53 protein-coding genes (1 of these 53 running past the window's edge) are annotated in these 57,671 nt (G+C 72.9%); 41 read left to right on the top strand and 12 right to left on the bottom strand.

Annotated features, from left to right (window positions below):
- Window positions 1-299: IS30 family transposase (locus BCL65_RS15540; protein WP_146137221.1), on the top strand; the 299-nt coding region annotated here is incomplete at its 5' end.
- Here BCL65_RS15540 and BCL65_RS18510 read toward each other — a convergent pair.
- The 4 genes from BCL65_RS18510 to BCL65_RS15560 all read right to left on the bottom strand — a co-directional run bounded on the left by BCL65_RS18510 (window position 282) and on the right by BCL65_RS15560 (window position 3,088).
- Window positions 282-626 (bottom strand): toxin-antitoxin system HicB family antitoxin, encoded by a 345-nt coding sequence (locus BCL65_RS18510; protein ID WP_207767749.1) that lies wholly within the window; start codon window positions 624-626, stop codon window positions 282-284. The genes BCL65_RS15540 and BCL65_RS18510 overlap by 18 nt on opposite strands.
- A 16-nt stretch (window positions 627-642) precedes the next feature.
- Window positions 643-1,392, bottom strand: a complete 750-nt coding sequence (locus BCL65_RS15550) for a MerR family transcriptional regulator (protein WP_243401112.1) — start codon at window positions 1,390-1,392, stop codon at window positions 643-645.
- Window positions 1,393-1,645: 253 nt separating this feature from the next.
- Window positions 1,646-2,404: an SDR family oxidoreductase gene (locus BCL65_RS15555; RefSeq protein ID WP_106269435.1), complete on the bottom strand. Its 759-nt coding sequence runs from the start codon at window positions 2,402-2,404 to the stop codon at window positions 1,646-1,648.
- A 207-nt stretch (window positions 2,405-2,611) separates the two neighbouring features.
- Complete coding sequence (locus BCL65_RS15560) at window positions 2,612-3,088, bottom strand: MarR family winged helix-turn-helix transcriptional regulator (RefSeq protein WP_106269436.1); 477 nt, start codon at window positions 3,086-3,088, stop codon at window positions 2,612-2,614.
- 191 nt (window positions 3,089-3,279) lie between these two features.
- Here BCL65_RS15560 and BCL65_RS15565 point away from each other — a divergent pair, with 191 nt between their 5' ends.
- From BCL65_RS15565 to BCL65_RS15590, 6 genes are all read left to right on the top strand, one after another.
- Entirely contained in the window at window positions 3,280-3,729 is a 450-nt protein-coding gene (locus BCL65_RS15565; protein ID WP_106269518.1) for a DUF4260 domain-containing protein, read from the top strand.
- A gap of 333 nt (window positions 3,730-4,062) precedes the next feature.
- Window positions 4,063-6,828, top strand: coding sequence for an ATP-binding protein (locus BCL65_RS15570; protein ID WP_243401113.1), 2,766 nt, complete (start codon window positions 4,063-4,065; stop codon window positions 6,826-6,828).
- 84 nt (window positions 6,829-6,912) lie between these two features.
- Window positions 6,913-7,848, top strand: coding sequence for an ABC transporter ATP-binding protein (locus BCL65_RS15575; RefSeq protein ID WP_106269437.1), 936 nt, complete (start codon window positions 6,913-6,915; stop codon window positions 7,846-7,848).
- Window positions 7,845-8,666, top strand: coding sequence for an ABC transporter permease (locus tag BCL65_RS15580; RefSeq protein WP_106269438.1), 822 nt, complete (start codon window positions 7,845-7,847; stop codon window positions 8,664-8,666). The genes BCL65_RS15575 and BCL65_RS15580 overlap by 4 nt, the downstream gene beginning before the upstream one ends.
- Before the next feature lie 62 nt (window positions 8,667-8,728).
- Complete coding sequence (locus tag BCL65_RS15585) at window positions 8,729-9,844, top strand: extracellular catalytic domain type 1 short-chain-length polyhydroxyalkanoate depolymerase (protein ID WP_165800048.1); 1,116 nt, start codon at window positions 8,729-8,731, stop codon at window positions 9,842-9,844.
- Window positions 9,845-10,152: 308 nt separating this feature from the next.
- Window positions 10,153-10,890 (top strand): flavodoxin family protein, encoded by a 738-nt coding sequence (locus BCL65_RS15590; protein ID WP_374108512.1) that lies wholly within the window; start codon window positions 10,153-10,155, stop codon window positions 10,888-10,890.
- A 53-nt stretch (window positions 10,891-10,943) separates the two neighbouring features.
- On the opposite strand, the gene BCL65_RS15595 is transcribed toward BCL65_RS15590, so the two are convergent.
- The gene (locus BCL65_RS15595) at window positions 10,944-11,573 is read right to left on the bottom strand and encodes a hypothetical protein (RefSeq protein ID WP_106269440.1); all 630 of its coding nucleotides are present in this window, start codon (window positions 11,571-11,573) and stop codon (window positions 10,944-10,946) included.
- Window positions 11,574-11,849: 276 nt separating this feature from the next.
- Between BCL65_RS15595 and BCL65_RS15600 the strand changes: the two genes are divergently transcribed.
- From BCL65_RS15600 to BCL65_RS15630, 7 genes are all read left to right on the top strand, one after another.
- A complete protein-coding gene (locus tag BCL65_RS15600) occupies window positions 11,850-14,612 on the top strand; it encodes an ATP-binding protein (protein WP_243401114.1) in 2,763 nt (920 codons plus the stop codon).
- Window positions 14,613-14,776: 164 nt separating this feature from the next.
- Window positions 14,777-15,562 carry an SDR family NAD(P)-dependent oxidoreductase gene (locus tag BCL65_RS15605; RefSeq protein WP_243401115.1) on the top strand — a complete coding sequence of 262 codons (786 nt, stop codon included), beginning with the start codon at window positions 14,777-14,779 and terminating at the stop codon, window positions 15,560-15,562.
- 51 nt (window positions 15,563-15,613) lie between these two features.
- Complete coding sequence (locus BCL65_RS15610) at window positions 15,614-16,804, top strand: AI-2E family transporter (RefSeq protein ID WP_106269442.1); 1,191 nt, start codon at window positions 15,614-15,616, stop codon at window positions 16,802-16,804.
- A 42-nt stretch (window positions 16,805-16,846) separates the two neighbouring features.
- Entirely contained in the window at window positions 16,847-17,449 is a 603-nt protein-coding gene (locus BCL65_RS15615; RefSeq protein WP_106269443.1) for a GNAT family N-acetyltransferase, read from the top strand.
- Between the two features lie 97 nt (window positions 17,450-17,546).
- Window positions 17,547-18,914, top strand: coding sequence for a flavin-containing monooxygenase (locus BCL65_RS15620; RefSeq protein WP_106269444.1), 1,368 nt, complete (start codon window positions 17,547-17,549; stop codon window positions 18,912-18,914).
- A complete protein-coding gene (locus tag BCL65_RS15625; RefSeq protein ID WP_106269445.1) occupies window positions 18,911-19,825 on the top strand; it encodes a bile acid:sodium symporter family protein in 915 nt (304 codons plus the stop codon). The genes BCL65_RS15620 and BCL65_RS15625 overlap by 4 nt, the downstream gene beginning before the upstream one ends.
- Entirely contained in the window at window positions 19,822-20,763 is a 942-nt protein-coding gene (locus tag BCL65_RS15630; RefSeq protein ID WP_106269446.1) for an NAD-dependent epimerase/dehydratase family protein, read from the top strand. Before BCL65_RS15625 ends, BCL65_RS15630 begins: the two co-directional genes overlap by 4 nt.
- A gap of 71 nt (window positions 20,764-20,834) precedes the next feature.
- Here the strand turns inward: BCL65_RS15630 and BCL65_RS15635 are convergent, their stop codons facing one another.
- Window positions 20,835-22,145, bottom strand: a complete 1,311-nt coding sequence (locus BCL65_RS15635) for a lytic polysaccharide monooxygenase (protein ID WP_125206567.1) — start codon at window positions 22,143-22,145, stop codon at window positions 20,835-20,837.
- Window positions 22,146-22,282: 137 nt separating this feature from the next.
- Between BCL65_RS15635 and BCL65_RS15640 the strand changes: the two genes are divergently transcribed.
- Together BCL65_RS15640 and BCL65_RS15645 are read left to right on the top strand one after the other, a co-directional pair.
- Window positions 22,283-24,382: a M3 family metallopeptidase gene (locus BCL65_RS15640; RefSeq protein ID WP_106269448.1), complete on the top strand. Its 2,100-nt coding sequence runs from the start codon at window positions 22,283-22,285 to the stop codon at window positions 24,380-24,382.
- Window positions 24,379-25,722, top strand: coding sequence for a M20/M25/M40 family metallo-hydrolase (locus BCL65_RS15645; RefSeq protein WP_165800049.1), 1,344 nt, complete (start codon window positions 24,379-24,381; stop codon window positions 25,720-25,722). The genes BCL65_RS15640 and BCL65_RS15645 overlap by 4 nt, the downstream gene beginning before the upstream one ends.
- Before the next feature lie 4 nt (window positions 25,723-25,726).
- Here BCL65_RS15645 and BCL65_RS15650 read toward each other — a convergent pair whose 3' ends face one another.
- Window positions 25,727-26,509 carry a fructosamine kinase family protein gene (locus tag BCL65_RS15650; RefSeq protein ID WP_106269449.1) on the bottom strand — a complete coding sequence of 261 codons (783 nt, stop codon included), beginning with the start codon at window positions 26,507-26,509 and terminating at the stop codon, window positions 25,727-25,729.
- A 1-nt stretch (window position 26,510) separates the two neighbouring features.
- Entirely contained in the window at window positions 26,511-26,717 is a 207-nt protein-coding gene (locus BCL65_RS15655; RefSeq protein WP_106269450.1) for a DUF5703 family protein, read from the bottom strand.
- 71 nt (window positions 26,718-26,788) lie between these two features.
- Between BCL65_RS15655 and BCL65_RS15660 the strand changes: the two genes are divergently transcribed.
- Window positions 26,789-27,118, top strand: a complete 330-nt coding sequence (locus BCL65_RS15660; RefSeq protein WP_106269451.1) for a primosomal protein — start codon at window positions 26,789-26,791, stop codon at window positions 27,116-27,118.
- 9 nt (window positions 27,119-27,127) lie between these two features.
- Here BCL65_RS15660 and BCL65_RS15665 read toward each other — a convergent pair whose 3' ends face one another.
- Window positions 27,128-28,099, bottom strand: coding sequence for an aldo/keto reductase (locus BCL65_RS15665; protein WP_106269452.1), 972 nt, complete (start codon window positions 28,097-28,099; stop codon window positions 27,128-27,130).
- Between the two features lie 81 nt (window positions 28,100-28,180).
- On the opposite strand from BCL65_RS15665, the gene uppP reads away from it, so the two are divergent.
- Together uppP and mshC are read left to right on the top strand one after the other, a co-directional pair.
- Entirely contained in the window at window positions 28,181-29,059 is an 879-nt protein-coding gene (gene uppP / locus BCL65_RS15670; protein WP_106269453.1) for an undecaprenyl-diphosphatase UppP, read from the top strand.
- 18 nt (window positions 29,060-29,077) lie between these two features.
- The gene (gene mshC / locus BCL65_RS15675; RefSeq protein ID WP_106269454.1) at window positions 29,078-30,367 is read left to right on the top strand and encodes a cysteine--1-D-myo-inosityl 2-amino-2-deoxy-alpha-D-glucopyranoside ligase; all 1,290 of its coding nucleotides are present in this window, start codon (window positions 29,078-29,080) and stop codon (window positions 30,365-30,367) included.
- A gap of 61 nt (window positions 30,368-30,428) precedes the next feature.
- On the opposite strand, the gene BCL65_RS15680 is transcribed toward mshC, so the two are convergent.
- Window positions 30,429-31,316, bottom strand: coding sequence for a PAC2 family protein (locus tag BCL65_RS15680; protein ID WP_106269455.1), 888 nt, complete (start codon window positions 31,314-31,316; stop codon window positions 30,429-30,431).
- Between the two features lie 77 nt (window positions 31,317-31,393).
- On the opposite strand from BCL65_RS15680, the gene BCL65_RS15685 reads away from it, so the two are divergent.
- Window positions 31,394-32,080 carry an HAD family hydrolase gene (locus tag BCL65_RS15685; protein ID WP_258176973.1) on the top strand — a complete coding sequence of 229 codons (687 nt, stop codon included), beginning with the start codon at window positions 31,394-31,396 and terminating at the stop codon, window positions 32,078-32,080.
- 10 nt (window positions 32,081-32,090) lie between these two features.
- On the opposite strand, the gene BCL65_RS15690 is transcribed toward BCL65_RS15685, so the two are convergent.
- Window positions 32,091-33,005 carry a RecB family exonuclease gene (locus BCL65_RS15690; RefSeq protein ID WP_106269456.1) on the bottom strand — a complete coding sequence of 305 codons (915 nt, stop codon included), beginning with the start codon at window positions 33,003-33,005 and terminating at the stop codon, window positions 32,091-32,093.
- Window positions 33,006-33,077: 72 nt separating this feature from the next.
- On the opposite strand from BCL65_RS15690, the gene BCL65_RS15695 reads away from it, so the two are divergent.
- From BCL65_RS15695 to arc, 3 genes are all read left to right on the top strand, one after another.
- Window positions 33,078-34,208: a site-2 protease family protein gene (locus BCL65_RS15695; RefSeq protein WP_106269457.1), complete on the top strand. Its 1,131-nt coding sequence runs from the start codon at window positions 33,078-33,080 to the stop codon at window positions 34,206-34,208.
- Between the two features lie 11 nt (window positions 34,209-34,219).
- Window positions 34,220-35,203 carry a tRNA (adenine-N1)-methyltransferase gene (locus BCL65_RS15700; RefSeq protein WP_106269458.1) on the top strand — a complete coding sequence of 328 codons (984 nt, stop codon included), beginning with the start codon at window positions 34,220-34,222 and terminating at the stop codon, window positions 35,201-35,203.
- A gap of 198 nt (window positions 35,204-35,401) precedes the next feature.
- A complete protein-coding gene (gene arc, locus BCL65_RS15705) occupies window positions 35,402-37,054 on the top strand; it encodes a proteasome ATPase (protein WP_106269459.1) in 1,653 nt (550 codons plus the stop codon).
- A gap of 15 nt (window positions 37,055-37,069) precedes the next feature.
- Here arc and BCL65_RS15710 read toward each other — a convergent pair whose 3' ends face one another.
- Window positions 37,070-38,659, bottom strand: coding sequence for a SpoIIE family protein phosphatase (locus BCL65_RS15710; protein ID WP_106269460.1), 1,590 nt, complete (start codon window positions 38,657-38,659; stop codon window positions 37,070-37,072).
- A 134-nt stretch (window positions 38,660-38,793) separates the two neighbouring features.
- On the opposite strand from BCL65_RS15710, the gene dop reads away from it, so the two are divergent.
- The 18 genes from dop to gltB all read left to right on the top strand — a co-directional run.
- Window positions 38,794-40,398: a depupylase/deamidase Dop gene (dop, locus tag BCL65_RS15715; protein ID WP_106269461.1), complete on the top strand. Its 1,605-nt coding sequence runs from the start codon at window positions 38,794-38,796 to the stop codon at window positions 40,396-40,398.
- A gap of 76 nt (window positions 40,399-40,474) precedes the next feature.
- On the top strand, window positions 40,475-40,672 hold the full coding sequence (locus tag BCL65_RS15720; RefSeq protein ID WP_106269462.1) for a ubiquitin-like protein Pup: 198 nt from the start codon (window positions 40,475-40,477) through the stop codon (window positions 40,670-40,672).
- A gap of 66 nt (window positions 40,673-40,738) precedes the next feature.
- Window positions 40,739-41,527 (top strand): proteasome subunit beta, encoded by a 789-nt coding sequence (gene prcB / locus BCL65_RS15725; RefSeq protein ID WP_374956687.1) that lies wholly within the window; start codon window positions 40,739-40,741, stop codon window positions 41,525-41,527.
- A complete protein-coding gene (prcA, locus tag BCL65_RS15730; RefSeq protein ID WP_106269464.1) occupies window positions 41,524-42,246 on the top strand; it encodes a proteasome subunit alpha in 723 nt (240 codons plus the stop codon). The genes prcB and prcA overlap by 4 nt, the downstream gene beginning before the upstream one ends.
- A 12-nt stretch (window positions 42,247-42,258) precedes the next feature.
- Window positions 42,259-43,620: a Pup--protein ligase gene (gene pafA / locus BCL65_RS15735; protein WP_106269465.1), complete on the top strand. Its 1,362-nt coding sequence runs from the start codon at window positions 42,259-42,261 to the stop codon at window positions 43,618-43,620.
- A 74-nt stretch (window positions 43,621-43,694) separates the two neighbouring features.
- Complete coding sequence (locus tag BCL65_RS15740) at window positions 43,695-44,696, top strand: FKBP-type peptidyl-prolyl cis-trans isomerase (protein WP_243401116.1); 1,002 nt, start codon at window positions 43,695-43,697, stop codon at window positions 44,694-44,696.
- Window positions 44,697-44,703: 7 nt separating this feature from the next.
- Window positions 44,704-45,474, top strand: coding sequence for an imidazole glycerol phosphate synthase subunit HisF (gene hisF / locus BCL65_RS15745; RefSeq protein WP_106269466.1), 771 nt, complete (start codon window positions 44,704-44,706; stop codon window positions 45,472-45,474).
- Window positions 45,475-45,615: 141 nt separating this feature from the next.
- Window positions 45,616-47,442: an ABC transporter ATP-binding protein gene (locus BCL65_RS15750; RefSeq protein ID WP_106269525.1), complete on the top strand. Its 1,827-nt coding sequence runs from the start codon at window positions 45,616-45,618 to the stop codon at window positions 47,440-47,442.
- Window positions 47,439-49,253 (top strand): ABC transporter ATP-binding protein, encoded by a 1,815-nt coding sequence (locus BCL65_RS15755; RefSeq protein WP_106269467.1) that lies wholly within the window; start codon window positions 47,439-47,441, stop codon window positions 49,251-49,253. Before BCL65_RS15750 ends, BCL65_RS15755 begins: the two co-directional genes overlap by 4 nt.
- A gap of 43 nt (window positions 49,254-49,296) precedes the next feature.
- Entirely contained in the window at window positions 49,297-49,716 is a 420-nt protein-coding gene (gene hisI / locus BCL65_RS15760) for a phosphoribosyl-AMP cyclohydrolase (RefSeq protein ID WP_106269468.1), read from the top strand.
- Window positions 49,713-51,314 (top strand): anthranilate synthase component I, encoded by a 1,602-nt coding sequence (locus BCL65_RS15765; protein ID WP_106269469.1) that lies wholly within the window; start codon window positions 49,713-49,715, stop codon window positions 51,312-51,314. Before hisI ends, BCL65_RS15765 begins: the two co-directional genes overlap by 4 nt.
- Window positions 51,311-51,898, top strand: a complete 588-nt coding sequence (locus BCL65_RS15770; protein ID WP_106269470.1) for a Trp biosynthesis-associated membrane protein — start codon at window positions 51,311-51,313, stop codon at window positions 51,896-51,898. The genes BCL65_RS15765 and BCL65_RS15770 overlap by 4 nt, the downstream gene beginning before the upstream one ends.
- 41 nt (window positions 51,899-51,939) lie before the next feature.
- A complete protein-coding gene (locus BCL65_RS15775; RefSeq protein WP_106269471.1) occupies window positions 51,940-52,218 on the top strand; it encodes an HGxxPAAW family protein in 279 nt (92 codons plus the stop codon).
- 255 nt (window positions 52,219-52,473) lie between these two features.
- On the top strand, window positions 52,474-53,298 hold the full coding sequence (gene trpC / locus BCL65_RS15780; RefSeq protein ID WP_106269526.1) for an indole-3-glycerol phosphate synthase TrpC: 825 nt from the start codon (window positions 52,474-52,476) through the stop codon (window positions 53,296-53,298).
- A gap of 108 nt (window positions 53,299-53,406) precedes the next feature.
- Window positions 53,407-54,678 (top strand): tryptophan synthase subunit beta, encoded by a 1,272-nt coding sequence (gene trpB / locus BCL65_RS15785; RefSeq protein WP_106269527.1) that lies wholly within the window; start codon window positions 53,407-53,409, stop codon window positions 54,676-54,678.
- Window positions 54,675-55,517, top strand: a complete 843-nt coding sequence (trpA, locus tag BCL65_RS15790; protein WP_106269472.1) for a tryptophan synthase subunit alpha — start codon at window positions 54,675-54,677, stop codon at window positions 55,515-55,517. Before trpB ends, trpA begins: the two co-directional genes overlap by 4 nt.
- Window positions 55,514-56,524, top strand: a complete 1,011-nt coding sequence (gene lgt, locus BCL65_RS15795) for a prolipoprotein diacylglyceryl transferase (protein WP_106269473.1) — start codon at window positions 55,514-55,516, stop codon at window positions 56,522-56,524. Before trpA ends, lgt begins: the two co-directional genes overlap by 4 nt.
- Before the next feature lie 122 nt (window positions 56,525-56,646).
- A protein-coding gene (gltB, locus tag BCL65_RS15800) for a glutamate synthase large subunit (protein ID WP_106269474.1) crosses the window boundary here: on the top strand, window positions 56,647-57,671 show its 5' portion. The gene runs 3,544 nt beyond the window's last position; the window shows 1,025 of its 4,569 coding nt (coding positions 1-1,025); the start codon lies at window positions 56,647-56,649; the stop codon falls past the right edge of the window.

Raw genomic sequence — 57,671 nt, forward strand, 5'->3', positions numbered from 1 at the left:
CACACCTACGCGGCTCGCTCACCTGGGACCAGGGCTGCGAGATGGCCACGCACAAGCAGTTCACGATCGCCACGAACGTGCCGGTCTACTTCTGCGACCCCCACTCACCCTGGCAGCGCGGGTCGAACGAGAACACCAACGGCCTGTTGCGCCAATACTTCCCCAAGGGCACCGACCTCAAGGCCTACGGGCCCGAAGACCTTGAGCACGTCGCCCACGAGCTCAACGGCCGACCACGCAAGACGCTCGACTGGGATACCCCAGCCGAGCGTCTGCGTGATCTACTGACGGCCACATAGACCATCAGGTGTTGCGAGGACCCCTAGAAACCGCCTTGACCACCAGGGCCTTCGTTGTTCTCGGCGCGACATCGAGGTCCGGTCGACCGGTGAGAACCGGCCCCACCGAACCCGGGACGCGCCGCTGGAGAAGAGGGCTTCGTCGTGATCAGGCTGAGGCGAGACGGTCGAAGTCCTGACGGTGAGCGAGATGCGATCGTCGGCCGCTTGCTCGACCAGCCGGCGGTGGGTCCGCGGCGGGATCCGCACGCGGAACTCGCCGGAGCAGGTGCGCTCGGACAGCGGCTGGGGGACCGGCTTGGCCGCAAGGTCGTGCTCTCGACGCACATGCGGGAGGCGTGGCTTAGCTCGCTCTTTGGCGATCTGCCGCGTCCGGCTGCTCGTGGCCGGCGGCCGCGGCCCGGCGAAGCACGTCGTGCTGCGCCGGGTTGTACAACTCCGCCAGCGCTTGGACCAGGGTCTGCTTGGCAGCGGCGTGCAGCCAGGGCCAGGTGGTGGAGCGCCAATTGGCGCCGACGCGTGCGACCTCCCCAGCCAGGCGCTCTCGAGTCGCGTCGCTCGCATCAGTGGGCAGCGCGGCGAACTTCGCGCTGACGGCGGGAGGTTCTGCCACGACCATCCTGCGCAAGTGCGCGACCGCATCGGGGTCGTAGAGCTGCGTGCAGATGTGGATCAGAGCACGATCGGTCTCGGACAGCCGCGCTGCGACCGCCTCGAACCCGTGGGGCGTGTCCACCGGTGCGTCGGCGTGCAGGATGGCCGCGATGTCGGCTCGCGCTCGCTGGGACCGCTCGATCTCGTCGTGCAGTGCGGCGTCGAGAGCCCGCAGCGCGTCCTTCAGACCGCTCCCGTCCAGGGCGCCGATCTGCGCGAGGGGAACGCCGAGCTCGGCGAGACGCCGGAGCTGTAGCAGACGGACCAGGTGGGGGACGCGATACTGCTTGTACCCGTTGTACCTGCGTGAGGGCTCGTCGAGAAGTCCGAGCGCGTGGTAGTGCCGAACGGTGTTGACTGTCGTGCCGGCGAGGTCTGCGAGCTCACGTGTGCTCCACGTCATGTCGTCAGGCTCGCCGCGCCGGACCGAGCTTCGCATCGGTGGAACTCACTGGTTCCACCCCGGCCACAGCGGGCGACGCGTACCTCAGGCGCCCTGCGTCTCGGTAGAACCTGCCCGATCCGGTACGTATGCCGGTGCACGCACGGCACGTGGTGAAACGTGAACGGGTACCCGCCGCTGACAGCCTTCGGTACCTCCCGACCATCTGGACTGAGGGTTCGCGGATCTCGTCCGATCGCGCGGACGGCCTCGGTGGGTAATCTCTTCCGGTCGAGGTGCGGCGCGAGGCTCAGAGCCCGCGCTCCTCACTGATCGAGTTGGCCCCGTCGACGGTGATGAGCTGGCCGCTGATGTATGACGCGCCGTCCGCGGCGAGGAATGCGATCACGTGCGCGACCTCCTCGGAGCTACCTGAGCGTCCGACGGGAGTCGCCGCGCCCATGGCGCGCTCGTGGTCGGACGCCGACGCGGTGTCGATCCAACCCGGCGCGACGGCGTTGACCACGACACCGCTCGAAGCGGTCTCGATCGCGACCGCTCGAGTCAGCCCGACGATTCCTGCTTTCGCCGCGTGGTAAGCGACATCTCCCGGATAGGCGGCAACCGGTCCCGACACCGACGAGACGTTGACGATCCGGCCATAGCCCGCGGACTGCATCCCTCCGACCACCGCGCGGATCATCAAGAACGTCGTGGTCAGGTTGCGCTCCAGCGACGCGTGCCAGCGAGCGACTGCGGCACCGGGGTCCCGATCGGATATCGACGTCATGCCGGCATTGTTGACGAGCACGTCGACGCTGCCGTAGGCGGTCTGCGCACGAGCGACCACGGCGTCGACGCCGCTCTGCTGCCTGAGGTCAGCGACGACTCCCTCCGCCTCGCCGCCCGAGGCTCGCAGCTCGTCGACGCGATCGAAGATGCGCTCGGTCGTCGAGGTGACGACCACACGCATTCCGGCGGCGCTGAGAAGACGGGCCGCAGCGAAGCCGATGCCGTGCTCGCTCCCGGCGCCGGTGACGATGGCAACACGCTGACGGGGCAGTGCCATGGTGGGACCTCTTCTCGTACAGGGGACGCGGGACTCCGACCGGTCGACGGGAGGGCTGTGCTCCCTGCCGACGATCAGCCGATCCCCGATGTGGTCGGTGATCCGTCAAGCACAGACCCTGTGGTGGGGACCATGTCAAGGGCCGCGAGCACACTGACTCTCCCCGTGAGGCGCCCGCCCGTCACACGGTCTGAGCGGCTTGGCTGCTCATGACCGCTCGTCGAGATGCAGGTGGCGGCGCGTCGCTGCCGCGGCGTCGCGCAGGTGCGCGAGCTGCTCGGGGGTGAGTGCGTCGACGAACACGTCCTTGATCGCGCGAAGGTGCGGCAGGGTGCTGGTGTGAAAGGCGCGCGCACCTTCCTCGGTGAGCACGACCCGCGAGCCCCGAGCGTCCTCCGCGCAGGGTTCGCGACGCACCAGGCCACGCCGCTCCATGCGGCCGAGGTGTCCGGACAGACGGCTGCGTTCCCACTCGATGTGCGCGGCGAGCTCGGAGGACCGCATCGCCCGGCCGTCCGCCTCGCTGAGCGCGAGGAGCACCCGGTAGTCCCCGCCCGAGAGCCCCGAGTCGTCGTGCAGCCGGGCCTCGATGCGCGCGCGGACGATCTCGAAGGTCTCGATGTGCAACCGCCAGGCCGCCAGCTCGTCGTGCGTGGGAACCTGCCGGCGCCGGGGATGATCCATGGCTCCTCCTCAGTCGTTGACACGTGAATCGTACGGGCGTCGGCGTGGCGCCGGCCCTCGGAGCACGCCGGTGAGGACCGCTCTTCGCATCGGATCCCGCCAGCTCGACGAGTCGCCAGGTCGCTCGCAGGCTCGTCGTGTACGTGAAGATCACCGACGCGGAGGCGCGAATGGTCGACGACGATGGCCCCATGAGTGACACCGACCTGAGCACCACGACAGACGGTGCGGCGCGTGGCGGTCTGCGGCCGGCGACGATCGAGCGGATCGAGAACGGGCTGGTGGTCGTGCTGGCGGTGGCCGGGACGCTCACGATCGAGCCGGGGTTGTGGTGGTTCCCCCTGGCTGTCTTCCTGGCGTTCGACCTGTCGATGGTCGGGTACCTACGGTCGCCGGCCGCCGGCGCTGCCACCTATAACGCCGTCCACACCTACGTCTGGCCGCTGGTCCTGGCCGTCGCGGGGCTCGTCGCCGGTACCGGTGCTCCGACGCTGTCCCGGTGGCTGACGCTGGTCTCGCTTGCCTGGGCTTTCCACGTCGGCCTCGACCGCGCGCTCGGGTACGGCCTGAAGCTGGCTGACGCGTTCACGCACACCCACCTGGGCTGGATCGGCAAGGACGCCGGGACGAACCCACGGTGACGCGACGCCGCGACGCGGCACCCGTGGCGCGAACAGCGAGCACGACCGGGGACACCGGCCGTCGACCGCGACGTCAGGCACCTCTCAGGAGCAGGGGGAGCGAGGGCCCGGCGCGGCCGACATCGGCGCTCCCTCGCGCGCGATCACCACGCGGACCTCGGGCGGCTCGGCGGCGAACCCTGGTGCGGTCGGGCCGCCACGTCCTGGTCGCTGCACCCGGCGGGTGAACCCTCTGGTCGCCGCATCTGGCATCGGCGAGAATGACCTTGTGGGGGGACCTTGCCCAACCCGGTCTGCGACGACGGCGGACCGGGCGGACGAAGGGCGGAGCTGGTGAGGATCCTGGGACGGCGCGCCGAGGCGGCGGCGGTCGATCGGTTGCTCTCGGACGCGCGGGCGGGCCGCAGCGCGGCCCTGGTGGTGCGTGGCGAGGCCGGCATCGGCAAGACGGCGCTGCTGGAGCACGCTGGTGACGTGGCCGCTGCTTCGGGATTCAGGGTGGACCGGGCGACCGCCGCCGAGTCGGAGATGCAGTTCGCGTTCGCTGGCCTGCACCAGCTGTGCGCGACGGCGCTGGAACGTGCGGGCGCCCTGCCCGAGCCCCAGCGCATGGCACTGGGGGTGGCGTTCGGCCAAGCGGCCGGCCCGGCGCCGGACCGGTTCCTGGTGGGGCTGGCCGTGCTCAACCTGCTGGCAGAGGTCGCCGAGGAGCAGCCCTTGCTGTGCCTGATGGACGACGTGCAGTGGCTGGACGAGGCGTCCGCGCACGTGCTCGGGTTCGTCGCCCGCCGGGTGGGCGCCGAACGCCTCGCACTGGTGTTCGCGATCCGTGACGACGACCGTGACATGCCGAGCCCGCTGATCGGGCTGCCGGAGCTGCGGCTGGACGGGCTGGCGGAACCCGAGGCCCGCACGCTGCTGGCCTCGGGTGTCCCGGCGCCGCTCGACGAGAATGTGCGCGAGCGGATCATCGCCGAGGCCCGCGGGAACCCCCTGGCCCTGCTGGAGCCACCCGGCAACGGGCACTCGGCGTGGTTCGCCGGCGGGTTCGAGCGACCCGACGCCCTCGACGTCCCGCGCCGGATCGAGGAGAGCTTCCGACGGCGTGCGCACGGCCTGCCGGCGCACACCCAGCTCCTGCTCCTGGTCGCCGCAGCGGAGCCGACCGGGCAGGCGACGGTCTTGTGGCACGCCGCCTCACGGCTCGGGATCGCTCGCGAGGCGGTGACCCCCGCGCAGGACGCCGGGCTCGTGGAGATCGACACCCAGGTGCGCTTCCGCCACCCGTTGGCGCGCTCCGCGGTCTACCAGGCGGCCAGGGGCGACGACCGCCGTCGGGCACATCAGGCCCTCGCCGAGGCGACCGACCCGGACGTCGACCCCGACCGCCGCGCCTGGCACCGGGCGCAGGCGGTGCTGGGCACCGACGAGGACGTCGCGCAAGAGCTGGTGCGGTCCGCGGGCCGCGCGCACGCCCGGGGCGGGGTGGCTGCTGCCGCGGCCCTGCTGGAGCAGGCGGCCGCCCTGACGCCCGAGCCGGCCGTCCGCGCCGCCCGGGCGCTGGACGCGGCGCAGGCCAAGCACGAGGCGGGCGCGTCCCAGGCCGCCACCGGGCTGCTCGCCGTCGCCGCGGCGGGCCCGCTCGACGTTCTCGGCCAGGGGCGCCTCGAGCTGCTCCGCGCCCAGGTCGTGTTCCACACCACGCGCGGCAGCGACGGCGCGGGGATGCTGCTGGACGCTGCCAGGACGGTTGCCCCGCTGGACCCGGAGCTCGCACGCGACACCTACCTGCAGGCGCTCGAGGCGTCGTTCCACGCCGGGCGCCTCGGGGGTGACTGGACGATGGCTGCGGTCGCGAGCGCCGCCCGGGCGGCGCCCGTGGCATCGTCGCCCGCCCGGCCGGTCGACCTCCTGCTCGACGGTCTGACCACCATGTTCACCCACGGGTACGAGGCGAGCGTGCCCACGCTACGCCGTGCTCTCGACACGTTGCGCGGTGGCGTCGGCGTCGAGGGGCCGGGTGAGGGCGTCGGTCTGGACGAAGGCAGCCGCCGCCGGCTGTGGCTGGCGTGCCAGGTCGCGGCCACGCTGTGGGACGACGACGCCGTGTACGTGCTCGCCGACCTCGACGCGCGCCTCGCCCGCGAGGCCGGGGCGCTGTCTCGGCTCCCGGCGGCCCTCAACGCTCTTTCCTCGGTTCTGGTGCTCACCGGCGACCTGGGCCGTGCGGCCGAGCTCGTGGCCGAGGAGAGCGCGATCCGGAGTGCGACCGGCGCCCCACCGCTGCCCAATGCCCGGCTCATCCTCGCCGCCTGGCAGGGACGCCAGGCGGAGACGACCGCGCTGCACGCAACCATGGTGGCCGAGGCGACGGGGAGGGGAGAGGGCGCAACGCTCGGGCTGGCCGACGTCGCCATGGCCGCGCTGCACAACGGGTGGGGTAACTATGGTGAGGCTCTCGCCGCGGCGAGAGCGCCGGTGGAGCGCGGGGAGCTGACCTTCGCCAGCATCGCGCTGCCCGAGCTCGTGGAGGCGGGCGTCCACGCCGGCGAGCCGGGACGGGCCGATGTGGCGCTTGAACAGCTCAGGGTGCGGGCCCAGGCCAGCGGCACCGCGTGGGGGTTGGGGCTGTACGCGCGGTCGCGAGCGCTGCTGAGCACCGGGCCGGACGCCGAGAAACACTACCGGGAGGCGATCGACCAGCTCGGACGCAGCCGGATGGCCACCCACGTGGCCCGCGCCCACCTGGTCTACGGCGAATGGCTGCGCCGTGAGGGGCGCCGGCAGGACGCGCGCGAGCAGCTCCGCACCGCGCACGAGATGCTGACAGGCATGGGAGTGGACGCTTTCGCCGCCCGCGCTGCCCGCGAGCTGGGCGCCACCGGCGAGCATCCGCGCAGACGCACGGAGAAGCCCACCGACGACCTCACCGCCCAGGAGCTGCACGTGGCACGGCTGGTGGCCACCGGCGCCACCTCCCGCGAGGTGGCCGCGCAGCTCTTCCTGAGCCCACGGACCGTCGAGGCCCACCTGCGGGCCATCTTCCGCAAGCTCGCCATCACCTCCCGCCGCGAGCTGCGCGGCCTGCCCTTGGGGTGACCGGTGCGCCGCCGGGGCGCCTTGACCCTGTGGCGGCAACACGGTGTCCCGTGGTGCCATGCACACCAGACAGTGGGACCGCCCGTGATCGTGGCGCAGTCCCTGACCAAGCGCTACGGCGCCACGACAGCGGTCGACGGCGTCGACTTCACCGTCCGTCCCGGCGTCGTCACCGGGTTCCTCGGCCCGAACGGCGCCGGCAAGTCGACGACGATGCGGATGATCGTCGGGCTCGACCACCCCTCGGGCGGCCGCGTGACCGTGGACGGCAAGCCGTACGCGCGCCTCGGTGCCCCGCTGCACCGCGTCGGCGCGTTGCTGGACGCCTCGGCGGTGCACCCGCGCCGCAGCGCCCGCAACCACCTGCTCGCTGTCGCCGCCACGCACCGGATCGGCGCGCGGCGGGTCGACGAGGTGATCGCGACCGTGGGGCTCGATGCGGTGGCGCGCAGGCACGTGGACGGGTACTCGCTGGGTATGCGCCAGCGGCTGGGACTCGCTGGGGCGATGCTCGGCGATCCGGACACCCTGATCCTCGACGAGCCGGTCAACGGGCTCGACCCCGACGGTGTGGTGTGGATGCGCGGGCTGCTGCGCGACCTTGCAGCCCAGGGGCGCACCGTGCTCCTCTCCTCGCACCTGATGACGGAGATGGCTCTGACCGCCGACCACGTGATCATCCTCGGGCGGGGTCGAGTGGTCGCCGACGCGCCGATGAGCGACCTGGTCGCCGGTGCCGATGCGGACACCGTCCAGGTGCGCACCCCGCAGGTCGCCACCCTCACCCCCCTGCTGTGGGCGGAGGGGGCGACCGTCACCCGCACCCCACCCGACCTGCTGTCGGTGGCCGGGCTCGGCGCGCCACGCATCGCGCAGGTCGCCGCCGGCGCCGGGATCGTGGTCAACGAGCTCACCCCGGTGACCCGTTCCCTCGAGGACGCCTATCTGGAGCTCACCCGCGACGACGTCGAGTACCGCTCCACCGGCACCCGTCGCATCGCGAGGGAGATGCCCCGATGAGCGCCGTCGTCGTCTCCGAGTGGGTCAAGCTGCGCAGCTTGCGCTCCACGTGGTGGGCGCTGGGTGCTCTGGCGGCGGTCACCATCGGTGTCGCAGCGCAGGTCTCCTCGTCGGTGAGCTTCTACGGCGTACCGGGCGTCGTCTCCCAGGACGCGATGCAGGACCTCGGCGTGTACGTGGTGACGGTGAGCACCGACTTCGGTGCCCTGGTGGTCGCGGTGCTCGGAGTGCTGATGATCGCCGGGGAGTATGGCACCGGCACCATCCGCAACAGCCTGACGGCTGTGCCGACCCGGCTGCCGGTGCTGGGCGCCAAGGCGCTGGTGCTGGCCTGTGCCACGTTCGCGGTGGCCACCGCCGCGTTCGCCGTCGCCGTGCCGGTCTCGACCGGGCTGCTGGCGGGCAACGACGTCGACGTCCACCTCGACGACCCGCACTACTGGTTCGCCGTGCTCGGCGGTGTCACCTACCTGGTGCTCGTGGCCCTGATCGCGTTCGGGATCGGTGCACTGGTGCGCAGCACCACCGGCGGCATCGCGATCTCGCTCGGCCTCCTGCTCGCCGCACCGGTCGCGCTGAGCCTGCTGCTCGGCGTCGACCCCCCGGCCTGGGCGGAGAACCTCGCAGTCCTGCTGCCCACGGTCGCGGGCAAGCTGCTCTTCACCTACCCGGCGGCTCAGCGCTGGGTGGACCTGTCCGCACCGTCGGTCGACGGCGCCTGGGTCGGCGAGCCCTGGCACGGCGCTCTCGTCCTGGTCGGCTGGGTGGCGGCGCTGCTCGCCGTCGCCGGTCTGCTGCTGCGCCGTCGGGACGCATGAGCCCCCGGGGGCCACGGGCTCGACTCCGGTCCGACGGATCGCACCATCGAAGGGAGAACCCCATGACTGCGCCCTCACCCGAGGCGGATCCCGAGCCCGCGCACGAGACGGCGGGCGGATCTGCGCCGGTGGGCGGGCCTGAGCAGCCTGCCCTCCGCCGGCGCCGGCGCCGGCGGGTGTGGGTGGTCGGCGGCGTCGTCGGGCTCCTGGCGGCGACGGTGACGGTGCTCACCCTGGTGTTCCAGTTCGGCCTGCCGTGGTGGAGCGGCCCAGGCGACCACGACCACGTGCACGTCGCGGCCGACGGCACCCGCCAGCGCTACCAGGTGCACCTGCCGCCGCAGCACGACGGCGGCACGGCACTGCCCGTGATGATGGCGATCCACGGGTGCGGGATGACCGGCTACGGGTGGAACTCGATGAAGGGATCCACGCAGTTCGACGCGCTCGCCGACCGTGCGGGGTTCATCGTCGTCTACCCGACCCAGCGCATGTTCGCCGACCGCATCAACTGCTGGAACTCCGACGACCCGCGCAACCAGGTCCGCGGCAGCGGGGAGGCGGCGCTGCTGGCCGGGGTGGCCCGCGACGTCGTCGAACGCTACGGCGCCGACCCCGAGCGCGTCCACGTCTCCGGCGCCTCGTCCGGCGCGGGCACCGCCGTGATCCTCGGTGCGACTTACCCGGACGTGTTCGCCACCGTCACCTCGGTGGCCGGCGGCGAGTACGGACTGAACCAGGTCGACCCGGACGACCCGGACGCCACTCCGCCGTCGGTCACCGGACGGCAGGCCTGGGCGCAGATGGGCGAGCAGGCCCGCGCCGTGCCGCTGCTGATCGTGCAGGGCGGCAGCGACGACGTCGTGCCGACCGTCGTCGGTCAGCGGCTGGTGGAGCACTGGCGCACGGTCGTCGACCTGGTCGTCGACGACGCGCTCGACGGCAGCCCGGAGCTCGTCCCCGACACGATCGTCCACCCGGCCACGGGGGACCGCTACGAGTACGCGCAGACCACCTACCGCGACCCCGACGGGCAGGTCCTGATCGAGTACGTGTATGCCGACGACCTCGCCCACGCCTGGTCCACGCCCGGCGCCGTCGGCATCTTCACCGACACCGCCGGCCCCGACGCCACCGAGATCGCCTGGCAGTTCGCCCAGCTCCACGACGATCGCTGACCGGGCAGCCACCTGATCGTGGGCCCCGACTCCAGCAGCTCGACGGGAGCCGGGCACACCAGCGTTCGGAGCGCCTCCTTCATCGGGCGTTGTCGGTGATCTTCACCGATGCGAAGGCCTCACGCGGAACAGCACGCTGGGAACGAGGCCCGGGCTTCCGGCACCGAGTCCGCCCGACCTGCTGAACCGCGCGAGAAGGGGCTCACACCCATGTGTACCGAGGTCACCGCGACCGACACCGGCAGGCAGCACGACGGGGTCGCGGCGGAGATGTCGCACCTCGCCGGGCTCGTCGACGATCGGGAGCCGTGATCAGGGTGCGATCGGACGCCACCGCTGGACCGCCACGGTTCGACGGTCTGAGTGCCGTGGTCATCAACGCCACCCTGAAGCGCTCGCCGGAGCCCAGCAACACCGACGGGTTGCTGGGTGTCAGCACGCGGATCATGGCGGAGCACGGGGTCGAGGTCGAGGTCGTCCGGGCAGTCGACCACGACATCGCGATCGGGTTGTGGCCGGACATGACCGAGCACGGTGAGAACTCCGACGGCTGGCCGGAGATCTTCGACAAGGTGTTGGCCGCGGACATCCTCGTCCTCGCGGGGCCGATCTGGCTGGGAGACAACAGCTCGGTGATGAAGCGCGTGATCGAGCGGCTCTACGGCTGCTCCGGTGCGCTGAACGAGGCCGGGCAGTACGTCTACTACGGACGCGTCGGCGGCTGTGTCATCACCGGCAACGAGGACGGCATCAAGCACTGCGCCATGAACGTGCTCTACAGCCTGCAGCACCTCGGCTTCACCATCCCCCCGCAGGCCGACGCGGGCTGGATCGGGCCGGTCGGGCCCGGGCCTTCCTATCTCGACCCCGGGTCGGGTGGCCCCGAGAACGACTTCACCAACCGCAACACCACCTTCATGACCTACAACCTGATGCACGTCGCGGCCCTGCTGCGCGCCGCGGGTGGCATCCCGGCGTACGGCAACCGACGCAGCGAGTGGGACGCGGGCTGTGCACCAGACCAGGACAACCCCGAGCACCGGTAGGCGAGGACCGGTATCGGTGCGGTGGCCGGTGCCCCGCAGCAACGATGGTGCCCTCATGGCCGGCGCCGCGGACGGGACGCCGAGCCCCGCAACGGCGCCGCGGGCTCCGGAGCGGGCGCCGACACCTTCGCTGCGTCGAAGACCGACATGATGACCATCGCGGTGCTGGTGAAGCCGATGGCGAGGGCGAGAAGCAGCGAGGGGACGAAGTCGCTCGGCGACGGGCTCCAACCGCCGAGGACCCACGGCAGGACAGCCAGAGCCACCACCGCGAGCGAGGTGGCGACCTCGTTCGCGGCCAGAGCAGGGGACTTTCTCGTCGCGCCCTTCTTCAGGATGCGACGGGTCGTGTCGACGGTGGCGACCACGAGTGCCGCCGCGAACACCGAGAACGTAACGGCCCCCCAGACGGGCGCCGCACCGGCCAGGGCGAGAGCGACGAAGAGGGGCAGGCTGTAGGCGATGAGCACCCACCGGGCGCCGGCCCGCATGTACTGGTCCGGCGTGCTGCCCGCGGCGCCGCGCGATCGGTGCAACGCTGAGTCGAGGTAGAAGAACACGGCCACGATGAAGGTGCCGACGAGGGTCGCGGCGATTCCCGCGAGGCCGAGCAGGAACTCGTCGGTCACCTCACCGTAGGCGATGGTGAGACGTTCGGCGTCGAGGACCGAAGGAGTGGGCATCGGGTCGTCTCCTTTCGTGTCCACAGGCGTCGGCGGCCCCGCGGTGCGGCCGACCCCCGGCCCGAGGAGCCCGTTCGACGGGCCGAAAACCTCCGGCAGCCTGGTCGGCTGCCGTGTCAGCAGGCTCGCCCGGGTCGCGGTGTTCTCGCGTCGGTGAAAGCCCCGGCTTTCTCGCCCCTCGCGCCCACCCCGCGCCTGCCGAGTACCTGGCGGCCGCGGTTCGCATCGGTGATAATCACCTGGTCCGGCGCGTATCCCGGAAAGATGGTGGACCTGGTGGACCTCTTGGGCCGACGCGCCGAGTGCGAGGCCGTCGAACGTGTGCTGGCCGAGGTACGTGCCGGGCGCAGCGGGGCGCTGGTGGTGCGCGGTGAGGCGGGCATCGGGAAGACCGCGGTGCTGGAACACCTTCGGCACACCGCGGCCTCCGCAGGTCTCCAGGTCGAGTCCCTGGTCGGTGCGGAGTCCGAGACACAGTTCGCGTTCGCCGGCCTGCACCAGCTGTGTGCACCGCTGTTGGACCGTGCGCTGGCACTGCCCGAACCGCAGCAGGTCGCCCTGGGCGTAGCGTTCGGGCTGCACGGGGGTGCGACTCCGGACAAGTTCTTGGTCGGGCTGGCGACCCTCAACCTGTTGGCCGAGGCCGCCGAGGACAGGCCGCTGGTGACTCTTGTCGACGATGCGCAGTGGCTGGACCAGGCGTCCGCGCAGGTCCTGGCGTTCGTGGCTCGACGCCTGGCGGCCGAACGCGTCGCGCTGGTCTTCGCGATGCGAGACCACGCCAGGAGTGAGACCCACCCGCTCGCCGGGCTGCCCGAGCTCCGCCTCGAGGGGCTCGGTGAGGCCGACGCGCAAGACCTGCTGGCCGCATCGGTCCGCACTCCGCTCGACGACGGGGTTCGCGATCGGATCGTCGCGGAGGCGCGCGGCAACCCGTTGGCACTGCTGGAGCTGCCGCGGAGCGTGCCGCTGGCGCAGCTGGCCGGTGGTTTCGGCCTGCCGGACGCCATGAGCGTTCCCCGCCGCGTCGAGGAGGGCTTCCGCCAACGCTCGCGGGACCTACCAGCCGAGACGCAGCTGCTGCTGCTGGTCGCTGCGGCCGAACCGACCGGCAACGCAGCGACGTTGTGGCGCGCGGCCGACGAGCTGGGGATCCCCCCTGAGGCAGCCGGCCCCGCGGAGGAGGTCGGCCTGCTGGAGGTCGGTACCCGGGTGCGGTTCCGGCACCCGCTGGTGCGCTCGGCGGTCTACCGAACGGCCACACCGCCGGACCGTCGCCGCGCACACGCCGCGCTTGCCGCCGCCACCGACCCGCGGTCCGACCCGGACCGGTGCGCATGGCACCGCGCGCAGGCGGCGATGGGCACCGACGAGGAGGTCGCCGCCGAGCTGGAGCGCACCGCTGATCGGGCCCGTGCCCGCGGGGGTATGGCGGCCGCGGCGTCGTTCTTGCAGCACGCCTTCGAGCTGACCCCCTCGTCAGAGAGCCGGACGGCACGCGCGCTGAAGGCCGCCGACACCCTGCACGAGGCGGGAGCCTCCAAGGAGGCTCGCGAGCTGCTGGCGAGGGTCGACGTCGGACCGCTCGACGCCGTGCAGCGCGCCCACCTCGCCTTGCTGCGCGCGCGGATCGAGTTCTACCTGACACGGCACGGCGACGCGGCCCGGATGCTGCTGGACGCGGCACGGATGCTGACGCCGCATGATGTCGCGCTGGCCCGAGAGACCTATCTGCACGCTCTCGACGCCGCGATCATCACGGGCGGGGGACCTGGCCATGGCGTGCGTGAGATTGCCGACGCTGCCCGCGCTGCACCGCCCGCGCCCGAGCCGCCGGGGCCGTCCGACCTGTTGCTCGACGGGCTGGTGGCGACGTTCACCCAGGGCTACGCGGCGGCCGTGCCCGCGTTGCGCCGCGCACTGGAAGCGTTCCGTGCTGACGAGTTCGACGCAGGGGGAGCGCGCGGTGACGACGACCGACGCTGGTTGTCGCACGCCAGCCGCACCGCGAGCGTGCTCTTCGACGACGAGAGCCTGCACGCGTTGGCCACGCGCCACGTACGGCTCGCTCGCGATGCCGGTGCGCTCGTCACCCTGCCCGCCGCGCTCCTGTTCCAGTCCGTCGCGATGACGCTCAGCGGTGAGCTCGAGCGGGCCGGTGAGCTGGCCGCCGAGCAGACAGCGATCGCCGCCGCGACCGGGGCCGTCCCCCTGCCCCACGCGCAGCTCGTCCTGGCTGCCTGGCGCGGTCGTCCGGACGAGGTCGTGGGGATCTCCACGACGGTCGCCCGGGACGCCGCCGACCGTGTGCGCGGCACCGAGGTATCCCTCGCGCAGTACGCGTTGGCGGTGCTGCACAACGGTCTGGGCGACTACACCGCCGCGCAGGATGCTGCGGCGCGGGCGTGCGAGTCCGACGCGCTGAACCCCACCAACCTGGCGCTGCCCGAGCTCATCGAGGCGGCGTGCCGTGCCGGCCGGCCGGAACATGCCCTGGAGGCACTGGAAGAGCTCGACGCGAGAGCCCGAGCAAGTGGCACCCCGTGGGCGCTGGGGCTCGCCGCCCGTTCACGAGGTCTGGTCACCTCGGGTCGCGCCGCCGAGGTGCACTATCTCGAGGGCATCGGACAGCTCAGCGGCAGCACGATGGTCGGGTATCTCGCCCGCGCACACCTCGTCTACGGCGAGTGGCTGCGCCGCGAGGGCCGCCGCCGGGACGCGCGCGAACAGCTCCGCACGGCCCACGAGCTGCTGTCGGAGATGGGCGCGGAGGCGTTCGCGGAGCGCGCCGCCCGCGAGCTGCGCGCCACCGGCGAACATGCACGCGAACGCAGCCCCCGGCCCACCGACGCCCTCACGGCGCAAGAGCTGCACGTCGCGCGACTGGTGGCCACGGGCGCCACCTCCCGAGAAGCCGGCGCCCAGCTGTTCCTCAGCCCTCGCACGATCGAAGCCCACCTGCGGAACATCTTCCGCAAGCTCGGCATCACCTCTCGCCGACAGCTCAAGGACGGACGACTGGGTCTGCTGCGCGAATAGCGGACGTCGGCGCGGAGAGGGCTGCTGCACGGTGGCTGATATCTCCCTCCTCCTCAGAGTTCATGTCCTCGAGCACGGCGATCGCCGCGCGGGCTCGTCGGACCTGGCACGCCGCGGCCTGGCCCAGCACGACGCGAGGATCGTGCGCCCGGTAGCCTCCTGGCGTGAACCGCGCGATCCAGGACCACCTCCGCCAGCTCTTCTGCCTGGACGGGCGCACCGCCGTCGTGACCGGCGGCAGCTCGGGCATCGGCCGGGCGATCGCGACCTCGCTGGCCCGAGCGGGCGCCGCTGTCGTCGTCGTGGCCCGGGGGCGTGCCGCGCTGGACGACACCGTCGCCGAGCTCACGACGGCCGGGTGCCGCGCCGCCGCCGTGCAGGGCGACCTCTCCACCCGGAGCGGAGTCCGAGCGGTCGCGGACGCCGTCGTCGAACCCTTCGGTGAGCCCGACGTCGTCGTGTCGAGCGCCGGGGTGAACCTCCGCCCGCCGATGGCCGAGATCGACGAGACCGTCTGGGACACCACGATGGCGGTGAACCTCGAGGCGCCCTTCTGGCTCGGCCAACAGTTCGCGCCCGGCATGGCCGAGCGCGGCTACGGCCGACTGATCCACGTCAGCTCGCAGCAGGCGCACCGGGCCTTCGTGACCAGCGGGGTCTACGGCGTCTCCAAGGGTGGTCTCGAGTCGCTGGCCCGTTCCCAGGCGGAGGCATGGTCGGCCCGGGGCGTCACCGCGAACACCCTCGTGCCCGGGTTCGTGCTCACCCCGCTCAACCAGCGTCTGCAGGGCGACCCGGAGCGCGTCGCGGCGCTCGCGGAGCGGACCTTCGTGGGCCGCAACGGCGTGCCCGACGACTTCGCCGGGGCGGCGGTCTTCCTCGCGAGCGCCGCGTCGTCCTACGTCACCGGGCAGTCGATCCATGTCGACGGCGGGTTCTCCGTGCACTGAGGCCCCCCGGGCAGCACACTGGGCACCACCCCGACCCCGGAGGGAGCGGCCGTGAGCGAGTCCGTCGAGAACGTCCCGCAGTGGTTGCGCACGACGGGCGGCTGGTCCTGGCGCCTCGTCGCGGTCGTGGCCGCGGTCGCGCTCGTGGTGTACGCGACCACGCAGGTGCAGGTCGTCTTCGTCGCGGTCTTCCTCGCGCTGGTGCTGACGTCGGTGTTCCGCCCGTTGGCGGACTTCTACGCCCGCGCCCTGCCCCGGGTGCTGGCGACGCTGTTCGCGTTGCTCAGCGGTGTGGTCGTCTTCGGCGGGCTGATGGCCTACGTCGTCGCTTCCGTGGCGGGGCAGTGGTCGCGGCTGGCGGGTGAGTTCGACTCCGGTGTGGAGCAGATCCTCGACTCGCTGCAGAACCTGCCGTTCGGCCTGTCGGTCACGGGCGAACAGCTCAACGAGTGGATCGACGCGGGACAGCAGTGGCTGGCGGACAACGCGGAGGACCTGGCCGGGCAGGCGGCCGAACGCGCCGGCTCGGTGGTCGAGGGACTGATGGTCTTCGCCCTGGCGATCTTCTGCACCGTGTTCTTCGTGCACTCGGGCGACCGCATGTGGCGCTGGTTCCTGCGGCAGGTGCCTGCTCGACAGCGCCGGAGGTGGCACGACGCGGCGGGAGCCGGCTGGTACTCCTTCTCGGGGTTCGCCCGCGGCACGGTCATCATCGCGTTCATCGACGGCGTCCTCGCCTTCGTCCTCCTGCAGATCCTGGGCGTCCCGCTCGCGGCCCCGCTGGCCGTCCTGGTGCTCATCGGCGCATTCATCCCGATCATCGGTGCCCCGCTCGCGATGGTCATCGCCGCCGTGGTGGCCCTGGCCGCGCAGGGCTTCGTCACGGCGCTCATCGTGACACTCGGCATCGCGGCCATCGGTCAGCTCGAGGGGCACGTCCTGCAGCCGCTCATCATGGGCAAGCAGGTGTCGTTGCACCCGGTGGTCGTCGCGGTCGCGGTGCTCTCGGGCACGGTGCTCGCCGGGATCCTCGGGGCCGTCGTCGCCGTGCCGCTCGTCGCGGTCGTGTGGACGGTCTTCTCCACGCTCCGCGGGGACCCGCCGGTCCCGCTGCCCGCCGACGCCGACGAGGGCAGTCCCGACCCGCCGGAACCGGGCGGTCGGGCGGAGGTGGCCGACCCGGGGGAGGACGGCGTCACGGCGGATCCGGTCGGGCCTCGGCAACCGCCCCCGCCGGCCTGAGGGGTGTTCGTCGCAGGCAGTGCGGGCTGGCAGGATGCGCGCATGGAACCGTTCGTCCTGCGCGACGCGCACGTCACGCTGTCCGTCCCGACCGCCGCGGACGTCGACCGGGTCGCCGAGGTGTGCGCGGACCCGGAGATCGCCGCGTGGACCGTCGTGCCGTCCCCGTACGTGCGCGCCGACGCCGAGGGCTTCCTCACGCGGATGGTCCCTGCCGGCTGGGCCGAGGAGACCATCTTCACCTGGGCTGTGCGGGCGCCGGGCAGCGTGGACGGCCCGGTCCTGGCCATGATGGGTATCACCCGGACGACGGGCGCGCCGGGACAGGAGCAGGCGGGGGAGATCGGCTACTGGACGGCGCCCGACGCCCGCGGGGCCGGTCTGACCACCGCGGCAGCTCGCCTGGCGGCCGACTGGGCGCTGGACCCGGAGGGGCTGGGCCTGTCGCGCTTGCAGTGGCAGGCGTACGTCGGCAACTGGCCCTCGCGACGTGTCGCCTGGAAGCTGGGGTTCCGGTTCGAGGGCACGCTGCGCCGCTACGGCCCCCAGCGCGGCGTCCTGCGCGACTCGTGGATGGCGTCGCTGCTGCCGCGCGACCCGCGCGAGCCGGCGGAGCCGTGGCCCGCCGAGGCCCCGCGGTCCTGATCCGGGGAGTCGGTCGGGCACTCGCACCTCGCCGGACCTCGTAGACTCCGTGCCGCGCCCGGACGGCCGGGCGCACCGGACGGCAGGAAGTGGAGCGATGGCGCTGCAACGCAGGGTCGCGGTGATCGGTGCGGGCCCCTCGGGCCTGGCGGCCGCCCGTGCACTGGATCGGGCCGGGCTCGACCTGGTCGGCTACGAGGCGCACGACGACGTCGGCGGTCTGTGGGACATCGACAACCCGCGGTCCACGGTGTACGACTCGGCGCACCTCATCTCGTCCCGCACCACGACGCAGTTCGACGAGCTGCCGATGGACTCGAGCGCGGACTACCCGGGCCACCGTGAGCTGCTGCGCTACTTCCGTACCTACGCCGACGTCTTCGACCTGCGACGGCACTACCGCTTCGGCACCCGGGTGGTCGCGGTCGAACCGGCCGACGACGACGCCAGCGGTGCCTCGGGCTGGCACGTGCACAGCACCGGGCCCGACGGCGCGACGACGGTCGAGCACGTCGGCCACGTGGTCATCGCCAACGGCACGCTCGCCGAGCCCAACGTGCCGACGTTCGACGGCGACCTCACCGCCGAGCTGCTGCACTCGAGCGAGTACCGCAGCGCCGACGTCTTCGCCGGCAAACGGGTCCTCGTGGTCGGCGGCGGCAACTCCGGGTGCGACATCGCCGTGGACGCCGTCCACCGGGCCGCCTCGGTGGACCTGTCGGTGCGGCGCGGCTACTGGTTCGTGCCGCGCTACCTGCTCGGGCGGCCCACGGACACCCTCAACCAGGGGCGCCCCCTGCCGGCGAAGATCAAGCAGGCCGTCGACTCCCGCGTCCTGATGCTCCTCAACGGTGACCCGCAAAGGTTCGGCTTCCCCGCGCCGGACCACAAGATCTACGAGTCCCACCCCGTGGTCAACTCGCTCGTGCTGCAGCACGCCGGTCAGGGTGACCTGAAGGTGCGCCAGGACATCCGCCGGTTCGACGGCGACACCGTGGACTTCGTGGACGGCACCACCGGCACCTACGACCTCGTGCTGCTCGCGACCGGCTACCGGCTCGACTACCCGTTCGTCGACCCGAAGCACCTCGCCTGGGACGGTCCGGGCTCCGGGGGAGCACCCGAGCTGTTCTGCAACATCGTGCCGCCGTCCTTCAACGGGTTGTTCGTCGTCGGGATGCTCGAGGCCTCCGGCATCGGGTGGCAGGGCCGGGCCGAGCAGGCCGAGCTGGTCGCGCGACTCCTCGCCGCGCAGGCCGCGGCGGACGACGGCGACGTCGCGGCCCGCGAGCGTGTCGAGGCGTTCCGCCGCCGGGTCGCCGGACGCTGGCCCGACCTCACCGGCGGCTACCGCTATCTCGGGCTGGAACGCATGAGCTACTACGTCAACAAGGACGCCTACCGCCGCACCGTGCGCGGCTACGTCCGGGACCTGACGGCTCCCGAGAGCGGAGACCGGCGATGAACATCGACGACGTCGTCGTGAACTTCTCGCCGGGCTCGCTGGTGGCGCTCAACATCGTGCTCGCCCTCATCATGCTCGGCATCGCCCTGGACACCTCACCGGCCGACTTCCGGGTGCTGCGCCAGGCACCGCGCGCCGCCGTGCTCGCCCTGCTCGCCCAGGTGGTCCTGCTGCCCGCCGTCACGTTCGGCCTGACGCTCGCCCTCGGCGTGCAGGCCTCCATCGCGCTCGGCATGATCCTCGTCGCGTGCTGCCCACCCGGCAACGTCTCGCAGATCCTCACCTACCGCTCCGGCGGCAACGTGGCGCTCTCCGTGTCCCTGACGGCGGTCGGCAACGCCCTCTACCTCGTGGCGATGCCGCTCAACATCGCCCTGTGGGGCAGCCTGCACCCCACCGGCCGCGACATCCTGGCCGAGGTCAGCCTCGACCCGGTCGAGATGATGCTCGACATCGTGCTGATCATCGGCGTGCCCTTCGCCGCCGGACTGCTCGTGCGCACCCGCTGGCCCGCGGTCGCCGCGGCCGTGCACAAGCCCGTGCACGTCGTCAGCATCCTCGCCCTGATCGGCTTCGTCGTGGCCGCGCTGGCCGGCAACTTCTCCGTCTTCGTCGGCTGGGTCGGGGTCGTCCTCGTCGCCGTCTTCCTCCACGACGCCGTCGCGCTCGGCCTCGGTTACCTCGCCGGCCGGGCCGGGAGGCTCGAGACCCGCGAGGTCAAGGCCGTGACCTTCGAGGTCGGCATCCGCAACGCGGCCCTCGGCCTGGGTCTCGTCATGACGTTCTTCGGTGGCATCGGCGGCATGGCCGTCGTCGCCGGCTGGTGGGGCGTGTGGGACATCATCGCCGGGCTCGCGCTCGCCACGGTGTGGGCACGACGCACCCGGGCCCGCGCGGAGGTGGCGGCATGAAGCGTGTCCTCGTCACGGGCGGCTCCGGCTTCCTGGGCTCGCACGCGGTCGCCGCGCTCGCGGCGCACGACGGCGTCGCCACGGTCGTCTCGGCCGACCTGCGTCCGCCGTCCCGGGCGCCCGACGGCGTCACGTCGGTCACGCTCGACGTCACCGACGCCTCGGCGGTGCAGCAGGCCGTCGCCGACCACCGGATCGACACGGTGGTGCACCTCGCGGCGATCGTGAACCCGGGCACCCTGGACGAGGCGGCCGAGCGGCGCGTGGACGTCGACGGCACCCGGCACGTGCTGGAGGCGTGCGTGGCCGGCGGCGTGCGGCGGGTGGTCGTCTCGTCGTCGGGCGCCGCCTACGGCTACCACGCCGACAACCCGGTGCCGCTGAGCGAGGACGACGCGCTGCGCGGCAACGACGAGTTCACCTACTCCCGGCACAAGCGGCTCGTCGAGGAGCTGCTCGCGACGTTCCGTGCCGAGCACCCGGAGCTCGGGCAGGTGGTCCTGCGGATCGGCACGATCCTGGGACCGGGGGTCGCCAACCAGATCACGGCGCTGTGGGACGCGCCGCGGCTGCTGCGCGTGCGGGGCAGCGAGGGGCCGTTCGTGTTCGCCTGGGTGGACGACGTCACCGGGGCGATCGTCGCCGGCGCCACCGGCGGGGCCACGGGGGCGTTCAACGTGTGCGGCGACGGTGTGATGACCGTCGCGGACATCGCCGCCCGGCTCGGCAAGAGGACCATCGACGTCCCCGCACAGGTGCTCGCCGGTGCCCTGCGGGTGGGCCGTGTGCTAGGTCTGACCGTCCACGGACCGGAGCGCGTCGGGTTCCTGCGGTACCGGCCGGTGCTGGACAACACGCGGTTGAAGGACGTTCTCGGCTACGCCCCGCGCCTGTCGAGCCGAGAGGCCTTCGACGCGTGGATCGCCCTGCGTGCGTGAAGCGCCGCGACGCCGGTCTCCTGCCCCCGTGCGGGCAGGAGACCGGCGCCGGGCGGGTGGCCCGACCCTGCTCAGGCCGCTGAGCAGACCGCGCTGAGCGCGTCCGGGTCGCCGCTGCCGATGAAGCCGGCGGACGTGGAGGCTCCGGCCGCGAGGCTGCCGTTCCAGCTCACGTTGGTGAAGACGTTGCCGGTGACCTGGGCGCTCCACGCCTGGTCGACGGTCACGCCGTCGACCGTCACCTCCCAGCCGGTGAGCGGGTCGGCACCTGCGGTCACGACCAGGTCGGCCTGGTAGCCGCCGCTCCAGGCGTTGACCACGCTGACCTCGGCGGTGCAGTCGCCGGCGGGCGGTGGGTCGTCGTCCTCGGCGGCGGTGGTGAAGGAGACGGCGTCTGTCGTCGCCGAGACCTCGCCCGTGTTGTCGTTGCGCGCCTGCACCGCGACGGAGTAGGTGGTCTCGGGCTCCAGGCCGGTCAGGTCCACCATCGGCGAGCCGTCGGTGGAGGCCAGCACCTCGCCCGAGGCGGGGTCGACGACGTCGTAGCCGGTGATGCAGCCGTCCTGCGCCACCCCCCACATGAGGTGCGCGCTGGTGGCGTGCACGTCGGACGCCATGACGTCCCCCGGGACGCCGGGCGACTCGTCGGGGCAGACCGGGTCGCCGCCGTCGTCCGGGAGGTCCCCGTCGATCCCGGTGACCTCGCCGTCGCCGCCGTCGAACGCGACGTCGGAACAGCTGTAGAAGTTCTCGTTGCTGTCCGAGCGCACCCAGTGGGTGAAGACGATGTGGTCGCCGCTGCGGTCGGCCGGCAGCGTCACGTCCCAGTAGTAGTAGTTGTCCCCGCCGGGGCCGCCCGTGTCGGGCGGGTTGGTCGCGGAGTCGATCAGCTCGAGGTCGCTCCACGCCAGCGGGCTCCCCGGGTCCCAGCCCTGCTCGGTGACGTAGACGTCGAACCGTCCGGGGTGCTCCGCCCAGTTGTTGTGCTGGAACTCGTACGTCGCACCGGCCGTGAGGTGCGTCGTCGGCCAGTCATCGCGCACGGCGTTGAAGCTGGAGAAGTCGTACGGGCCGTTGCCGCCGCCGTCGCAGATCTGACCGTCGGGGATGTACCCCTCGGTGCGGCCGGCGCCGTTCGAGTCCAGGTTGCCGAACCAGTTGTAGAACGCCGCCGTGCCGTCCGCGGCGTAGGCGTCGGCGCACGCCGGGTTCTGGGGGTCCACGCTGCCGGACGCGGTGAGCCCGTCCAGGTAGCAGAGGTACTGACGGCTGCCGGGGAACACCTCGGCGCCGTGGGCCTCCGCGGGGGCCGGCGCGGTGGCCACCACCAGTCCGGTGGCACCCACCAGCGTCGCGACGGCCAGGGCTGCGAGTCTTCGCATGTCGAGCTCCTTCACTCGGTGCGGGCAAGATCACCTCGACGGTGCCGGACGGCCGTCGTGACCGACAGCCACCAAAACGTTTCGGCGCTCCGCGAGGTGGCGGCAGGGCGCCCGCGCCGATGCGGTTGGATGGGCAGATGGCCCTTGCCCCGGACAACCCCTTCGCCCACGTGTCGACGCTGCCCTACGAGCTGCCCGACTTCGCCGCGATCCGCCCCGACCACTACGAGCCGGCGATCCGAGCCGGCATGGCCGAGCACCGTGCCGAGGTGGAGACGATCGCCGGCGACCCCGAGCCGCCGACGGTCGCGAACACGCTCGTCGCCCTGGAACGCTCCGGCCAGCTGCTGCAGCGCGCGCTGCTGGCGTTCCACAACCAGCTCTCCGCGGACGCAACGCCGGTGCTGGAGGCCGTCCAGGAGCGGGTGGCGCCGCTGCACGCGGCGCACCGCGACGCCATCCTGCTGGACCGCCGGCTGTGGGAGCGCCTCCGGGCGCTGCAGCACGCCGCCGACCGGGGCGAGGTGGTGCTCGAGCCCGACGCCGCGTGGCTGCTGCACACGCGGCTGACGGATCACCGCCGGGCCGGCGTCGAGCTGAGCGACGACCAGCAGGCGACGCTGCGCGGCCTGAACGTGCGACTCACCGAGCTGGAGGCGGAGTTCGGGCGGAAGCTGCTCGCGGGGGAGAAGGCCGCCGGGGTCCTCGTGACGGACCCGGCCGAGCTCGCCGGCCTCCCGGCGGACTCCGTGTCCGCCGCGGCCGCGGCCGCCACGGAGGCCGGCCACGACGGCGCCTGGCTGCTCACGCTCCAGCTGCCCACGAGCCAGCGTGTCCTCGCGGCGCTCCAGCGCGCGGACGTGCGCGAACGGGTGCAGCGAGCCAGCGAGTTGCGCGGCACCCACGGCGACGAGCACGACACCCGTGCCACGCTGCTCGAGACAGCGCGCCTGCGCGCGGTCCGGGCCCAGCTCCTCGACTACCCGCACCACGCCGCCTACGTCGCCGAGGACAGCACGGCCCGGACCGCCGACGCGGTGCAGGCGATGCTGTCCCGGCTCGCGCCGGCCGCCGTCGCCAACGCCCGCACCGAAGCCGCCGAGCTCGCGGCGCTGCTGCCGGCCCGGGCCGGGTCCGGACCTCGGGACCTGCGGTCCGCGGACTGGAGGTACCTCTCCGAGGTGCTGCGGGCGGAGCGCTACGCGCTGGACGAGGCGGCGCTGCGGCCCTACCTCGAGCTGGAGAAGGTCGTGCGCGACGGTGTCCTCGAGGCTGCCCGGCGTCTGTACGGGCTGTCGTTCGTCGAACGCCACGACCTCGTCGGCTACCACGACGACGTGCGGGTGTTCGAGGTGTTCGACGCCGACGAGCCCGGCGAGCCCGGCAGCGGGCTCGGGCTCTTCCTCGCGGACTGGTATACGCGACCGTCCAAGCGCGGCGGCGCCTGGATGAACAACCTCGTCGACCAGAGCGGCCTGCTGGGGCGGCGCGCGGTCGTGGTCAACAACCTCAACATCACCCGGCCCGCCACCGGAGCGCCCACGCTGCTCTCGTGGGACGAGGTCATCACGCTCTTCCACGAGTTCGGCCACGCGCTGCACGGTCTGCTCTCGGACGTGCGGTACCCGTCGCAGTCGGGGACCGAGGTCCCGCGGGACTTCGTCGAGTTTCCCTCGCAGGTCAACGAGATGTGGGCCTGGGACCCGGAGATCCTGCGGTCGTACGCCGTCCACCACGCCACGGGCGAACCCCTGCCGCAGGACCGGGTCGACGCCCTGCTGGCCGCGCGGCGGTGGGGAGAGGGCTTCTCGATGACGGAGTACCTGGCGGCGTCGCTGCTCGACCAGGCGTGGCACCGCCTCACGCCGGACGAGGTGCCCACCTCGGCCGACGACGTCGCCGGCTTCGAGCAGGCGGCCCTGGCGGCTGCCGGGGTGGACCTGCCCGCCGTCCCTCCGCGCTACCGGAGCACCTACTTCAACCACGTGTTCGGCGGTGGCTACGCGGCGGGCTACTACTCCTACGTGTGGTCCCAGGTCCTGGACGCGGACACGGTGGAGTGGTTCACCGAGAACGGCGGGCTGACGCGGGCGAACGGCGAGACGTTCCGCCGTCGTCTCCTCGCCCGGGGCGGGTCGCAGGACCCGCTGGCCTCCTTCCGCGACCTGCGGGGGCGCGACGCCCGCATCGAGCCGCTGCTGGTCCGCCGGGGCCTGGGTACTACGGTGACACGGTGACTGCGACGCGCTCCGTGGAGAACCAGCCCACCGCCGAGGACGAGGTCGTCGGTATCTGCCAGGACCTGCTGCGGATCGACACCTCCAACTACGGCGAGAACCGGGGCCCGGGGGAGCGCAAGGCGGCCGAGCTCGTGGCCGGGCTGCTCGCCGACGTCGGTCTGGAGCCCGCGCTGTACGAGTCCGCCCCGGGCCGGACCTCCGTCGTGGCGCGCTTCGCCGGCGAGGACCCGTCGCGGCCCGCGCTCGTGCTGCACGGGCACACCGACGTGGTGCCCGCCGCCGCGGCGGACTGGTCGGTCGACCCGTTCGCCGGCGAGGAGATCGACGGGCTGCTCTGGGGACGCGGCGCCGTCGACATGAAGGACATGGACGCCATGATCCTCGCGGTCGTGCGGCAGATGGCACGGGAGGGTCGCCGTCCGGCGCGCGACGTGGTGATCGGGATGTTTGCCGACGAGGAGGCGGGCGGCGTCCTCGGCGCTCGCTGGCTGGTCGACCACCACCCCGAGGTCTTCGAGGGGGCCACCGAGGCGATCAGCGAGGTCGGCGGCTTCTCCGTGGACGTCGGGGGCCGCCGGGCCTACCTGGTCCAGACGGCGGAGAAGGGGCTCGCCTGGCTGCGGCTCGTGGCCGACGGCCGGGCCGGGCACGGATCGCAGGTCAACCACGAGAACGCCGTCACCGAGCTCGCCGCCGCGGTGGCGCGGATCGGCAAGCACGCCTGGCCGTACACGCTCACGCCCACGGTGGAGCGGCTGCTGCAGGGCGTGGCGGACCTGACCGGCCTGCCCTTCGACCGGGAGGGGGGAGCGGACCCGGACCAGGTCGACGCCCTCGTCGCGGCGCTCGGCCCGGCCGCGAAGTTCGTCGGCGCCACGGTGCGGCACACCACCAACCCGACGCAGCTCGACGCCGGCTACAAGGCCAACGTGATCCCGGGCACGGCGTCGGCGACCCTGGACATGCGCACGGTGCCCGGCCACGACGCCGAGGCCATGGGGGTCCTGCGCGAGCTCGCCGGACCGCACGTGCGGATCGAGCCGATCCACACCGACCGTTCGCTGGAGGTGCCCTTCACCGGCGGGCTGGTCGACGCGATGGTCGACTCGCTGCACGCCGAGGACCCCGGCGCCGCCGTGCTGCCGTACACCCTCTCGGGCGGCACCGACAACAAGTCCTTGGCGCGGCTGGGCATCACCGGCTACGGTTTCGCGCCGCTGCGGCTGCCGGGGGACCTGGACTTCGCGGGGATGTTCCACGGCGTCGACGAGCGGGTGCCCACCGACGCGCTGCGGTTCGGCACCCGGGTGCTCGACCGGCTGCTGGCGACCTGCTGAGCCGTCAGGCGGCCAGGTCGGCAAGCTCGGTCAACGACCGCCGGGTCGCGTCGACGTAGCCGCCACCGAACAGCACGGCGTGGACGGCCAACGGGTAGAGCTGGTGGAGCGGTACGCGTTCCTGCGCCCCTGGGCCCAGCGGGTGGACCTCGGTGTACCCGGCGAGGATCGCGTCCAGGTGCGGTGCGCCGAACAGGGCGAGCATCGCCAGGTCCGCCTCGCGGTGCCCGCCGTGCGCCGCCGGGTCGATGAGCACGGCCTCGGGCACGCCCGCGGACTCCGACCAGAGCACGTTGCCCGACCACAGGTCCCCGTGCACGCGCGCGGGCGGCTCGGCCGGTCCGGCGAGGTCCGGCAGCCGCTCGCACACGCGCTCGAACACGGCCTCGTCGTCGGGCCCGAAGATCCCGCGGCGCCGGCCCTGGGCCAGGACGGGCCGCAGGCGCGCGTCGGCGTAGAACGTCGGCCAGTCGGTCCACGACCCGGAGACCATCTCCAGCGGGTCGTCGAGCGGCCCGAACCACCCCGCGTCGGCGCCCGGAGGGAGCGCGCCGAACGCCGGTGCCCCTGCCTCGTGCAGCACCGCCAGCCGCCGGCCGAGGTCCCGCGCCGCGTGGGCGTCGGCGGCACCCGGTGCGACCCTCTCGAGGTCGAGGTGCCCGGGTCCGACGTCGAGCACGCTCGCCACCCGGGGACCGCCGTCGACGACGAGCCAGCGCAACCCGGCCGCCTCGGTGGCGAAGAACCCCTGGGGCGCGCCGTCGCGCGACTTGCGGAACGCGTCCACCTCAGAGCGTCGAGGTCGCGCGGATGACCTTGCGCCGCAACCACACGCGTCGCTCGCCGCCGAGGTACAGGCGGGTGCGGGCCAGCTCCCAGCGGCCGTACTCGGCCTCGTCGGTGAGCATCCTGCGTGCGTCCGGCACGGACGTGCCCCGGTCGATCGTGACCACGCGGTACTCGTACTGCCCGTGCTTGCGCCAGCTCGATGCCATTCGTCGCCTCCCAGTGACCGTCCGGCGATTTCGTGTGCCCATTGTGCCCCGCATGGCGCTACCGTCAGAGCATGACCGCTGATCCGCGTGCCGCGTTGGACCGCTTCGTCGCCGCTCTCGAGGGGCACTACCACGCCGTGTCCTCCCGCCGGAGCGAGGAGGACCCGGCCGTCGACGACGCCTACGAGGTGCTCGCCGACGCCTTCGAGGTGTACGAGGACGCCCTGGCCCAGGTGTACACCGAGGTGACGCCCTTCTACCTCGACGACGACGATGACGACGGCGAGGACGAGGACGACGACCGCGACGACGACCACGACGGAGATGACGACGGAGATGACGACGACAGTGACGAGGACGACGGCGACGAGCTCGACGTCGAGGTGACCCGCAGGCGCTGAGCCTGCCGACTACCAGCGCTCCGGGTAGCCCGGGACGACGGCGGAGACGTCGTCGAGCGCCGCGTGGACCTCGCTCGGCAGGACCAGGTCGACGGCGTCGAGCGTGCCCTTGAGCTGCTCCGGCGTCCGGGCACCGACGACGGCCGACGCCACGGTGGGGCGAGCCAGCAGCCACGCGAGGGCCACCTCCAGCGGTGCCCGGCCGAGGCCGTCGGCGGCCGTGACGACCGCCTCGGCGACCGCCGCGGCGTCGCGGTCCTCCAGGTACTGCCCGACGAACCCGGCGAGATGGTCCGAGGTGGCCCGGGAGCCCACGGGGACCGAGCGGCGGTACTTCCCGGTGAGCATGCCGCGACCGAGCGGCGACCAGGCGAGCACGCCGAGACCCAGGGCCTCTGCCGCCGGGACCACCTCCCGCTCGACGCCGCGCTGCAGGAGCGAGTACTCGGTCTCGAGGGCGGCCAGGCCGATGCCGTCACCGGCCTCCAGCAGGGTGGCGGCCCGTGCCGACGCCCAGGCGGGGAAGTTCGACAGACCTACGTACCGCGCGCGGCCGGAGGTGACCGCGAGGCGGAGCGCCGAGACCGTCTCCTCCAGCGGCGTCGTGGTGTCCGGGCACGCCACGAGGAAGAGATCGACGTGGTCGACGCCCAGGCGGACCAGCGAGGCGTCGAGGTCCGCGAGGAGCGACCCGCGGGACGCGTCGCGGCGAGGGCCCGCCGGACCGTGTCGTACGCCTCCCTTGGTGCACAGCACGAGCTCCTCGCGGGGGACCGTCCCGGCGAGCTGCTCGCCGAGGACGCGCTCGGCGTCGCCGTCACCGTACGAGGCGGCGGTGTCGACCAGGGTGCCACCGGCCTCGACGAACGACCGCAGGATCGCCGCCGCGTCCACGGCGTCCGTGTCCCGCCCCCAGGTCATCGTGCCGAGCCCGAGCGCGGAGACGCGCAACCCCGAGGCGCCCACCTGCCGTCGTTCCATGCGCGGAACACTACCGGCGACCGGTGCGGCGGGCCGGGTCCCGCGCCGCGCGGGTCCGCGTCACCGGTAGGGTTGCCGCTCGTGAGTTCCCTGGAAGCGATCCTCCTCGGCCTGGTGCAGGGCCTCACCGAGTTCCTGCCCATCTCCTCCAGCGCGCACCTGCGCATCGTCGGGGAGCTGATCGGCGGGGTGGACCCGGGAGCCCTCTTCACGGCGGTGTCGCAGATCGGCACCGAGACGGCAGTGCTGCTCTACTACCGGCGCACGATCCGCGCCGTCTGCGTGGGGTGGTGGACGTCGTTGCGCGGCGACCACGGCACCGACTGGCGCTCCCGCCTGGGCGCCCACGACTCGGACGCGCGGATGGCCTGGTACATCGCGCTCGGTTCCGTGCCGATCGTGGTGCTGGGCCTGCTGTTCCAGGACGCCATCGAGACGTCCTTGCGCAACCTCTGGATCACCGTCGTCATGCTGGTCGTGTTCGCGCTGCTGCTCGACGTCGCCGACAGGTACGGCAACCGGGTGCGGCCCATCGAGGACCTCACCCCGAAGCGGGCCGTCGGGTTCGGACTGGCACAGTCGCTCGCGCTCGTGCCCGGGGTGTCCCGCTCCGGCGGGACGATCACCGCCGGCCTCGCGATGGGCTTCACGCGCAAGGCCGCGGCCGACTACTCCTTCCTGCTCGCCGTCCCGGCGGTGCTCGGCTCGGGCTTCTACCAGATCGCCAAGGCGGCCGCGGGCGACGCGGCGCCGGGCTCCGCGGACGCCCTCGACATCGTCCTGGCGACGCTGGTCGCGTTCGTCGTCGGCTACGTCGTGCTCATCGGGTTCCTGAAGATCGTCTCCACCTACTCGTACCGGCCGTTCGTCTACTACCGCTACGCGCTCGCAGCGCTGGTCGTCGTGCTCCTGCTCACAGGTGTGCTCGAAGCCGACTCGGGTGCCGTCGAGACGGTCTGACGCCGGTAGCCTGGCCCCGTGCTTTCCTGGCCCTTCCCTCAGATCCCCGAGTTGCCCGCGCCCACCGACGGGGAGCGGCCCACCGTGCGCGTGCACGACTCCACCACCGGGATGCTGGTCGACCCGGCCCCCGGCTCCGTCGCCCGGTCGTTCGTGTGCGGGGTCACCCCGTACGACGCGACCCACCTGGGCCATGCCGCCACCTACGTCGCGTTCGACCTGCTGCACCGCGCCTGGACCGACGCCGGCAAGCAGGTGACGTACTGCTCGAACGTCACCGACGTCGACGACCCGCTGCTCGAACGGGCCGACGCGACGGGGGTCGACTGGCGTGACCTGGCCCGGGACCAGACCGCGCTCTTCGGCGAGGACATGACCGCGCTCGGCGTGGTCCCGCCCGCACCGTGGACCGGCGTCGTGGAGTACGTCGAGCCGATCGCGCGCGCCGTGGCGCAGATGCTCGCCGACGGGACGGCGTACCGCGTCCCGGTGGAGCCCGGGGCCGGCGGTGCGACGCCGGAGCTCGGCGACGTCTACGCCGACCTGACCGCGGACCCCGCGTTCGGCACGGTGTCGGGACTCGACGAGGCGACGATGGCGGAGCTCTTCGCCGAGCGCGGCGGCGACCCGGGCCGGGAGGGCAAGAAGAGCCCGCTCGACCCGCTGCTGTGGCGTCGGGAGCGCGCGGGCGAGCCGGCGTGGGACGGCGGTGTGCTCGGGACCGGCCGACCCGGCTGGCACGTCGAGTGCTCGGTCATCGCCCGCGACGGCCTCGGGCTGCCGTTCGACGTGCAGGGCGGGGGAGCGGACCTGCTGTTCCCGCACCACGAGATGTCGGTCTCCCACGCTCGCATGCTGGCCGGGCCGGACGCCGCACCGACGGCTCATGTCCATGCCGGGCTGGTCGCCTACGAGGGCCACAAGATGAGCAAGTCGCGGGGCAACCTCGTGCTGGTCTCGGTGCTGCGGCGCGAGGGTGTCGACCCGATGGCCGTCCGGCTCGGCATCCTGGCCCACCACTACCGCGCGGAGTGGGAGTGGACCGACGCGACCCTGAAGACGGGTGAGGCGCGGCTGGACCGCTGGCGCGCCGCGGTCTCCGGCAACGGCGGGCCCGCGGCGGACGGGCTGCTCGCCGAGCTCCGTGCCGCGCTCGCGGACGACCTCGACGCGCCTCGTGCGCTGGCGGCCGTCGACGCGTGGGCCGAGCGGTCGCTGGCACCGGGCCGGGACACGTCGAAGGACGAGGAGGGCGCACCCGGGGTGGTCGCCCGAGCGGTGAACGCGCTCCTGGGCGTGCGGCTGTGAACCAGCCGGACTGATCCCCGCCGAGGCGGGGCCCGCGGCGGCCGAGGGCGGCCGGGGGGAGTCAGCCCTTGTCCGGGCTCCCCTGGCCCGGGCCGCCCCGCCCCGGACCGTGGTCCCGACGCCGCAGGTAGCGCTCGAACTCGCGCGCGATCGCGTCGCCCGAGGCCTCCGGGAGCTCGGCCGTGTCCTTGGCCTCCTCGAGCTGCTGGACGTACTCCGAGATCTCGGCGTCCTCGCTGGCGAGCTCGTCGACGCCGTGCTGCCACGCCTCGGCGTCCTCGGGCAGCTCTCCGAGCGGGACCGGGGCGGCCAGCAGCTCCTCGACCCGTGCCAGGATCGCCAGGGTCGCCTTCGGTGACGGCGGGTTGGCGACGTAGTGCGGCACCGCCGCCCAGAGCGACACGGACTGGAACCCGCGCGCCGCCGACTCGTGCTGCAGCACCCCGACGATGCCGGTCGGGCCCTCGTACGTGCTCGGTTCGACGTCGAGCACCGCCTGCAGGCCCGGGCTCTCGGTGGTCGCCGTCAGCGGGATGGGGCGCGTGTGCGGCACGTCCGCGAGGAGCGCGCCCAGGGTGACGACCGTCTGGACGTCGAGCTCCTCGGCGATGTCGAGCAGCTCGCGGCAGTACGACCTCCAGCGGAACGAGGGTTCGATGCCGTGCACCAGCACGACCTGCCGGTCCGGCAGGTCGGCGACGGCGACCGTCGTCGTCGGCCACGTGACCTCACGGGTGCCGTCCGGCCCCGTCGTCACCATCGGGCGGTTCACCTGGAAGTCGTGGTACTCCTCCGGGTCCAGCTCTCGCAGCGGTGACGATCCCCACACCTCGGCGAGATGCTCCAGCGCGCCGGTCGCGGCGCTGCCGGCGTCGTTCCAGCCCTCGAAGGCAGCGATCATGACGGTCTGACGTGCGGCGTGGCGGCCGACCGGCTGCTCGGTGCTCATCTGGCAAGCCTATACAGGCATGCGACTGTGCCGGGGGCGGTATCCCCGGTCCCGGCGACCGTCCGTACGATGGTGCGGTGCCGCATCCTGCCCCGCCCGCCACGCTGCCCGCCGCCGTCCTGTGGGACATGGACGGCACCCTCGTCGACACCGAGCCCTACTGGATCGCCGCCGAGCACGAGCTCGTCGCCGAGCACGGCGGGACGTGGACCCACGCCCAGGCCCTGCAGCTCGTCGGCAACCCGCTCGAGGTGTCGGCCGCCGTCCTGCGCGACGCGGGCGTCGACCTGCCCGTCGCGCAGATCGTCGAACGGCTGCTCACCCGGGTGACGGCGCAGGTGCGCGACGACGTGCCGTGGCGCCCCGGAGCGCGCGCGCTGCTCGACGCGCTCGCCGCGGCCGACGTCCCGTGCGCCCTGGTCACGATGAGCTACACGGTGCTCGCGGAGGCGGTCACGGCGCACGTGCCGGGCGCCTTCGCGACGCTCGTCACCGGCGACCAGGTCGCGCGCGGCAAGCCGGACCCGGAGCCCTACCTCGTGGCGGCCCGCCGGCTGGGCGTGCGACCGTCCGAGTGCGTGGCGATCGAGGACTCCCCGACAGGCCTCACCTCCGCGCTGGCCGCAGGGGCACGCACCCTGGGGGTGGAGGCGGTGCTGCCGATCGAGGCCAGGGAGGGTCTCAGCCGGGCGGCGTCGCTGACGGACGTCGACCTCGCGTTCCTGCGGCGGATGGCGGCCGGCGAGGTGCTCGACCTCGTCTGACCGGTGGACCTCAGAGGTCCAGGCCGAGCCGCTGCCGCAGCGCACCCTCGGGGATCGGCGGCGGTGTGCCCCCGAACTCCGGGCACAGGTCCTGGTGGGCGCACCAGCCGCACAGCTTGCTGGGTCGTGGCACGAACTCGCCGCGCCGGGCCGCCGTCGTGATCGCGTCCCACACGCCGCGGATCTTGGTCTCGGTCACCTCGAGCTCACGCTCCTGCGGTTCCGCGCGGAGCACCTGCCCGTCGCCCAGGTAGACGAGCTGCAGCATCTTCGGCAGCACGCCGCGCTCGCGCCAGACCACCAGTCCGTAGAAGCGCATCTGGAAGAGGGCCTTGTTCTCGAACCCGGGCCGTGGCGACCGACCCGACTTGTAGTCGACCACCCGGATCGCACCGTTCGGCGCCACGTCGAGCCGGTCGACGATCCCGCGCAGCAGGGGGCCGTCCTCCAGCTGGCTCTCGACGTACAGCTCGCGGGACTCGGGCTCCAGCCGGTTCGGGTCCTCGAGGGTGAAGTAGGTGCCGAGCAGCCGCCCCGCGCCGTCCAGCCAGGTCTCCAGCGGCTGGTCGGCCGCATCGCCGTCCGGCTGGAACAGACGGGCGTAGCGTGGCTCCGCCTCGACGAGCCGGTCCCACTCGCCCGGCAGCAGGTCCAGGGCCGCCTCGCGCGTGCGCTCACCGAGGGGGGCGTCGTACAGGCGCTCGAGCACGGAGTGCACCAGCGTGCCCCGGGCAGCCGCGGACGAAGGGGGCTCCGGCAGCCGGTCGACGGCACGGAACCGGAACAGCAGCGGGCACTGCATGAAGTCGCTCGCCCGCGAGGGGGAGAGGGCGGGCGGACGGCTCCCGCGGGCTTCCGCCGGCTCGGCGGGGGAGGCCACGGCATCCGGGGTGAGGTCCGGGGTGAGGTCCGCCGTCGTCGTCATGGCAGCCACCCTACGACCGGCCCCCGACACCGGTGCCGCGCCGTCCACAGGCCGCACCGATAGCCTGAGCCGGTGCCTCCCCGTACCTCCGGCTGGCGGATCGGCCGCGTCGCCGGCGCACCCGTGCTCGTGACACCGTCGTGGTTCCTCGCCGCCGTCGTCCTGACCGTCCTCTTCGCTCCGACGTTTCGTTCGCTCGTGCCCGGCGTGGGTACCGCGGGGGTGATCTTCGTCTCCTTCGCGTTCGTCCTGCTGCTGTTCTCTTCGGTGTTCTGCCACGAGGTCGCCCACGCCCTGGTGGCGCGTTCCCGCGGTCACCAGGTCGATGAGCTTGCCCTGACACTGTGGGGCGGTCATACCGCCTATTCCGGAGTCGTGCGACGGCCACTAGACAGCGCTCTAGTCGCCGTCGTCGGCCCGCTGACGAACCTGGCGCTCGCTGCGGTCTTCTGGATCGCCTTCCAAGCTCAGCCATCTTCGCCGGTGGCGGCAGGGTTGCTGGTGGCAGGTGCACTGTCGAACGGCTTCGTCGGGGCGTTCAACCTCCTTCCCGGGCTCCCGCTCGACGGCGGGCAGATCCTCGAGTCCGCCGTCTGGGCGGCGACCGGCTCGCGGACCCGCGGCACCGTCGTCGCCGGCTGGGTGGGCCGTGCGGTCGGCGTGGGCGTGGTCGTCTGGGCACTCCTGTGGCCTCTGACGTCCGGGAGCCGGCCCGACTGGATCATGGTCATGTGGGCGGCGCTCATCGGTGCGTTCCTCTGGTCCGGTGCCACTGACGCCATGCGCGTCGGGCGGCGGCGCGAGGCGCTCGCGGGCCTCACCGTGCGGTCCCTGGCCATGCCCGCCGTCGTCGTGGCGCAGGGTTCGGGCGCGGCGGACGTCGGCCGTGCGGCCGCGGGCCGGCCCGACGTCGTCGTCGTGGTGGTCGACGGCGCGCAGGCACCGGTCGGCTGGGTGGACCCCCGCGCGGTGGCCGCGATCCCGGCCGAGCAGCTCGCGGTCACGAGCGTGGACGCGACCGTCGTGCCGTTCCCGCCGGGCTCCGCCGTCGAGGCGGGCGCTGCCGGCCCCGAGCTGCTCCAGCACCTCGCCGGCACCTCCGGCGGGGCGAGGCTGGTCCCCGTGGTCGACGGCGGCCGGGTCACCGGTGTGCTGGACGTCGCCCGGGTGGCCGCGGCGGTACGTCCTGGCGGTCGTCAGTAGACTCGACCCTCGTGACTTCTTCTGCCGCCACCGGTGCCGACGAGCGGCGTGGACCGCTGCACGTCGGCGACAAGGTCCAGCTCACCGACCCCAAGGGCCGGATGCACACGATCACGCTCGCCGAGGGAGCGACGTTCCACACCCACAAGGGCTACTTCCGCCACGAGGACCTCATCGGCCGGCCGGAGGGCTGGGTGGTGACCAACACCGCCGGGATCGAGTACCTCGCGCTGCGCCCGCTGCTCAGCGACTACGTGCTCTCGATGCCTCGCGGCGCCGCCGTGGTCTACCCCAAGGACGCGGGCCAGATCGTCCAGATGGCGGACATCTTCCCCGGCGCGCGCGTCGTCGAGGCCGGTGTCGGCTCGGGCGCGCTGACGCTGTCGCTGCTGCGGGCCGTCGGGGACGCGGGCGAGCTGCACTCGATCGAGCGGCGGGAGGACTTCGCCGCGATCGCCCGCGGCAACGTCGAGACCTTCTTCGGCGGCGAGCACCCTGCCTGGCAGCTGCACGTGGGCGACCTCGCCGACCGGGTCGCCGACGTCGTCGAGCCCGGCACCGTCGACCGCGTGGTGCTCGACATGCTCGCCCCCTGGGAGAACGTCGACCCGGTGGCGCGAGCCCTCGCGCCGGGTGGCGTCCTGGTCTGCTACGTCGCCACGGCCACGCAGCTGTCCCGGACCGCGGAGGACCTGCGGGCGGACGGCCGGTTCGCCGAACCGACGGCGTGGGAGTCGATGGTGCGCGGATGGCACCTCGAAGGGCTCGCCGTGCGGCCGCAGCACCGCATGATCGGTCACACGGGGTTCCTCCTCACCGCCCGGCGCCTGGCCGACGGGGTCGAGCCGCCCGAGCGCAAGCGTCGGCCTGCCAAGGGGTCCTACCCGGGCACCACCGACGCCGAGTGGACCGAGTCCGACCTCGGCGAGCGGCCCGTCTCCGACAAGAAGGCGCGGCGTGTCCGGCGGGAGGTCGGGCAGGCGCCCGAGGAGTGACCCGCCGCCCTGCACGGACGGCCCGTCGTGTCACGGTGCGGTCACAGCCGGGTCACAAGAGGTCAGGATCGTGTGAACACGGCGACCGGTCCGTGAAATGACCGGCGAGATCGGGGTGTTGACCCTTAGTGTGCTGTGTCTCGGGGGTTCCTCCTCGCCGGTGGAGGCCACCGCCCGGGGCGCACGAGAGGGGATGCGATGACCGACCACCCTGTCCGCCCGGAGTCCGACCGGCCCGCGCCGTCGGGCCGAGACGCGCAGCTGGCCCTGCTCGCGGCCAAGAACGAGCGGCTCGCCGAAGCCCTGCGCGCGGCGCGCGAGCAGATCGTCGAGCTGAAGAAGCAGATCGACGACCTGGCGAAGCCGCCCGGCACGTACGCCACCTTCCTCGGGGGGCACGACGACGGATCGGTCGACGTGATCTCCTCCGGGCGCAAGATGCACCTGCAGACCAGTCCCGGCCTCGATCTCGGCGACCTGGCCCCGGGCCAGGAGGTCAAGCTCAACGAGGCCATGACGGTCGTCGCGGCCGGCGGGTACGAACGCATCGGGGAGCTGGTGACCGTCAAGGAGGTCCTGGACGACGAGCGGGTCCTGGTCGTGGGCCGCGCCGACGAGGAACGGGTCGTCCGCCTCGCCGGGTCGGTCCTCGGAAAGCCCCTGCGGGTGGGCGACGCCCTGACCGTCGACATGCGCAGCGGCTTCGTGTTCGAGGTCGTGCCCAAGTCGGAGGTCGAGGAGCTGGTCCTCGAGGAGGTCCCGGACATCGCCTACGAGGACATCGGGGGCCTCGGTCCGCAGATCGAGCAGATCCGCGACGCGGTCGAGCTGCCGTTCTCCCACCCCGACCTGTTCCGCGAGCACGGCCTGCGGCCCCCGAAGGGTGTGCTGCTCTACGGCCCGCCCGGCTGCGGCAAGACCCTCATCGCCAAGGCGGTCGCCTCGTCCCTCGCGAAGATGGTCGCGGAGAAGCGTGGCGGGGACCCGTCCGCGAAGAGCTTCTTCCTCAACGTCAAGGGACCGGAGCTGCTCAACAAGTACGTCGGGGAGACGGAGCGGCACATCCGCCTGATCTTCGCCCGGGCCCGGGAGAAGGCCACGCAGGGCATGCCGGTCGTCGTGTTCTTCGACGAGATGGAGTCGCTGTTCCGCACGCGCGGCACCGGGCTGTCGTCCGACGTCGAGACCACGATCGTGCCGCAGCTCCTGGCGGAGATCGACGGGGTCGAGCGGCTGGACAACGTCATCGTGATCGGCGCGTCGAACCGGGAGGACATGATCGACCCGGCGATCCTGCGCCCCGGTCGCCTGGACGTGAAGATCAAGATCGAGCGGCCCGACGCCGAGGGGGCCACCGAGATCTTCGGCAAGTACCTCACGGCGGACCTGCCGATCAACGACGACGACGTCGCCGAGCACGGTGGCGACCGTCGTCTGGCGGTCGAGGCGATGATCCGCTCCGTCGTCGAGCGGATGTACTCCGAGGACGAGGAGAACCAGTTCCTCGAGGTCACCTACGCCAGCGGCGACAAGGAGGTCCTCTACTTCAAGGACTTCAACTCCGGGGCGATGATCGAGAACGTCGTCGACCGGGCGAAGAAGTCCGCGATCAAGGACCTGCTCGCCACCGGCAAGCGCGGCATCCGGGTGGAGCACCTGCTGTCCGCGTGCGTGGACGAGTTCCACGAGAACGAGGACCTGCCCAACACCACCAACCCGGACGACTGGGCCCGCATCAGCGGCAAGAAGGGCGAGCGGATCGTGTTCATCCGCACGATCGTCACCAAGAAGGGCGAGAGCGCCGCATCGCGCACCATCGACACGGTGAGCTCGACGGGTCAGTACCTCTAGACCTCTAGGCGGGGCTCAGGGCACCCGGTAGAGCACGATGGCGACGTCGTCCCGGGCCGCGTCGGGCAGCACGTCGCTCAGAAGCCGGTCCGGGACCTCGTCGAGCGTGGCGTCCGCACAGGCCGTGGCGGCCGCCCGGGCCAGTCGCTCGAGCCCGGCGGTGAGCACCTCGCCGCGCCGCTCGACGAGCCCGTCGGTGTACAGCAGGACGGTGTCCCCGGCGGCCAACGGCTCGGTGTGCTCGGGGCGGCGCTCGGTGGTCACCGCCAGGGGCGTGCCGCGTGCCCGGTCCAGCCACCGGGTGCCACCGTCCGCCCCGACGACGAGTGCGGGCGGGTGGCCCGCGCTGGAGTAGACGAGCGTGCGGGCCACGGGGTCGACGACGCCGCAGAACACCGTGGCGAACTCGGAGCCGGGCACCGTGCGGGCGAACACGTCGAGCATCTCCAGCGTCCGGGCGGGCCCCGCACCGTCGAGCATCACGGCCCGGCCCGCGCTGCTGAGCCGGCCCATGCGGGCCGCCGCCTCGACGCCGTGCCCGACGCAGTCGCCGACGACGAGCCCGGACGTCGCGTCCGGACCGGACACCACGTCGAACCAGTCACCCCCGACGGAGAGGGAGTCGTCGGCCGGACGGTAGCGCGTGCACCACAGCGGGGACCGCGGCGGGGCGGGCACCATGGCGTCCTGGAGGGCGTCGCTCACGGTGCGGGCACGCGTGATCTCGTCGCGGTGCTCCTCGGCCTCGGCGAGCGCCGTGCCGGTCGTCCTGGCCAACAGCTCGAGGAAGGAACGCTGGACGTCGTCCAGGGGGCGCCGGCGATTGCCGCCGAGCACCAGCGCCCCGAGCGGGGAGCGCCCGCGCCGCGCCCCGAGCGGCACCACGAGCGTGCCGTCGCGCCAGGACACCGCACCGCCGCGCCGCGCCGCGGCGACGTCGTCGGCGTGGGCAGCGTCGTCGCCACCTGTCGAGGCGACGCGGTCCGGGCCCAGGTAGAGGTGGGCGTACCCGATGTCCTCGCTCGCCGCCAGGACGTCCATCGCCGCCTCGGCGACCTCCCGGAGGTCGCCACGCCGACCGTGCAGTGCGGTGGACAGCAGACCGAGCGTCCCGAGCCGTCGCTGGTTGACGACCTGGTCCGTGGTCTCGGTGGCGATGTCCATGACGCCGCGCACCGTGCCGTCGTCGTCGCGCAGCGGGCTGTAGGAGAAGGTGAAGCGCGTCTCCTCCAGGAAGCCCGACCTGTTCATCCAGAGCAGCATGTCCACGTTCCAGGTGGGCTCGCCGCTGGTGAGGACCTCGGTGAACAGGGGGCCGATGTCGTCCCAGATCTGGCCCCACAGCGTGGCCGCCGGTGACCCCATCGCCCGCGGATGGAGGTCGGACCCCAGCATGGCCCGGTAGCCGTCGTTGTAGATCATGGTGAGGTCCGGGCCCCAGGTGACCAGCACCGCGAAGCGGGTGCTGAAGCAGAGCTCCACGGCCGAGCGCAGGCCCGCCGGCCATCCCGAGGGATCGCCCAGGGACGTGCTCGCCCAGTCGGTGGCACGCGCGACGGCGCCGCAGCCGCTGTTCGGCACGGCCGCCTCGAACCAGTCGCTCACGGGCCCAGCCTAGATCCAACCCGTCCCACGCCCCCGCCCGACCGGTCCGGGTGGGCCCCGTCTCCCTGGGTGGCCTGCGGCGTGCCCGTCGCCGCCGGACGCATAGTGTGGGCGACGTGACAGTGCGACGCGTGATGGGTATCGAGACCGAGTACGGGGTGCTGGCCCCGGGACGCCCGATGGCGAACCCGATGCTGATGAGCTCCCAGGTGGTCACCACCTACCGGGCGTCGGTGCAGGACGGCCGGCCCGGTCACCCGCCGGCGCGCTGGGACTACGACGACGAGGACCCGCTCGCCGACGCGCGCGGCTTCCATCTCCAGCGGGCGTCGGCGCACCCGTCGCTCCTCACGGACGACCCCGAGGCGCCTGCGCCGGCCGGGCCGTCGGCAGGTCCGGAGGACCTCGAGCGCCCGGAGACCGAGGAGTACGACGACCCGAGCGCCGCCAACTGCATCCTGACGAACGGTGCGCGCCTCTACGTCGACCACGCCCACCCCGAGTACTCGTCGCCGGAGGTGACCAACCCCCGCGACGGAGTCCTCTGGGACGTCGCGGGGGAGCGCGTGATGCTGGCGGCCACCCGCCGGCTGGCCCAGGTGCCGGGCTCCGAGGTGGTGCTGTACAAGAACAACGTGGACGGCAAGGGCGCCAGCTACGGCACGCACGAGAACTACCTGGTCGACCGACGTCTCGGGTTCGCCACGATCGTCGAGCTGCTCACGCCGTTCCTCGTGACCCGGCAGGTGTTCACCGGATCGGGCCGCGTCGGGCTCGGTCAGTCGGGCGAGGACCCGGGCTTCCAGCTCTCGCAGCGGGCCGACTACATGGAGGCGGAGGTCGGCCTCGAGACGACCCTGCGGCGCCCGATCGTCAACACCCGTGACGAGCCCCACGCGGACCGGACCCGCTGGCGGCGGCTGCACCTCATCCTCGGGGACGCCAACCTCCTGGAGGTCGCCACGTACCTCAAGCTCGGCACGACGTCGCTCGTGCTGTGGGTGGTGGAGCACCTGGACGAGCTCGCGGAGTCGGGGGTCCAGGCCCGGGCGGAGCTGGCCGCGCTGCGGCTCGCCGACCCGGTCGGCGACGTCCGCCGCGTCTCGCGGGACCTCGACCTGACGGTGCGCCTGGAGCTCGCCGACGGGTCGACGGCGACCGCGCTCGAGGTCCAGGAGCGCTACGCCGACGTCGTGGCCCGGTCGCTCGCCGCACTGGGCTCCGACGCCGACTCCGACGACGTGGTCGCCCGCTGGCGCTCGGTCGTGGGACGTCTCGGCACGGACCCGGCCTCGTGCGCACGGGAGGTCGAGTGGGTCGCCAAGCTGCGGCTGCTGGACCGGCTGCGGACCCGTGACGGTCTGGCGTGGGACCACGCCCGGCTGCACGCGATGGACCTGCAGTGGTCCGACGTGCGGCCGGAGCGCGGCATCTACCACCGGCTGGTCGCGGCGGGCGCCGTCGAGCGCCTCGTGACCGACGAGGAGGTGGCGCGTGCCGTCCACCACCCGCCGACCGACACGCGGGCGTGGTTCCGCGGCGAGGTGATGGAGCGCTACCCGGACGAGGTCTCCGCGGCGAGCTGGGACTCGGTGATCTTCGACGTGCACGGCGCGGCGTCGCTGCAGCGGGTGCCGATGCTGGACCCGACGCGGGGGACGGCCGCGCACATCGGGGCGCTGCTGGACGCGAGCCCCGACGCCGCGACGCTGCTGGACGGACTGCGGGGCGACACGTGACCGGCGCGGAGCGCGCCGTCCCCGTCACGGCATAGGCTGACTACACCCTCGCAGGGAACCACGAAGGAGGCGGACCATGGCTGGTCAGGAACGCATCAACCCGCAGCGGGACGACAGGACGCCCGACGACGACGCGGACGCACCGGAGCCTGTCGCTCCGCAGGCCTCCGAGCGGGACGCGGAGGTGGACTCGCTGCTGGAGGAGATCGACGAGGTCCTCGAGTCGAACGCCGAGTCGTTCGTGCGTGGCTTCGTGCAGAAGGGCGGGCAGTGAGTGTCGACGACTGACGCCTCAGGCCGGCTCCCGGACGCGTTCCTGCGTCCGGGGTCGAGCTCGTTCGTGGAATTCCTGGGCGCGCACGCGCCCGAGCTGCTCCCCGGGACCCGCCTGGCGGCGGGCACCGCTGCCGTGCCGCCGACGGCGGACCTCGCCCCGCACGCGACGACGATCGTCGCGCTGTCCTTCGGCACGCCGGAGGGCGGCCGCGGCGTGGTGCTCGCCGGTGACCGCCGGGCCACGATGGGCAACATGATCGCCAGCCGTGAGATCGAGAAGGTGTTCGCGGCCGACGAGTACTCGGGGGTGGGGATCGCCGGGTCCGCGGGGATCGCGGTCGAGATCGTGCGGCTGTTCCAGCTCGAGCTCGAGCACTACGAGAAGATCGAGGGCTCCTTGCTCTCGCTCGACGGCAAGGCCAACCGGTTGGCGACGATGATCCGCGGCAACCTCCCGATGGCCCTCCAGGGCCTGGCCGTGGTGCCGCTCTTCGGCGGCTACGACCGCGACCGGGGGACGGGACGTATCTTCAGCTTCGACGTGACCGGCGGTCGGTACGAGGAGCGGGACCACCACTCGGTGGGGTCGGGCTCGGTCTTCGCGCGGGGCGCGCTGAAGAAGCTGTGGCGTGCCGGCCTGGACGCCGACGGCGCGGTCTCCGTCGCCGTGGAGGCCCTCTACGACGCGGCGGACGACGACAGCGCCACCGGCGGACCGGACACGGTCCGCAGGATCTGGCCGGTCGTGGCCACCGTGACCGCCGACGGGTACCACCGGGTGGACGACGAGACCCTGGCGGCCGTCGTCGGCCGGATCGTCGCCGAGCGCAGCGAAGGGAGCCGGCGCGCATGAGCATGCCGTTCTACGTCTCGCCCGAACAGCTGATGAAGGACCGCGCGGACTTCGCGCGCAAGGGCATCGGCCGGGGGCGGTCCGTCGTCGTGCTGGCCTACGCCGGCGGCATCGCGTTCGCGACGGAGAACCCCTCGCGGGCGCTGCACAAGATCTCGGAGATCTACGACCGCATCGCCTTCGCGGCCGTGGGCAAGTACAACGAGTTCGAGAACCTGCGGGTCGCGGGTGTCCGCTACGCCGACCTGCGCGGTTACTCCTACGACCGCTCGGACGTGACGGCACGGGGCCTGGCGAACGCCTATGCCCAGACCCTCGGCACCGTCTTCACGACCGAGTCGAAGCCGCTCGAGGTCGAGCTCGTCGTGGCAGAGGTCGGCGCCTCCCCGGCGGACGACCAGGTCTACCGGCTGTCGTACGACGGCTCGGTGGCGGACGAGCACGGGTTCGTCGTGATGGGCGGCCAGGCGGAGCAGCTCACCGCCCGGCTGCGCGGCTCGTGGCACGAGGGCATGGAGCTCGGGGCGGTGCTGCGGCTGGCGGTGGGCACGCTCGGCGCGGTGGCGGCGGACGGCTCCGTCGCGGCCGAGGGCTCCGAGCGGTCGATCCCGGCCTCGGGGCTCGAGGTCGCGGTGCTGGAGCGCGACCGTCCTCGGCGCGCCTTCCGGCGTCTGCACGGTGGTCCGCTGGCCGACCTGCTGGCCGACGGCGACGACTGAAAGGCGGACATCATGGACCGACGGATCTTCGGCCTGGAGACGGAGTACGGCGTGACGTGCGCCGCCGACGACGGGCGCGGGCTCAGTGCGGACGAGGTGGCGCGCTACCTCTTCCGCAAGGTGGTGGCGTGGGGCCGGTCGTCGAACGTGTTCCTGCGCAACGGGTCGCGGCTCTACCTCGACGTCGGTTCGCACCCCGAGTACGCGACGGCCGAGTGCGACGACGTCCGTCAGCTCGTCGCCTACGACCGGGGCGGGGAGCGCATCCTCGAGGGTCTCGTCGCCGACGCGCAGCAGCGCCTCGAGCACGAGGGGCTGCCCGGCAAGGTCCACCTGTTCAAGAACAACACCGACTCGGCCGGCAACTCCTACGGGTGCCACGAGAACTACCTGGTGCGTCGCCAGGGCGACTTCTCGCGACTGAGCGACGTGCTCGTGCCGTTCCTCATCACGCGCCAGGTGCTCACGGGTGCCGGGAAGGTGCTCACCACCCCGCGGGGCGCCACGTACTGCCTCTCCCAGCGCGCCGACCACATCTGGGAGGCGGTCTCCAGCGCCACGACGCGGTCACGCCCGATCATCAACACGCGCGACGAGCCGCACGCCGACGCCGAGCACTACCGTCGGCTGCACGTGATCGTCGGGGACTCGTCGATGTCCGAGGCCACGACGATGCTGAAGGTCGGGTCCACCGACCTGGTGCTGCGGCTGGTCGAGGCGGGCGTCCCGGTGCGCGACCTCACCCTCGAGAACCCCATCCGGGCGATCCGTGAGATCAGCCACGACTCGTCCGGGCTGCAGCCTGTCCAGCTCGCGAACGGCCGGTCGGCGACCGCCGTCGACCTCCAGTGGGAGTACTACCAGCGGGTCCGCGAGCACGTGGATTCCCATCTCGAGACCACCCCACAGGTCAAGCAGGTGCTCGACCTGTGGGAGCGAGGGCTGCGGGCGGTGGAGTCGGGCGACCTGACGCTCGTGGAGCGCGAGCTCGACTGGGTCATCAAGAAGCGGCTCATCGAGCGGTACCAGGCCAAGCACGGGCTGACGCTCGACGACCCGCGGATCGCCCGCCTCGACCTGGCCTACCACGACATCTCCCGGACGGAAGGCCTGTACAACCTGCTCGCGGCCCGCGGCATGGTCGATCGTGTGGTGACCGACCTGGAGGTCTTCGAGTCCACCGCCGTGCCGCCGCAGACGACGCGGGCGAAGCTGCGCGGCGACTTCGTGCGCGCGGCGCAGGAGGCCCGCCGGGACTACACCGTCGACTGGGTCCACCTGAAGCTGAACGACCAGGCGCAGCGCACCGTGCTGTGCAAGGACCCGTTCCGGAACGTCGACGAACGGGTGGAACGGCTCATCGAGTCGATGTGAGGGCGCCGGCCAGGCCCCGGTGACCGGGGCCCGGGCCGCACGGGCGCCTCGCGGCGTCGTGGCAGACTGTCCCGGTGCTGTTCCGCCGTCCTCGTCCGCTCGCCACCCTGGTCGCGGCTGTCGTCGGCGTGGCCCTGGCCGTGACGGGCTGCTCGTCGCCGCTCGTCGACGAGCTGACGCCGTCGTCCGCCCCGTCCCAGGTCCCCGTCGAGGTGTCGGGCCCGGAGGGCGAGCCGCCGGTCGTGGAGTATCCGAAGCCCTACCAGGTCGTCCGCTCCGGCTCCCGGACCCTCCGGCCGGGCGCGGGCGAGCAGCTCGAGGACGGCGGTCCCGCGCTGCTGCACATGTACGCCGAGGACGGCCGCGACGGCAGCGTCATCTCGTCGACCTACCTCGACGCCCCGGCCTGGTACACCTTCGACGCCGAGTCGCTGGGGCAGAACCTGTACGAGTCGTTGCGCGGCAAGCGCGTCGGGGCACGGGTCCTCGTGGTCGAGCAGGACGGCGACGTCCCGGTGGTGCTCGTCGTCGACGTGCTGCCCACCCGTGCATCCGGGACGCTCGTGGACACGCAGGAGGGGCAGCCGCAGGTGCTGCGCGACCCGGACGGCACCCCCTCCGTGCGCGTCCCCGACACGGAGCCACCCGGTGAGCTCGTCGTGCAGCCGCTGGTGCGCGGGTCCGGCCCGCAGGTCGACATCGGCCAGGTGGTGACCGTGCGCTACGTGGCCGTGCGGTGGAGCGACGGGTCGGTCGTGGACTCGAGCTGGGACCCGGGGGTCGCGCCCCAGTCCGCGACGATCGGGATCGGCCGGCTCGTCGAGGGCTGGGACCAGGGCCTGCTCGAGCAGTCGGTCGGCTCGCAGGTCATGCTCGTCGTGCCCCCGCAGCTCGGCTACGGTGGCACGGGCAGCGAGCTGGCCGACGAGACGCTCGTGTACGTCGTCGACATCCTCGACGCGAGATATCAGGTCACCGAGGAGGCTCCCGGGGAGGGGGCCGACGAAGGTGCGGACGAGCCGGCCGGGGACGGCGAGGACGCCGCGGCGACCGAGGACAGGACCACTGAAGGGTGACCAGGACATGACCGTTGCCGTACGGGTGATCCCGTGCCTGGACGTCGATGCCGGCCGGGTCGTCAAGGGCGTGAACTTCACGAACCTGCGCGACGCCGGCGACCCCGTCGAGCTCGCGGACCAGTACGACGCCGAGGGCGCCGACGAGGTGACCTTCCTGGACGTCTCGGCGTCCTCCGGCGGGCGCGAGACGATGGTGGAGGTGGTGCGACGCACCGCGGACCAGGTCTTCGTGCCGCTCACGGTGGGCGGCGGGGTGCGCACCACCGACGACGTGGACCGGCTGCTGCGGGCGGGGGCCGACAAGGTCGGGGTGAACACCGCCGCGATCGCCCGCCCCGAGCTGATCGCGGAGATCGCCGACCGGTTCGGCAACCAGGTGCTGACCCTCTCGGTGGACGCCCGCCGCGTCACCGGCGGCACCGTCACGGAGTCCGGCTACGAGGTCACGACCCACGGCGGTCGCCGCGGCACCGGCATCGACGCCGTGGAGTGGGCGGAGCGCGCCGCGGGCCTCGGCGCCGGCGAGATCCTGCTCAACTCCATGGACGCCGACGGCACGACCGCCGGGTTCGACCTCGAGATGCTCGCGGCGGTGCGCGAGCGGGTGTCCGTCCCGCTCATCGCCTCGGGTGGCGCCGGGGCCCCGGAGCACTTCGTCGCCGCCGCGCTGGCCGGTGCCGACGCCGTGCTCGCGGCGAGCGTCTTCCACTTCGGTGCCCTGTCGATCGCCGAGGTGAAGTCCGCGATGCGCGACGCCGGCATCGAGGTGCGCTGAGCAGGGACGGACTGTCACCGGCAGCCGTTAGGATCGATTCGATCCCCGACGACTGCGAGGTCTGCTGTGCCCGAACCTGCCCGCCAGGCGACCCTGACCGGGTCGCGGCTCCGCCGCGGCACCGTGCTGGTGTGGCGCGGGATGCGGACCGAACCGCGTCTGTACGTGCTGGCCGTGCTCGCCTCGGCCGTCTTCGGTGCCGCCACGGTGGCGGTGAGCCGTGCGGTGGGCTGGGCGACCGACGCCGTCGTGGTCCCGGCCATCTCCGGTGACCCCGCCGCGCAGGGCGACATCTGGCTCGCCGGCGGCGTGCTCGCGGCCGTCGCGCTCACCCTGGCGCTGTCGGTGGCCGGACGGCGCATCTGGGCCGGCTGGGGCGTGGCCGGGATCCAGGCCGACCACCGCCGGGGCGTCACCCGGCAGTACCTGCGCCTGCCGATGTCGTGGCACCGGTCGCACCCCACGGGTCAGCTGCTGAGCAACGCGAGCGCCGACGTCGAGGCCGCCACCGGCGTGTTCAACCCCATCCCGTTCGCGCTCGGTGTGGTGGTGATGATCGCCGTGGCGACGGTGATGCTCTTCGGCATCGACCCGTGGCTGGCCACCGCGGCGCTGGTGGTGATCCCCGCGGCCATCGCGGCGAACGTCGTCTTCCAGCGATACATGTCGCCCGCCGTCACGCGCGCCCAGCAGCTGCGCGCCGAGGTGGCCGACGTGGCGCACGAGTCCTTCGAGGCGGCTCTGCTCGTCAAGTCCATGGGGTCCGCGGACCGCGAGGAGCGTCGGTTCGCGGAGCGGACCGACGCGTTGCGGGCGGCGAACGTCCGCGCCGGCCAGATCCGCGCGGTCTTCGACCCGGTGATCGAGCTGCTGCCGAACCTCGGCACGCTGCTGGTGCTGGGCGTCGGGACGTGGCGTGCGGCGAGCGGTGCCGTCGACGTCGGCGACGTCGTGACGGCCGGGTACCTGCTGACGATGATGGCCGTCCCGGTGCGCGCCTTCGGCTGGGTGCTCGGCGAGATCCCCCGTGCGCTGGTGGGGTACGAACGCATCAGCCGCGTGCTGGACGCGCGCGGCACGATGACCGCCGGCAGCGGCCGGCTGCCCACCGGCGAGGCCGGGCTGGCCGTCCGCCTGGAGGAGGTCGGCGTCGACGTGCCCTCTGCCGGGCGCACCACGACCCTCCTGGACGCGGTGTCCCTCGACGTGGCGCCCGGCTCCACCGTCGCCGTCGTCGGCACCACCGGTGCCGGCAAGACGACGCTCGTCTCGTTGCTGAGCCGCCTCAGCGACCCGACCCGGGGCCGGGTCCTGCTGGACGGCACGGACCTGCGTGACCTCGCCGAGGGGGAGATCCCGGCCCAGGTCGCCTACGTGGCCCAGCAGACGTTCGTGTTCGAGGACACGGTGCGAGCCAACGTCACCCTCGCGGACGAGGTCTCCGAGGACGTCGACGAACGGGTCTGGGACGCGCTGCGCCTCGCGCGGCTCGACGACGTGGTCCGGGCCCTGCCCGACGGGTTGGACGCGCCGCTCGGCGAGCGCGGTGCGAACCTCTCCGGCGGGCAGCGGCAACGCCTGGCCATCGCCCGCGCCCTGGTGCGGCGGCCGCGCCTGCTCGTGCTCGACGACGCCACGAGCGCGGTCGACCCCCGCGTCGAGCAGCAGATCCTCGCCGGCCTCACCACCGAGACCAGCAGCGGTGTCCGGCCGGTGACCGTCGTGATGGTGGCCTACCGGATGAGCTCGGTAACGATGTCCGACGTCGTCGTGCACGTCGAGGGTGGTCGGGTCGTGGACGTCGGGAGCCACGGCGAGCTGATCGCCCGGGACGACGGGTACCGCGACCTCGCGACCGCCTACGAGCGCGAGAGCGCGCGGCGCGAGCGGGAGCTCGTGGACGAACGGGCCGCGGGCGTGGACGTCCACGAGCCGTGGGAGGACGACGACAGGGAGGGCGTGCGATGAGCGACTCGCGGATCGCGTCGAGCAGCGACCTGGGCGTGCTCGCCACCCTGCGCCGCGGGGTGCAGATCTCACCGCAGATCGTGCAGGGCCTGTGGCTCACCCTCGCGCTCGCCGTGCTGGCGGCCGCGGGCCGCGTCGTCGTCCCGCTGGCGGTGCAGCGGACGGTCGACGACGGCATCCTCGCCGACGGCGGCCCCGACGCGAGCCGGGTGCTGGTGATGTCCGTCCTCGCCGCGGGCGCCATCGTCCTGGCGGGGCTGTGCACCGCGGTGGTCAACATCCGCCTGTTCCGCGCCACCGAGTCCGGCCTCGCCACACTGCGGGTGCGGGCCTTCCGGCACGTGCACGACCTGTCCACGCTCTCCCAGGGCTCCGAGCGCCGCGGCGCGCTGGTCTCCCGCGTGACCAACGACGTCGACACCATCTCGATGTTCGTGCAGTGGGGCGGGATCATGCTCATGGTCTCGACGCTCCAGCTGGCGGTGGCGACCGTGCTGATGGCCGTGTACTCCCCGGTCCTCACCGTGGTCGTGTGGGTCTGCTTCGTCCCGCTGTTCCTCGTCGTCCGCTTCGCGCAGAAGGCGGTGGGGCGGCGGTTCACCCTCGTCCGCGAGAAGGTCGGCGCGCTGCTGGGCGCCGTCTCCGAGGCCGTGGTCGGTGCCGAGACGGTGCGCGCCTACGGGGTCGCCGACCGTACCGGTCGACGCATCGACGGCGCGGTGGAGGACGCCCGCCGGGCCCAGGGCCGTGCGATGACCCTCGTGGGGATGGTGTTCTCCTCCGGGACGCTCCTCGCGAACCTGGTCCTCTCGGTGGTCGTGGTGGTCGGCTCCTACCTCGGCATCGGCGGGGGCCTGACCGCGGGCGAGCTCATCGCCTTCCTCTTCCTGGTCCAGCTGTTCACGGGACCTGTGCAGATGGCCACCGAGATCCTCAACGAGCTGCAGAACGCGGTGGCCGGCTGGCGTCGCGTCCTGGCCGTCGTCGAGACGCCGCTGGACGTCACCGACGCCGCGGACGACGGCGCGGACGACGAGGTCAGCCCGCGCGGGGACGCGCGCGTCACGCTGCGCGGTGTCCGCTACCGCTACCCGGACGGGCCCGAGGTGCTGCACGGCGTGGACCTCGAGCTGCCCGCACGGACCAAGGTCGCCGTCGTGGGCCAGACCGGATCGGGCAAGACGACGATCGCCAAGCTCGTCGCCCGGCTCATGGACCCGACCGAGGGCGGCGTCGAGCTGGACGGCACGGACCTGCGCGCCATCCCGCTGGCCCGGCTGCGTGAGCGGGTCGTGCTGGTGCCGCAGGAGGGCTTCCTGTTCGACGGGACCGTCCTGACCAACGCGGCCTACGGGTTGCGCGAGCTGCCCGCCGGCCCGGAGGCGCCGGAAGTGCGTGAGCGGGTCGCGGCGGCGTTCGAGGCCCTGGGGCTGTCCGACTGGCTCGCCGACCTGCCCGACGGCATGGACACCGACGTGGGGCAGCGCGGCGAGGACCTCTCGGCCGGGGAGCGGCAGCTCGTCGCGGTCGCGCGGGCCTACCTCGCCGCGCCGGACCTGCTGGTCCTGGACGAGGCGACCTCCGCCGTCGACCCCGCCACCGAGGTGCGGATCGCCCGTGCGCTGGACGCGCTGACGTCCGGGCGCTCCACGATCACGATCGCGCACCGGTTGTCGACGGCGGAGGCGAGCGACCTGGTGGTCGTGGTCGACGACGGCCACGTCGTGGAGGTCGGTCCGCACGCCCGGCTCGCGGCGGCCGGCGGGGTCTACGCACAGATGCACGCGAGCTGGGTCGCCCAGACCCGCTGAGACGCACCCACGGGCACCCCCGGGTGCGTGGAAGGATGGCACCGTGCCGAACCAGACCACCCTCGATCCCACCGTCGCCGACCGTCTCAAGCGGGACGACCACGGCCTGGTCGCCGCGATCGTCCAGCAGCACGACACCGGCGAGGTGCTGATGCTCGGCTGGATGGACGACGAGGCGCTGCGCCGCACGCTGTCGGAGGGGCGGGTGACCTTCTGGAGCCGCTCGCGGGCCGAGTACTGGCGCAAGGGCGACACCTCCGGCCACGTCCAGCACGTGCGGTCCGTCGCGATCGACTGCGACGGCGACGCGCTGCTGGTGCGCGTCCACCAGGTGGGCGCCGCGTGCCACACGGGCGCGCGCACCTGCTTCGAGGCGGGCGGCGAGCTGCCCGCCGTCGTCGGCTCCGTTCCCGACGCGCCCCGTCCTGACGACCGCACCGCCGACCACGAGGAGAACCGGTGACCACGCCCCCTGCCACCACCCCCGCTCCGGCCCGAGCCGCCGCCCCCACGGCCGACGAGCTCACCTGGGGCGCCACGTGGCCGGGTCTGGAGACGTTCCGCGAGCTCGCCCGCGACCGGCGCGTGATCCCGGTGGTGCGGCGCGTGCTGGCCGACGACGTCACACCGGTCGGCCTCTACCGCACGCTCGCGCAGGACCGCCCCGGCACGTTCGTGCTCGAGTCCGCCGAGGCCGGCGGGGCCTGGGCACGGTGGTCGTTCGTCGGTGTCGAGTCGCGTGCCACCCTGCTGTCCGACGGCGGCCGGGCGCTCTGGCGCGGCGACGTGCCGGCGGGCGTCCCGCGCGAGGGCGACGTCCTGGACGTCCTCGGCGCGGCGCTGGAAGCGCTGCGGACCGAGCCGATCGACGGCCTGCCGCCGCTGACGGGCGGCTTCGTCGGGGCGATGGGCTGGGACATCGTGCGCCACTGGGAGCCGACTCTGCCGGCCACCGCGCCGGACGAGCTCGACGTGCCCGAGGTCGCGCTGTCGCTCGCCACGGACCTGGTGGCGATCGACCACCACACCGGGGCGGTGTGGCTGGTGGCCAACGCGATCAACGGCGACGGCACCGACGAGCGCGTCGACGAGGCGCACGCGGACGCCGTCGGGCGCCTCGACGACCTGGCGAGCCGGCTGGCCGTCGCCGCCCCGGCGGTGCGCACCGTCGTGGACCCGGACGCGTCCGAGCCCGGGCTCGAGTTCCGTTCCACCCGGGACGAGTTCGAGGACGCCGTCCGGGCCGGGCAGGAGGCGATCCGCGACGGCGAGGTCTTCCAGGTGGTGCTCTCCCAGCGCCTCGACCTGGACTGCCCGGCCGCGCCGCTGGACGTCTACCGCGCGCTGCGGACGATCAACCCGAGCCCGTACATGTACTACTTCCAGCTCCGGGACCACCGGGAGCGCGACTTCGCCGTCGTGGGATCGAGCCCCGAGACGCTGGTCAAGGTCGACGCGGGGCACGTGACGACGTACCCGATCGCCGGCTCGCGGCCGCGCGGCGCCACGGTGGAGGAGGACGTCGCCCTGGCCGACGAGCTGATCGCCGACCCCAAGGAGCGGGCCGAGCACCTCATGCTGGTCGACCTGTCGCGCAACGACCTGGTCAAGGTCTGCGAGCCGACGTCCGTCGAGGTGGTCGAGTTCATGTCGACCCGCCGCTTCAGCCACATCATGCACCTGTGCTCCACCGTGGTGGGGCGGCTGCGTGCCGGGGCGAGCGCGCTGGACACCCTGCGGGCCACCTTCCCGGCCGGGACGCTGTCGGGCGCACCGAAGCCGCGCGCGATCGCCCTGATCGACGAGCTGGAACCCGCCTCGCGCGGGATCTACGGCGGCACCTGCGGCTACCTGGACTTCGGCGGCAACATGGACATGGCCATCGCGATCCGGACCGCGTTCCTGCGCGACGGACGTGCCTCGGTGCAGGCCGGCGGCGGGATCGTCGCCGACTCGGTGCCCGCCCTGGAGTACGCCGAGTCGCGCAACAAGGCCGCGGCGGCGGTCCGGGCCGTCCAGCTCGCCGCACGGTTCGCCGATCTCGGGGGGCAGGGACGGTGATCCGCTCCAGGTCCCGGGCGGTCGTCCTGCTGCTGGTGCTCGGCGGCGCGGCCTTCGCGGTCTCCGCACCCGTGTGGCTGCGGACCACGGTGGCGACGGCCCTCGAGCCCGAGGTCGTGGTGGAGGTGCCCGGCACGACGGCGGCGCCCGCGGTGAGCGCAGCGGCCTTCGTCGTCCTCGCCGGGGCGCTCGCGGCGACCCTGGCGGGACGGGTCGCCCGGTGGGTCGCGCTCGCAGCGGTCGGGCTGGCGGGCGTGACGGTGGCCGTGGGGGCCGCCGCCGTGCTGCGTGACGTGCGGGCGCCGGCCGTGTCCGCCGCCGCGGACGCCGCCGGGGTGACGACGCTCACGTCGCCCGTCGAGGTGACGCCGTGGCCCTGGCTGACGGTGGTCGTGGGCGTGGCGGTCGTGGCCGCGGCCGTCCTCGCCGCGTTGGGGTCGCCGTCGTGGTCGGGTGGCGGCACGCGCCACGAGCGGGCCCCGACGGGACGGGACGCCCCCACCGGGCCGGTCGACCGGGACCCGGACGCGCAGGCCGACTGGGACGCCCTCTCGCGGGGCACCGACCCGTCCGCCGACCGGTAGTCTGACCCTCAGCACCACGCGACGAAAGGTATGCCCCGCCCATGACCGACAACAGCCCCGCCGAGCCGATCTACCTGCCGAAGGCGGTACCGCCCACCAACCACGGTCACACCGTCGCGGCCTGGACCGCGATGATCGGCATCATGGCCGGTGCGCTCGTGTCGGCGGTCGGCTGCCTCCCGGGTGTCCCGTTCCTCCTGTTCTGGGTGGGCATGGTCGTCGTCGTAGCGTCCTGCGTGGCGGGGCTCGTCCTGCGGAACATGGGGTACGGCCAGGTGAAGGACGGCGTCGAGCCGCGGCGCGCGTCGTCGACGCACTGAGCGCACGCGCGCGCTGAACGCATCGAGCAGCCGCGACCCGGCGGCTCCGGCGCCCGCACCTCCACGGGGGTGCGGGCGCCGTCGCGTCCGGGGACCGCGGCGCCCCGCCTGTCACGGAGCGATAACGATGTGTGCGCGGTGGCCGCGCGAACCGTGCGGCCGTGGCGGCCCACCCGTCTCGCACCGCGGGCGGTGGTCGGCCTGCGGGTGGGACGGGCCTACCATGGCAGCAACACGACCGAGGGAGGGGAGAGCATGACTGTCCTGGAGGACATCGTCGCGGGTGCCCGCGAGGATCTTGCCGCGCGCCAGGCCCGCACCTCGCTCGACGAGCTCAAGGAACGTGCCGCCAGGGTGCCCGGTGCCCTCGAGTGCTGCAGCCGGCTGCTGTCCGAGGACAAGGTCGCCGTCATCGCCGAGGTCAAGCGTTCGAGCCCGAGCAAGGGCGCGCTCGCCGACATCTCCGACCCGGCCGCGCTGGCGGTCGAGTACGCGGCGGGCGGCGCCAGCGTGATCTCGGTGCTCACCGAGCAGCGGCGCTTCAACGGCAGCCTCGCCGACCTCGACGCCGTGCGAGCACGCGTGGACGTGCCGGTGCTGCGCAAGGACTTCGTCGTGACCCCGTACCAGGTCTGGGAGGCGCGGGCGCACGGCGCCGACGTCGTCCTGCTCATCGTCGCGGCCCTCGAGCAGACGGTGCTGACGTCGCTCGTCGAGCGCGTCCACTCGCTCGGGATGACCGCGCTCGTCGAGGCGCACACCGAGGACGAGGTCCGGCGGGCCCTGGACGCCGGCGCACGCGTCGTGGGCGTCAACGCGCGTGACCTCAAGACGCTCGAGGTCGACCGGGGCACCTTCGCGCGCCTGGCCCCGCTGATCCCCGACGACGTGGTCCGCGTCGCGGAGTCGGGTGTGCGGGGCCCGCACGACGTCATGGACTACGCCCGCGCGGGCGCCCATGCCGTGCTCGTCGGCGAGGCCCTCGTCACCGACGGCGAGCCCCGCCGCTCGGTGGCCGACCTCGTGGCGGCGGGGCAGCACCCCGCGCTCTGGTCGGTACGACCCGCCGCGCAGCAGTGAGTCCCGTGGCGGAAGCCGCCGTCCTGATCTGACACCCCCCGACGCCATGAAGGAGCGCCCGTGCCTGAGCAGCCCGAGCAGCCCGTGCGAGACGCGCTGACCGAGACACTGGCCGATCAGGTCGCCGAGAAGCTCGCCGACGTCCATGGTCCCTACTTCGGGCAGTTCGGCGGCCGGTACGTCCCGGAGGCGCTGATCGCCGCGCTCGACGAGCTGGAGGCGGAGTTCCGCAAGGCGCAGGGCGACCCGGGCTTCGCTGCCGAGCTGTCCCGCCTGCACCGCGACTACACCGGCCGCCCGTCCCCGCTGACCGAGGTGCCGCGGTTCGCGGCGCACATCGCCGGCCCGGGCGACGACGGCGCCGCACCGGTGCGGGTCTTCCTCAAGCGGGAGGACCTCAACCACACGGGGTCCCACAAGATCAACAACGTGCTCGGCCAGGCGTTGCTCGTCAAGCGGATGGGCAAGACGCGCGTCATCGCGGAGACGGGAGCCGGTCAGCACGGGGTCGCGACGGCGACGGCGGCCGCCCTCCTCGGCCTGGAGTGCGTCGTCTACATGGGCGAGGAGGACACGCGCCGCCAGGCGCTGAACGTCGCCCGCATGGAGCTCCTCGGCGCGACGGTCGTCCCCGTGACGGTCGGGACGCGCACCCTGAAGGACGCCATCAACGAGGCGCTGCGCGACTGGGTCACCAACGTCGACCACACCCACTATCTGCTCGGCACCGTGACGGGACCGCACCCGTTCCCGGAGATGGTGCGCGAGTTCCACCGGATCATCGGCGAGGAGGCGCGCGAGCAGATGCTCGAGCGCGTCGGCCGCCTGCCCGACGTCGTCGCGGCGTGCGTGGGCGGCGGGTCGAACGCCCTCGGCCTGTTCAACGCGTTCCTGGACGACGACGGTGTGGCGCTCTACGGGTTCGAGGCCGGGGGAGAGGGTATCGAGTCCGGCCGCCACGCGGCGCGGTTCTCCGGTGGTGCGCCCGGAGTGCTCCACGGCGCGCGGTCCTACCTGCTCCAGGACGACGACGGCCAGACCCGCCCGAGCCACTCGGTCTCGGCGGGGCTCGACTACCCGAGCGTCGGGCCGGCGCACTCCTGGCTGCACGACATCGGCCGGGCCGCCTACGAGCCCGTGACCGACGCCGAGGCGATGGAGGCCTTCCAGCTCCTGTGCCGGACGGAGGGGATCATCCCCGCGATCGAGTCGGCGCACGCGCTGGCCGGTGTGCTGCGCGTCGGCCGCCGGATCGTCGAGGACGGCGGGTCCGACCAGGTGCTGCTCGTCAACCTCTCGGGCCGGGGGGACAAGGACGTGGCCACGGCGGCCCGCTGGTTCGGCCTGCTCGATGGGGACGCGACGGAGGGGGACCAGTGAGCACGGCGACGACATCCAGGACCGCGGCGAGGCTCGACGAGCTCGCCGGGACAGGGCGCGCCGCGCTCGTCGGCTATCTTCCCGTCGGGTTCCCCGACGTCGCCCGCTCCGTCGAGGCCGTCACGACGATGGTCGACGCGGGGGTCGACGTCGTCGAGATCGGCGTGCCGTACACCGACCCGGTGATGGACGGGCCCGTCATCCAGCGTGCGGCCGAGGCCGCGTTGGCGGCCGGCGCCCGGGTCCGCGACGTGCTCACCGTGGTCGAGGCCGTCGCCGAGCACTCGGGCGGCACGGTGCCCGCGTTGGTCATGTCGTACTACAACCCCGTGCTGCGGTACGGGGTCGAGGCCTTCGCCCGCGACCTCGCCGCCGCGGGCGGTGCCGGGATGATCACGCCGGACCTCATCCCCGACGAAGCCGCCGAGTGGAGCGCGGCCGCCGACGAGCTGGGGCTCGACAAGGTCTACCTCGTCGCCCCGAGCTCGACCGCCGAGCGCCTGCACCTGACCGCCAGGGCCTCCCGCGGGTTCGTCTACGCCGCCTCGACGATGGGCGTCACGGGCACGCGCGAGTCCGTCGGGCTGGCCGCCGAGGAGCTGGTCACCGCGACCCGGTCCGCCGGCGCGGACCACGTGTGCGTGGGGCTCGGGGTCTCGACGGGCGAGCAGGCGGCCGAGGTCGGACGGTACGCCGACGGCGTCATCGTCGGGTCGGCACTGGTCCGCACGCTGTTGTCCGACGACCCCTGGACCGACCGGCTGGACGCCCTCGGTAGGGTGACCGGCGAGCTCGCGGCCGGAGTCGCGCGCGCCCGCACCACCGGAGGAGACTCGTGACCGTCCTCGGCCAGCTCGCGGCATCGATCCCGAGCCCCGACCAGCACACCTGGCACCTGGGCCCCGTGCCGATCCGCGCCTACGCCCTGGCGATCCTCGCGGGCATCGTCGTGGCGGTGTGGATGACCATGCGCCGGTGGAAGGCCCGCGGTGGTGACCCGGACGACGTCCTGGAGATCGCCTTCTGGGCCGTCCCGTTCGGGATCGTCGGCGGGCGGATCTACCACGTCGTCTCGACGCCGGACCCGTACTGGGGCGAGAACGGCGACCCGGTCAGCGCGCTGTACATCTGGGAGGGCGGACTCGGCATCTGGGGCGCTGTCGCGCTCGGCGCCGTCGGCGCCTGGATCGGCTGCCGCCGGCTGGGCGTGCGCCTGTCCACCTTCGCCGACGCCCTCGCCCCGGGCCTGCTCGTCGCGCAGGCGATCGGGCGGCTGGGCAACTGGTTCAACCAGGAGCTCTTCGGGGCACCGACCGAGCTGCCCTGGGGCCTCGAGATCGACGTGGCCTACCTGCCCGTCGACCCGGCCACGGGCCTGCAGTACGCCGAGGGAACACTGTTCCACCCGACGTTCCTGTACGAGATGCTCTGGAACCTCGCTGCCGCCGCTCTTCTCATCTGGCTCGACCGCCGGTACAGGCTCGGTCATGGGAGGGTATTCTGGGCCTACGTCGTGATCTACACCCTCGGCAGGGTGTGGATCGAGATGCTCCGCATCGACACCGCTGAGATGGTGCTCGGGATGCGGCTGAACGTATGGACCTCGCTCGTCGTGGGCCTCGGTGCCCTCGTCGCGTTCGTCGTCGTCGGCCGGTTGCATCCCGGTCGCGAGGACGGTGTCTCGCTGCCGGGCTCCACCGTGGAGCCGGACGCCGATGCGCAGACCGAGACCGACGGTGACCACGCAGGCACGGCCCAGGCCGTCGCCGACGAGGACACCACCGACACGACCGACACGGAAGCGTCGGCCGCCGGGCCCGACCAGGACCCGGCACCGCGCGCCTGAGGCACCGCCGACCGGGTCACCACCCGGAGAGCGTCGCCTGGCATGTCCGACGGGCCGACGACGTCCCGAACCACCCTTGAAGCAGACGCGCCCGCGTGCGGGCGCACAGGAGGACGGTGTTGATGACCACGCCGCAGCACTGGGTCGCGCCACCCGAGGCGCAGGGCCTCTACGACCCCGCGACGGAACACGACGCGTGTGGTGTCGCGTTCGTCGCGACCCTGCGCGGGACGCCCGGGCGCGACATCGTCGACGCAGGCCTCACCGCGCTGCTCAACCTCGACCACCGCGGTGCGGTCGGTGCGGAGGAGAACAGCGGTGACGGGGCAGGGATCCTCACCCAGATCCCCGACGCCTTCGTCCGTGACGTCGTCGCCGTGGAGCTGCCGCCCGCCGGGCGGTACGCCATCGGCATGGCGTTCCTCCCGCAGGACCGCGACGAGGCCGACGCCGTCGCACGCCGTTTCGAGGCGATCGCCGTCGAGGAGAAGCTCGACGTGCTCGCCTGGCGGGACGTGCCCGTGACCGCGGACCTCGTCGGGCCGACCGCGCGGGCCTCGATGCCGACCTTCCGTCAGGTCCTGGTGGCCGACCCTGCGCGCGAGCTGGCCGGGATCGAGCTGGACCGGCGCGCGTACCGGCTGCGCAAGCGGGCGGAGAACGAGCTGGGGCTCTTCCTGGCGTCCCTGTCGGCGCGCACGGTGACCTACAAGGGCATGCTCACCACGTCCCAGCTCGAGCCCTTCTTCCCCGACCTGTCGGACCCGCGGTACGCGTCGGAGATCGCGCTGGTCCACTCGCGCTTCTCCACCAACACGTTCCCGTCGTGGCCGCTGGCCCAGCCGTTCCGGATGATCGCGCACAACGGCGAGATCAACACGGTGCGCGGCAACCGCAACTGGATGGCGGCCCGTGAGGGCAACCTCGCCAGCGAGGCGCTCGGCGACCTCACGCCGCTCCTGCCCGTCTGCACGGCGGGCTCGAGCGACTCGGCGAGCTTCGACGAGGTGCTCGAGCTGCTGCACCTCTCGGGGCGCTCCCTGCCCCACTCGGTGCTCATGATGATCCCGGAGGCCTGGGAGAACCATGCCGAGATGGACCCGGCACGCCGTGCCTTCTACGAGTACCACGCGAACCTCATCGAGCC

The sequence above is a fragment of the Isoptericola halotolerans genome (assembly GCF_003003075.1).
Lineage (GTDB): Bacteria > Actinomycetota > Actinomycetes > Actinomycetales > Cellulomonadaceae > Isoptericola > Isoptericola halotolerans_A.

Coding starts and splice junctions, on each gene's coding strand:
- BCL65_RS15680 (WP_106269455.1), bottom strand. CDS start 31,316: ATGAGCACCGAGCAGCCGGTCGGCCGCCACGCCGCACGTCAGACCGTC.
- BCL65_RS15625 (WP_106269445.1), top strand. CDS start 18,911: ATGAACATCGACGACGTCGTCGTGAACTTCTCGCCGGGCTCGCTGGTG.
- hisF (WP_106269466.1), top strand. CDS start 44,704: ATGACCGTTGCCGTACGGGTGATCCCGTGCCTGGACGTCGATGCCGGC.
- BCL65_RS15665 (WP_106269452.1), bottom strand. CDS start 28,099: ATGGAACGACGGCAGGTGGGCGCCTCGGGGTTGCGCGTCTCCGCGCTC.
- BCL65_RS15620 (WP_106269444.1), top strand. CDS start 17,547: ATGGCGCTGCAACGCAGGGTCGCGGTGATCGGTGCGGGCCCCTCGGGC.
- BCL65_RS15555 (WP_106269435.1), bottom strand. CDS start 2,404: ATGGCACTGCCCCGTCAGCGTGTTGCCATCGTCACCGGCGCCGGGAGC.
- BCL65_RS15585 (WP_165800048.1), top strand. CDS start 8,729: ATGACTGCGCCCTCACCCGAGGCGGATCCCGAGCCCGCGCACGAGACG.
- BCL65_RS15630 (WP_106269446.1), top strand. CDS start 19,822: ATGAAGCGTGTCCTCGTCACGGGCGGCTCCGGCTTCCTGGGCTCGCAC.
- trpC (WP_106269526.1), top strand. CDS start 52,474: ATGACTGTCCTGGAGGACATCGTCGCGGGTGCCCGCGAGGATCTTGCC.
- BCL65_RS15720 (WP_106269462.1), top strand. CDS start 40,475: ATGGCTGGTCAGGAACGCATCAACCCGCAGCGGGACGACAGGACGCCC.
- BCL65_RS15775 (WP_106269471.1), top strand. CDS start 51,940: ATGACCGACAACAGCCCCGCCGAGCCGATCTACCTGCCGAAGGCGGTA.
- BCL65_RS15635 (WP_125206567.1), bottom strand. CDS start 22,145: ATGCGAAGACTCGCAGCCCTGGCCGTCGCGACGCTGGTGGGTGCCACC.
- BCL65_RS15640 (WP_106269448.1), top strand. CDS start 22,283: ATGGCCCTTGCCCCGGACAACCCCTTCGCCCACGTGTCGACGCTGCCC.
- BCL65_RS15595 (WP_106269440.1), bottom strand. CDS start 11,573: ATGCCCACTCCTTCGGTCCTCGACGCCGAACGTCTCACCATCGCCTAC.
- pafA (WP_106269465.1), top strand. CDS start 42,259: ATGGACCGACGGATCTTCGGCCTGGAGACGGAGTACGGCGTGACGTGC.
- BCL65_RS15550 (WP_243401112.1), bottom strand. CDS start 1,392: ATGCGAAGCTCGGTCCGGCGCGGCGAGCCTGACGACATGACGTGGAGC.
- arc (WP_106269459.1), top strand. CDS start 35,402: ATGACCGACCACCCTGTCCGCCCGGAGTCCGACCGGCCCGCGCCGTCG.
- BCL65_RS15580 (WP_106269438.1), top strand. CDS start 7,845: ATGAGCGCCGTCGTCGTCTCCGAGTGGGTCAAGCTGCGCAGCTTGCGC.
- BCL65_RS15655 (WP_106269450.1), bottom strand. CDS start 26,717: ATGGCATCGAGCTGGCGCAAGCACGGGCAGTACGAGTACCGCGTGGTC.
- BCL65_RS15615 (WP_106269443.1), top strand. CDS start 16,847: ATGGAACCGTTCGTCCTGCGCGACGCGCACGTCACGCTGTCCGTCCCG.
- prcA (WP_106269464.1), top strand. CDS start 41,524: ATGAGCATGCCGTTCTACGTCTCGCCCGAACAGCTGATGAAGGACCGC.
- BCL65_RS15690 (WP_106269456.1), bottom strand. CDS start 33,005: ATGACGACGACGGCGGACCTCACCCCGGACCTCACCCCGGATGCCGTG.
- BCL65_RS15560 (WP_106269436.1), bottom strand. CDS start 3,088: ATGGATCATCCCCGGCGCCGGCAGGTTCCCACGCACGACGAGCTGGCG.
- dop (WP_106269461.1), top strand. CDS start 38,794: ATGGGTATCGAGACCGAGTACGGGGTGCTGGCCCCGGGACGCCCGATG.
- BCL65_RS15660 (WP_106269451.1), top strand. CDS start 26,789: ATGACCGCTGATCCGCGTGCCGCGTTGGACCGCTTCGTCGCCGCTCTC.
- BCL65_RS15750 (WP_106269525.1), top strand. CDS start 45,616: ATGCGGACCGAACCGCGTCTGTACGTGCTGGCCGTGCTCGCCTCGGCC.
- BCL65_RS15755 (WP_106269467.1), top strand. CDS start 47,439: ATGAGCGACTCGCGGATCGCGTCGAGCAGCGACCTGGGCGTGCTCGCC.
- BCL65_RS15565 (WP_106269518.1), top strand. CDS start 3,280: ATGAGTGACACCGACCTGAGCACCACGACAGACGGTGCGGCGCGTGGC.